The sequence below is a fragment of the Pseudoalteromonas 'SMAR' genome (genome assembly GCF_048515945.1).
GTDB lineage: Bacteria > Pseudomonadota > Gammaproteobacteria > Enterobacterales > Alteromonadaceae > Pseudoalteromonas.
Window position 1 is genome coordinate 57,672 of record NZ_JBLWMW010000010.1, and the last position, 43,816, is coordinate 101,487.

General features: G+C 45.2%; 40 protein-coding genes (1 of these 40 running past the window's edge). 26 read left to right on the plus strand and 14 right to left on the minus strand.

Annotated features, from left to right (window positions below):
• The 3 genes in view from ACNKW2_RS06475 to ACNKW2_RS06485 are tightly spaced (at most 26 nt apart) and all read left to right on the plus strand, a layout consistent with a single transcriptional unit that may run on beyond the window.
• Nucleotides 1-361, plus strand: the 3' portion of a protein-coding gene (locus tag ACNKW2_RS06475; protein ID WP_419147819.1) for a cytochrome c-type biogenesis protein. It extends 107 nt beyond the left edge of the window; the window shows 361 of its 468 coding nt (coding positions 108-468); its start codon lies off the left edge, out of view; the stop codon is at nucleotides 359-361.
• A gap of 26 nt (nucleotides 362-387) precedes the next feature.
• The gene (gene ccmI, locus ACNKW2_RS06480; RefSeq protein WP_472978001.1) at nucleotides 388-1,632 is read left to right on the plus strand and encodes a c-type cytochrome biogenesis protein CcmI; all 1,245 of its coding nucleotides are present in this window, start codon (nucleotides 388-390) and stop codon (nucleotides 1,630-1,632) included.
• Complete coding sequence (locus ACNKW2_RS06485; RefSeq protein ID WP_419147821.1) at nucleotides 1,633-2,364, plus strand: MlaA family lipoprotein; 732 nt, start codon at nucleotides 1,633-1,635, stop codon at nucleotides 2,362-2,364. It begins immediately after the preceding gene.
• 38 nt (nucleotides 2,365-2,402) lie between these two features.
• Here the strand turns inward: ACNKW2_RS06485 and ACNKW2_RS06490 are convergent, their stop codons facing one another.
• Nucleotides 2,403-4,424, minus strand: coding sequence for a TonB-dependent copper receptor (locus ACNKW2_RS06490; RefSeq protein ID WP_419147822.1), 2,022 nt, complete (start codon nucleotides 4,422-4,424; stop codon nucleotides 2,403-2,405).
• Between the two features lie 83 nt (nucleotides 4,425-4,507).
• Nucleotides 4,508-5,731: an EAL and HDOD domain-containing protein gene (locus ACNKW2_RS06495; RefSeq protein ID WP_419147823.1), complete on the minus strand. Its 1,224-nt coding sequence runs from the start codon at nucleotides 5,729-5,731 to the stop codon at nucleotides 4,508-4,510.
• A gap of 311 nt (nucleotides 5,732-6,042) precedes the next feature.
• On the opposite strand from ACNKW2_RS06495, the gene putP reads away from it, so the two are divergent.
• Nucleotides 6,043-7,524 carry a sodium/proline symporter PutP gene (gene putP / locus ACNKW2_RS06500; RefSeq protein ID WP_419147824.1) on the plus strand — a complete coding sequence of 494 codons (1,482 nt, stop codon included), beginning with the start codon at nucleotides 6,043-6,045 and terminating at the stop codon, nucleotides 7,522-7,524.
• A gap of 77 nt (nucleotides 7,525-7,601) precedes the next feature.
• Here putP and bcp read toward each other — a convergent pair whose 3' ends face one another.
• Together bcp and ACNKW2_RS06510 are read right to left on the minus strand one after the other, a co-directional pair.
• Nucleotides 7,602-8,075, minus strand: a complete 474-nt coding sequence (gene bcp, locus ACNKW2_RS06505) for a thioredoxin-dependent thiol peroxidase (RefSeq protein WP_419147825.1) — start codon at nucleotides 8,073-8,075, stop codon at nucleotides 7,602-7,604.
• 9 nt (nucleotides 8,076-8,084) lie between these two features.
• Complete coding sequence (locus ACNKW2_RS06510; protein ID WP_336565804.1) at nucleotides 8,085-8,618, minus strand: glycine cleavage system transcriptional repressor; 534 nt, start codon at nucleotides 8,616-8,618, stop codon at nucleotides 8,085-8,087.
• A 327-nt stretch (nucleotides 8,619-8,945) separates the two neighbouring features.
• On the opposite strand from ACNKW2_RS06510, the gene bamC reads away from it, so the two are divergent.
• Nucleotides 8,946-10,007, plus strand: a complete 1,062-nt coding sequence (gene bamC / locus ACNKW2_RS06515; protein WP_419147826.1) for an outer membrane protein assembly factor BamC — start codon at nucleotides 8,946-8,948, stop codon at nucleotides 10,005-10,007.
• Between the two features lie 66 nt (nucleotides 10,008-10,073).
• Nucleotides 10,074-11,444, plus strand: coding sequence for a YjiH family protein (locus ACNKW2_RS06520; protein ID WP_419147827.1), 1,371 nt, complete (start codon nucleotides 10,074-10,076; stop codon nucleotides 11,442-11,444).
• A gap of 246 nt (nucleotides 11,445-11,690) precedes the next feature.
• On the opposite strand, the gene ACNKW2_RS06525 is transcribed toward ACNKW2_RS06520, so the two are convergent.
• The 4 genes from ACNKW2_RS06525 to pabB form a co-directional block, all read right to left on the minus strand.
• Nucleotides 11,691-11,921: a hypothetical protein gene (locus tag ACNKW2_RS06525; RefSeq protein WP_419147828.1), complete on the minus strand. Its 231-nt coding sequence runs from the start codon at nucleotides 11,919-11,921 to the stop codon at nucleotides 11,691-11,693.
• A gap of 116 nt (nucleotides 11,922-12,037) precedes the next feature.
• A complete protein-coding gene (locus tag ACNKW2_RS06530; RefSeq protein ID WP_419147829.1) occupies nucleotides 12,038-13,414 on the minus strand; it encodes an L-serine ammonia-lyase in 1,377 nt (458 codons plus the stop codon).
• 156 nt (nucleotides 13,415-13,570) lie between these two features.
• A complete protein-coding gene (locus tag ACNKW2_RS06535; protein WP_419147830.1) occupies nucleotides 13,571-14,152 on the minus strand; it encodes a CoA pyrophosphatase in 582 nt (193 codons plus the stop codon).
• Nucleotides 14,139-15,491, minus strand: a complete 1,353-nt coding sequence (pabB, locus tag ACNKW2_RS06540; protein WP_419147831.1) for an aminodeoxychorismate synthase component I — start codon at nucleotides 15,489-15,491, stop codon at nucleotides 14,139-14,141. Before pabB ends, ACNKW2_RS06535 begins: the two co-directional genes overlap by 14 nt.
• 157 nt (nucleotides 15,492-15,648) lie before the next feature.
• Here pabB and ACNKW2_RS06545 point away from each other — a divergent pair, with 157 nt between their 5' ends.
• From ACNKW2_RS06545 to ACNKW2_RS06590, 10 genes are all read left to right on the plus strand, one after another.
• Nucleotides 15,649-17,175 (plus strand): fumarate hydratase, encoded by a 1,527-nt coding sequence (locus ACNKW2_RS06545; RefSeq protein WP_336565814.1) that lies wholly within the window; start codon nucleotides 15,649-15,651, stop codon nucleotides 17,173-17,175.
• 358 nt (nucleotides 17,176-17,533) lie between these two features.
• Complete coding sequence (locus ACNKW2_RS06550) at nucleotides 17,534-18,574, plus strand: Leu/Phe/Val dehydrogenase (RefSeq protein ID WP_419147854.1); 1,041 nt, start codon at nucleotides 17,534-17,536, stop codon at nucleotides 18,572-18,574.
• A gap of 84 nt (nucleotides 18,575-18,658) precedes the next feature.
• Entirely contained in the window at nucleotides 18,659-19,303 is a 645-nt protein-coding gene (locus ACNKW2_RS06555; protein WP_419147832.1) for a CatA-like O-acetyltransferase, read from the plus strand.
• Between the two features lie 404 nt (nucleotides 19,304-19,707).
• Nucleotides 19,708-20,478: a DUF3450 domain-containing protein gene (locus tag ACNKW2_RS06560; protein ID WP_419147833.1), complete on the plus strand. Its 771-nt coding sequence runs from the start codon at nucleotides 19,708-19,710 to the stop codon at nucleotides 20,476-20,478.
• Nucleotides 20,479-20,484: 6 nt separating this feature from the next.
• Nucleotides 20,485-21,846, plus strand: coding sequence for a MotA/TolQ/ExbB proton channel family protein (locus ACNKW2_RS06565; protein ID WP_419147855.1), 1,362 nt, complete (start codon nucleotides 20,485-20,487; stop codon nucleotides 21,844-21,846).
• The gene (locus ACNKW2_RS06570) at nucleotides 21,846-22,370 is read left to right on the plus strand and encodes a MotA/TolQ/ExbB proton channel family protein (RefSeq protein ID WP_419147834.1); all 525 of its coding nucleotides are present in this window, start codon (nucleotides 21,846-21,848) and stop codon (nucleotides 22,368-22,370) included. The genes ACNKW2_RS06565 and ACNKW2_RS06570 overlap by 1 nt, the downstream gene beginning before the upstream one ends.
• A 14-nt stretch (nucleotides 22,371-22,384) precedes the next feature.
• Nucleotides 22,385-22,789 carry an ExbD/TolR family protein gene (locus ACNKW2_RS06575; RefSeq protein ID WP_336565819.1) on the plus strand — a complete coding sequence of 135 codons (405 nt, stop codon included), beginning with the start codon at nucleotides 22,385-22,387 and terminating at the stop codon, nucleotides 22,787-22,789.
• Entirely contained in the window at nucleotides 22,789-23,403 is a 615-nt protein-coding gene (locus ACNKW2_RS06580) for an energy transducer TonB (protein ID WP_419147835.1), read from the plus strand. The genes ACNKW2_RS06575 and ACNKW2_RS06580 overlap by 1 nt, the downstream gene beginning before the upstream one ends.
• Before the next feature lie 13 nt (nucleotides 23,404-23,416).
• Entirely contained in the window at nucleotides 23,417-24,676 is a 1,260-nt protein-coding gene (locus tag ACNKW2_RS06585) for a tetratricopeptide repeat protein (RefSeq protein ID WP_419147836.1), read from the plus strand.
• 48 nt (nucleotides 24,677-24,724) lie between these two features.
• A complete protein-coding gene (locus tag ACNKW2_RS06590) occupies nucleotides 24,725-25,768 on the plus strand; it encodes a hypothetical protein (protein WP_419147837.1) in 1,044 nt (347 codons plus the stop codon).
• Here ACNKW2_RS06590 and ACNKW2_RS06595 read toward each other — a convergent pair.
• On the minus strand, nucleotides 25,765-26,124 hold the full coding sequence (locus ACNKW2_RS06595; RefSeq protein WP_419147838.1) for a conjugal transfer protein TraR: 360 nt from the start codon (nucleotides 26,122-26,124) through the stop codon (nucleotides 25,765-25,767). The two genes, ACNKW2_RS06590 and ACNKW2_RS06595, sit on opposite strands and share 4 nt — an antisense overlap.
• A 37-nt stretch (nucleotides 26,125-26,161) precedes the next feature.
• On the minus strand, nucleotides 26,162-27,145 hold the full coding sequence (locus ACNKW2_RS06600; RefSeq protein ID WP_419147839.1) for a tRNA-dihydrouridine synthase: 984 nt from the start codon (nucleotides 27,143-27,145) through the stop codon (nucleotides 26,162-26,164).
• Nucleotides 27,146-27,400: 255 nt separating this feature from the next.
• Here ACNKW2_RS06600 and ACNKW2_RS06605 point away from each other — a divergent pair, with 255 nt between their 5' ends.
• The 6 genes from ACNKW2_RS06605 to ACNKW2_RS06630 all read left to right on the plus strand — a co-directional run bounded on the left by ACNKW2_RS06605 (nucleotide 27,401) and on the right by ACNKW2_RS06630 (nucleotide 33,176).
• Nucleotides 27,401-27,889, plus strand: coding sequence for an HvfA family oxazolone/thioamide-modified RiPP metallophore (locus tag ACNKW2_RS06605; protein ID WP_419147840.1), 489 nt, complete (start codon nucleotides 27,401-27,403; stop codon nucleotides 27,887-27,889).
• 94 nt (nucleotides 27,890-27,983) lie between these two features.
• Entirely contained in the window at nucleotides 27,984-28,823 is an 840-nt protein-coding gene (locus ACNKW2_RS06610) for an HvfB family MNIO-type RiPP peptide maturase (RefSeq protein ID WP_419147841.1), read from the plus strand.
• A complete protein-coding gene (locus ACNKW2_RS06615; protein ID WP_419147856.1) occupies nucleotides 28,823-29,572 on the plus strand; it encodes an HvfC family RiPP maturation protein in 750 nt (249 codons plus the stop codon). Before ACNKW2_RS06610 ends, ACNKW2_RS06615 begins: the two co-directional genes overlap by 1 nt.
• Before the next feature lie 390 nt (nucleotides 29,573-29,962).
• The gene (gene apt / locus ACNKW2_RS06620) at nucleotides 29,963-30,508 is read left to right on the plus strand and encodes an adenine phosphoribosyltransferase (protein WP_419147842.1); all 546 of its coding nucleotides are present in this window, start codon (nucleotides 29,963-29,965) and stop codon (nucleotides 30,506-30,508) included.
• Nucleotides 30,509-30,510: 2 nt separating this feature from the next.
• Nucleotides 30,511-32,787, plus strand: coding sequence for a DNA polymerase III subunit gamma/tau (gene dnaX / locus ACNKW2_RS06625; protein WP_419147843.1), 2,277 nt, complete (start codon nucleotides 30,511-30,513; stop codon nucleotides 32,785-32,787).
• 62 nt (nucleotides 32,788-32,849) lie between these two features.
• Nucleotides 32,850-33,176 carry a YbaB/EbfC family nucleoid-associated protein gene (locus ACNKW2_RS06630; protein ID WP_336565831.1) on the plus strand — a complete coding sequence of 109 codons (327 nt, stop codon included), beginning with the start codon at nucleotides 32,850-32,852 and terminating at the stop codon, nucleotides 33,174-33,176.
• Between the two features lie 56 nt (nucleotides 33,177-33,232).
• Here ACNKW2_RS06630 and ACNKW2_RS06635 read toward each other — a convergent pair whose 3' ends face one another.
• Both ACNKW2_RS06635 and ACNKW2_RS06640 read right to left on the minus strand, forming a co-directional pair.
• Nucleotides 33,233-35,326, minus strand: a complete 2,094-nt coding sequence (locus tag ACNKW2_RS06635; protein ID WP_419147844.1) for a TonB-dependent receptor — start codon at nucleotides 35,324-35,326, stop codon at nucleotides 33,233-33,235.
• Nucleotides 35,327-35,692: 366 nt separating this feature from the next.
• Nucleotides 35,693-37,771 carry a M13 family metallopeptidase gene (locus ACNKW2_RS06640; protein ID WP_419147845.1) on the minus strand — a complete coding sequence of 693 codons (2,079 nt, stop codon included), beginning with the start codon at nucleotides 37,769-37,771 and terminating at the stop codon, nucleotides 35,693-35,695.
• Nucleotides 37,772-38,024: 253 nt separating this feature from the next.
• Here ACNKW2_RS06640 and recR point away from each other — a divergent pair, with 253 nt between their 5' ends.
• Both recR and htpG read left to right on the plus strand, forming a co-directional pair.
• Entirely contained in the window at nucleotides 38,025-38,627 is a 603-nt protein-coding gene (recR, locus tag ACNKW2_RS06645; RefSeq protein WP_419147846.1) for a recombination mediator RecR, read from the plus strand.
• 163 nt (nucleotides 38,628-38,790) lie between these two features.
• Nucleotides 38,791-40,704 carry a molecular chaperone HtpG gene (gene htpG / locus ACNKW2_RS06650; RefSeq protein ID WP_419147847.1) on the plus strand — a complete coding sequence of 638 codons (1,914 nt, stop codon included), beginning with the start codon at nucleotides 38,791-38,793 and terminating at the stop codon, nucleotides 40,702-40,704.
• Nucleotides 40,705-40,770: 66 nt separating this feature from the next.
• Here the strand turns inward: htpG and tpx are convergent, their stop codons facing one another.
• A complete protein-coding gene (gene tpx, locus ACNKW2_RS06655) occupies nucleotides 40,771-41,352 on the minus strand; it encodes a thiol peroxidase (RefSeq protein WP_419147848.1) in 582 nt (193 codons plus the stop codon).
• Nucleotides 41,353-41,554: 202 nt separating this feature from the next.
• Here tpx and ACNKW2_RS06660 point away from each other — a divergent pair, with 202 nt between their 5' ends.
• On the plus strand, nucleotides 41,555-42,559 hold the full coding sequence (locus tag ACNKW2_RS06660; protein WP_419147849.1) for a response regulator: 1,005 nt from the start codon (nucleotides 41,555-41,557) through the stop codon (nucleotides 42,557-42,559).
• 2 nt (nucleotides 42,560-42,561) lie between these two features.
• Complete coding sequence (locus ACNKW2_RS06665) at nucleotides 42,562-43,536, plus strand: sensor domain-containing diguanylate cyclase (RefSeq protein WP_419147850.1); 975 nt, start codon at nucleotides 42,562-42,564, stop codon at nucleotides 43,534-43,536.
• A gap of 37 nt (nucleotides 43,537-43,573) precedes the next feature.
• Here ACNKW2_RS06665 and ACNKW2_RS06670 read toward each other — a convergent pair.
• Nucleotides 43,574-43,816, minus strand: a 243-nt coding sequence (locus ACNKW2_RS06670) for a hypothetical protein (protein ID WP_419147851.1), incomplete at its 5' end; no start/stop codon positions are given.

The following is a 43,816-nucleotide window of genomic DNA, read 5'->3' on the forward strand; positions in this document are numbered from 1 at the left end:
AGAGTTAACCCAAGAGCTGCGTTGCCCTAAATGCCAGAACCAAAATATTGCTGATTCAGATGCCGTAGTGGCTAAAGATTTGCGCGACAAAGTGATTGCTCTGGTTAAAGAGGGCAAGAGCAAAGAAGAAGTGATTGACTTTATGATCGATCGCTACGGTTACTTTGTTCATTACCAGCCTCCGGTTACGCCAGCCACCATTGTATTATGGGTACTGCCGGTGGTGATTATTGTATTAGGTTTTGGTTTTATTGTGTTGCGTCAGCGCCGCGCGGCGAAAAAACAAGATTGGAGTGCCGCTGATGAACAAAAGTTGGCCGATCTTATTAAGCGCAACCAGCGACAGGAGCGTGAACAGTGAGTGAGTTTTCTACCGATCTAACGCAAATGTGGCTGGCGTTTTTGTTGTTGGCGCTGTTTGCCGCGGTGTTTATCGTGGTGCCATTTATGCGCAAAGAAAAGCGTTTAGTGGTTGATCACGATGCTAATGCCGAGCGTATCGATATTTACCAGCAAAGGCTGCAAGAGCTAGATGAAGAGCTTGCTAACCAGCGCATCGAAAAACAAAGCTACAATGAGTCGGTGATTGAGTTAAAACGCCGCTTGTTGAATGAATTATCCGATGAGCAGTCACTCACTAGCCGGGGTGATAACCGAGTATTGGCAGTCACTGGCTTGGTGTTTATGGTGCTGGTCACTGGTGTTTTTTATTACTACACTGGCAGCCACCGACAAATCGCTAACTGGAACGACGCCGTTGTGAAGTTACCCGAATACGGTGAACGTGCTGTGCTGCAAAATGGTGAACCACTTAGTGCCAATGAACTGCAAGCATTTGCTTTGGGGCTGCGCACTAAGCTGGCAACCAGTGGCGATGATGCGGTGGCCTGGATGTTGCTGGGCCGTGTTGCGATGTCGTTGAATGATTTTGAGATGGCAATGCAAGCCTTTGATAAGGCACTATTGATGCAACCTGACAATAATAATGTACTGGTTAATTACAGCCAAGCATTGTTAATTGAAGGTTCTGACGCCAGTATGAATCGAGCAGCAAAAATGTTATCTCAGGTGCTTAATCGCGAGCCGAGTAATATTGATGCTATTAGCCTATTGGCACTGATTGCCTATGAACGTCAAGACTGGAAAGAGTCAAAAGCGGCATTTGAGGTGTTACTAGCACAACTGACGCAAGACGATCCTAGGTACGAAATGATCGCCGGCAGGATAGCTGAAATTGATGCTAAGTTGGCTGCGGCAGAGGTTACTTCTGCTCAGCAAATTCGTGTTACGGTGGAGCTAGACTCAGAGCTGCAGCAATCTTTGCCGCAAGGTGGCACCTTGTTTGTTTTTGCTAAAGCCGAACAGGGCCCTGCAATGCCACTGGCGGTGGCAAAAATGTCAGAGTATAGCTTGCCGATGACGGTCACCTTAGATGACAGTATGGCGATGATGCCAGAGCTAGTATTATCGCGCTTTCAACGGGTTACGGTAACCGCCCGGATTTCTACTGACGGTTCGGTTATGCCTTCAGATGGAGAGCTGGAAGGGGTGTCTGAGGTGCTAGAACTAGGTAGCGAATCCAGCACCGTAACGGTGACCATAGATCGCGTTTTAACCAATACAGGGAAATAAATGATAAAAGCCGTGCTTACCGGGTTACTTGCGCTCAGCGTTGTTGGTTGTGCGCAAGTACCAGAAGAAAAACAGGATCCACGGGATCCATTGCAATCATTTAACCGTCCTATTTATGACTTCAACATGGAAGTGTTAGATGAATACGTATTACGGCCAGTGACGGAAGGTTATATTGCTGTTACCCCGGCGCCTGTGCGCAGTGGTGTGGTTAACTTTACCACCAACATTGCCGCACCTACCGATGCGGTAAACGCCGCACTGCAAGGTAAAGCCGATGATACCGCAATTAATGTGGCGCGTTTTTTGGTCAACTCCACTGTCGGTATATTGGGTATTTTCGATGTGGCTAAAACCTTAGGCCTTGAGCACCAAGACGAAGATTTTGGTCAAACGTTAGGTGTTTGGGGCGCAGGGGACGGCGCCTACTTGATGGTGCCGGGTATGGGACCATCCACGGTGCGTAATGTCACCGGCGATGTGGTTGACAATGTGGTGTTGCCAGAAATTGCACTGACCACGCCGCAAACCATCTTAGTGTTTGCGCTGCGCGCGGTGGAAGCGAGGGCAGCCTTGATGTCGCAAGAAAAACTCTTAAACGAATCTTTGGATCCCTATACCTTCTTAAAAGACGTTTATTATCAACGTCAGCTGTATGAGCTGTATGATGGCAACCCGCCAATGAAAGAAGAGCCAGATGACTTTGATGAAGACTTCTTAGAAAACTTGTAACATTCTATGGGCCGGCTAAATAAGCCGGCCCAGTTTGTTTAAAAGCGCCAGTTGAGGTTCGCCCACAGGGTGCGCCCTGGCTCATTGACCCGTGATGTTTGTTGGTAGCCACTGACCGCCGCGCCCGAACGACTTAGGTGCTGGGCATACACTTTATCCAGTAAGTTATCGAGCCCAAAGCTGAGCTCAATGTCATCGTTATGTTGATAATTGGCATTTAAAGCCAGCGTAGCAAATCCTGGGGTTGCCGCGATGTCTTGTCCGGCAATGTTACCTTGGCCAAGCGCCACGCGATGTTGACGCTTTACAGCTGTCAGAAGCGCACCGAACTGCCAGTGGTTGTTAAACTCATAATTCGCTGCCAACCGCACTTCCAGTGGTGGCTGTTGTGCCAGTGGTTGGTGATCGCTGAGGTTATTGCCCTTGACGTAGCTCATGCTGGAGGATAACTGCAGTTGTTTATTAAGCTGCCAGCGCACTTCCGCTTCCATGCCAAAACTTTCCGCGTCAATGTTGCGTGTCACGTTGCGAGGCATAGCCATTGTCATGAAGTTATTATCAATTAATACATAGTCATCGGTTTGGTTATAAAAAGCAGAAACACTGATATGGGTTTGCTTATGCTGATGCAGTAGCCCAACATCGAGTTGCTTAGATTGCTCAATATCAACATTGAACGCCGATAGGCTGCTTTCACTGCCTCGTGCAGCTCCGATTAACTCCCAGTAATCAGGCATTCTCTCGGTGATCCCCACACCCACAAAGTAGCTGCTATGTTTACTTTGTGCTTGATAGCGGGTAAAACCACTGAAGAGGGTTTCAGTGCGCTTGCTAAAGGCCGTTGGGTTCGGTTTGGTTTGCATCATAACGCTGATAGCGCTGCGCTTATCTTGGCTTTGCCAGTCATCGAGCCTAAGTCCCGATACCCACTGACTGTTATCACTGAGTTGGTATTCTAGCTCCATAAACGCACCCAGCTGTTGGAATGTTGCATCTGCTTTTCTGGGTAGTTGTGACACTGGACGCGTGAGCGCTTGCATGCTTTTCCGCAGGCGGTGTTCATTGTGTTGATGGTCTACCCCATAAACCAGCGTGCTTGTGGGACTTACTGTGCTTGCCAGGGTAAGCTTGGCCCCCAGTGTGGTTCTGTCTGGGTTGGATGCAGTGGGCGTTGGCATCATTTTATTGGCAACGAAAGGTCGTAAACTGAAATTGTCCATAATATGGTCAATCTCGTTGTGATAGGCACTAAAGGCGAGACTATCGATGGTAGTTGAAAGGTTATCCAGCTGCACGTCGATGGCGATGTTTTGACGGTCGAATAGACTGCCATCCATCATGCGGTCGGCGTAAGCGACCTCGGCATCACTGTTACCTAGGCTAATACTGTAAAAAGCGTTATCGCTAGGTGTATATGCTAGCTCAATATCAAGATTCCAACGTTCATAAGCCGAATGCACAGGGTTGCCATTGCCGTCGTCATAGTCATTACTGTCACTGTAATTTGCAGCAATGCGAGCAAAGCCTTGTGTGTTTCCAAACTTTAGGTCTGAATTGATGGTATGGCGCCCTTGGTCTGACATCACTAAGTTACTAAAACCCTCTACCTCTGCTTTTGCTAGGCGCGCTTTGTCGCGCTCGAAAATAATCGTCGCAGCGCTGCTGCCGGCACCATGTAGCACCGTTTGTGGGCCTTTTATCACTGTTAAGCTGTCGTAAGATTGCGGGGTAATGTAAGCGGTGGGGGGATCCATTCGACTACCACAGCCACCCAGAGTTTGACCGTTATTGGCAATAATCGCCAAGCGCGAACCAGCCATACCGCGAAATACCGGATCAGCGCTGGCTCCCCCTTTTTTAACCAGCGCAAAGCCGGGAATTGACGCCAGTAAGTCGGCACCATCTTGGGCTGGGAGAGGTTGGCGTACGGCTTTAGGATTGGTTTGCAGTGACAGCGGGGTTTGCATTGGAGCGATAACCACAATCCGCTCTATGTCGTTTGCCACAACTGGCTGCGCGATTGTGGCGGATAAACCAAGTGAGAGGAGTGTCCGTTTCATGATTTAACTCTATTATGGTATTGAGATAATAGAATTTTATCTGTAACGGCAGCGCTTTGGGATGCGACAAATTGTCGCAGTGCTTAGCTGGCTATCGCGGCAATTTGCGTATCACTCCAATGTTGCGACTGTTGATAAATACTGGCCACTTGCTCACTTGTCAGATCCAGTTTAGCACTGAGGCTTTCAACTTGATTCCAGTCCCCTTGTTCCATGGCCTGAGCTAATAATAAGTAATTACTGTAGCCAGTAGGCTGTTGTAATAAAGTGGCTTTTATTTCTTGTGCCAAGGGTAAATTAGCCAATAGGTTTACCATATCATCGTCTAATATGGCATCCATCAACGACATCATGCCAATTAAAAAGGCACTGCCGGTGTCGCTAAGCTTTGCGGCTTGCTTTGCCACAGCCTCCATAAAGTGCGCGCGTAACAAAGAAAGTGATAATAATGCCAGCGGTTTGTCGGTACTTAACTGAGCGGTAAACAGTAACGAAATTAACCGCCTAAGCTCTTCATTGCCAAGCACAACCAAGGCTTGCTTAATGGTTGCAATTTCCGTTCTGCGCTTAAATACGGCGCTGTTAGCGTAGCGTAAAAGTTTATAGCTTAGATTGACATCACGTTGAAATACATCAGTAATTTTAGCGAGATCTGGCTCTACCTTGGAGGTTTCGTAGAGTAACTCCGCCATGGCCATTTCAGAGGGGGCCAGAGCCTTGGTTTTTACCACTTCCGGTTTGGCGAAGAAAAAGCCTTGGAAGTATTTAAAACCCCATTGTTTAGCTTGCTCAAACTGCTCGTAAGTTTCCACTTTCTCGGCGATGAGTTGGATTTGCTGAAAAGGTTTTATAGCCGCTTTTATGGTTGCTATTTGTTCTTCTGAGCAGTGGTTAATGTCTATTTTTAGCTGCTTAATGTAGGGATAAAAGTGACGCCAAACCCCTTGGTGCTGGTAGTCATCTAGCGCTATCACGTAGCCCAGTTCATAGAGCTCTTTAATGCAAGCAAGCAGCCGCTTTCCAGGTTGCACGGTTTCCAGCACTTCAATGACCACCTGATCGGGGGCCAACATTTGCACGTAGCCTTTTAACAAAGTCTCGAGCGTAAAATTAATGTGGGCAGGGTAATTGTTACTAAGCTCTTCTAAGCCAAAGGTAAATTGACTTCCTTCGACTAAACGGCTGGTGGCTTCGTTGCCGTCGATATCGGGAAAAACATTATCGATGCCATCGCGAAAGAGTAATTCGTAACTGACCAGTTCTTTATGAGCGTCGAAAATGGGTTGTCGAGCTGCGTAAAAATACATAGATACTGCCGCATTAAATAACTAACTTGGGATCAATATTATGATAAAAGCGGCGCTTGGTCACGTTAATGAGTTGTATTTAAGGCAGTGAATGATTTAATGTAACCACGATGGAGTGTCAAATAAAGACAATGGAAGGCGGGTAAAATAACAAAAAGGTCAGTTATCGCAGGCGGTTGGGTGTGTTTACCTAGCATGTTATAGTGATGACTTTGTGTTTTGGCTTTTCTTCAATGTCAGTTAGTAACCGGATAAGTAAAACAGTAATAGCTAACATTTGGAAAAAAGCCCAACTAGTTTAGGAGGCAAATTTGGAGACAGGTACGATAATCTCTCTGGCACTATATTTTATAGTGATGTTGGGAATTGGGTTATACGCATTTAAGAAGTCAACCAGTGATGTATCTGGCTATATGCTAGGCGGACGGAGTTTACCACCAAGTGTTGCTGCATTGTCGGCAGGCGCATCAGACATGAGTGGCTGGATCTTAATGGGCTTACCTGGAGCGATGTTCCTTACTGGGTTTAGCAGTACTTGGATAGCCATAGGCTTAGTCATTGGTGCGTGGTTAAACTATTTACTGGTTGCCCCACGTCTTCGGGTCTATACCGAGTACGCCAATGATGCCATCACCATTCCAGATTACTTTGCCAATCGTTTTGAAGACAAAGGCAATGCACTGAGAATTGTGTCGGCGCTGGTCATCATTGTTTTCTTTACGCTTTATACTTCTTCAGGCGTGGTTGCTGGTGGTAAGCTGTTTGAAAGCTCGTTTGGCTTAAGCTATGAAAGTGGCCTTTATATTACCACCGGCGTGGTGGTGCTTTACACTCTGTTTGGTGGCTTTTTAGCCGTGAGTCTGACGGACTTTGTGCAAGGCTGCATTATGTTTGTGGCATTGATACTGGTGCCCTTAGTTACTTTCTCGTTATTGGACAATCCACTTTCTCAAACCTTGAATGAAGTGAACCCAGAAATGCTAACCTGGATTGGCTCTGCCGGTGCCATCAGCATTATTTCGGCCATGTCGTGGGGTCTGGGTTATTTCGGTCAGCCACACATTATTGTCCGCTTTATGTCAGTACGTAGTGTGAAAGACATGCCTACGGCGCGTCGTATTGGTATGACGTGGATGATTGTAGCGGCATTGGGTGCGGTTGGTACCGGTTTATTTGGTGCGGCATATGCTCATGAAAAAGGCATTGAAGTCGCGGATGCGGAAACCATCTTCTTAATCTTATCTCAGCTGTTGTTCCACCCACTGATTGCGGGCTTCTTACTGGCGGCAATCTTAGCGGCTATTATGAGTACCATTTCGTCGCAGTTATTGGTGAGTTCAAGCTCACTCACTGAAGACTTTTATAAAATCTTCGTGCACCGTGAGGCGTCGGATAAAGAGCTGGTGTTAGTAGGGCGCTTAAGTGTGCTTGCTGTCGCACTTGCTGCTATTTACTTAGCCTACGACCGCGATAGCTCTATTTTAGACTTAGTGAGTAATGCTTGGGCTGGTTTTGGCTCGGCATTTGGTCCACTTATTCTGATTAGCTTGTTCTGGAAGCGAATGAACTTTGCGGGTGCCTTAGCAGGTATGATCTCCGGTGCCGTGACGGTGCTGGTTTGGATTTACGGACCATTCACTATCGATGGTCAGCCGTTAAGCGCAACGCTGTATGAAATTGTACCTGGGTTTATTGTTGCCACTATCGCGATTGTAGTCGTGAGCTTGGCGACCAAAGAGCCTAGCAATGAAGTGCAAACCTTGTTTGATAAAGTTGAAAAGTCGTTAGACTAATAGCTATTGGTAGAACTATCACAACACAAAAAAGGCCGGCATCCTAAAGATGCCGGCCTTTTTATTATAAAGTGAAATTAGCTGTTTTCAGCCAAATAATCTAACACCACCTGGTGATGCTCTTTGGTCTTAAACTTATTAAACACATGTTTAATGTTGCCGTCTTGAGATACTAAAAATGAAATGCGGTGAATACCGTCATATTCTTTACCCATGAACTTCTTCAGACCCCAGACGCCAAATTCATCAGCAATGGCATGATCTTCGTCGGACAACAAATCAAAATTAAGCTCTTTTTTAGTTTCAAAGTTCTTTAGGCGCTTGATGGGATCTGGGCTTATTCCCACTGCAACGGTATTGAACTTAGCAAGTTCAGCCTTTTGATCACGAAGGTTTTCAGCCTGCACAGTACAGCCTGGCGTTGAAGCTTTTGGGTAGAAATAAACCAGTACGTTATGCTCTTTAAGCAGGGCTTCAAGAGAGATGGTTTCACCATCTTGGTTCTGCAAAGAAAATAGAGGGGCTTTATCACCCGCTTGCAAAGTATTCATGTTTTATCCTTAGCGAATGCGTCTAAAAATATAATCTACGTTTAAAGAGTGAGATAGATCTTCGAATTGCACTTTAAATTCATCAATATCCACGTCAACAGGAATATTGAACTCGAGCTCACAGCGCATGTGCAAATTATCTTGTTGCTCGAACGTATCGGATCTAAGTGAGCAAATATTCACGCCTTGTGCAGCAAAGAAGCGAGTGACTTTGCTAAGGGTGCCAGGGCTGTCTACCCCTTCATACTCTAGAGTATAGCCTGCGCTGTACTCGCCTCGTACGTGGCTAGACGTGCGTTTCATCATGGTTAACAGCCCCAGCTCCATGCCTTTTGCTGGTAAGGTGTGCTCAACCCGGCTGATGGATGCCATATCACCTGAAAGTAACATAATAAACGTAAACTCATTCCCTAGAATGGCAATCCTGCTGTCAATAATATTGCAGTTACAGTCACTAACAAGTTGCGTTAATTCACCAACGATCCCTGATCTGTCCTCACCTATTGCGGTCAGCACAAGTTGATGGTTTGCATGCATGGTCATTTTTAACCCTCTGATTTAACGTCATACGCTCACGGCTAACGCGAAATACTACCACATCAGATTAAGAGCGCTAGCACCGATGATAAAAATAGCGCAGCTGCAAACGTGTCGCTCGCTTGTTTTTCTTATGTATGACAAGTAACATAAGGCAAATTTTTTGGCTATTGCTAAGTAACTGTTGATTTCAATAGATAGCAGCAGGGTACCGCGGTTTTAGCACTAATAATTCAAAGCTTGTAATTTTTAACAACTTTGTGTGAACCAATTCGGCAATCCTAAATCATAATTTTGATTCGAATAATAAAGGGTTTGCTAAGGAGTAAATGAGTGCAGTATTGGATCCCCAAATCACTGGTTCTTGGAATTGCCGTGAGTTTAAGCGGTTGTAGTATTTTCACAAACGATGCACATCATGAGAGAAATTATCGTGCCAACGCCCCAGTCAAAACACCACAAGGCTTAGAGCAGCCTTATCGTGATCCTGAGTTTGCTATGCCTGTGGCACAGTACAAAAGCTCGCCAGAGCCAGTTAGCTACCGGGCACCGCAACAGGTGTTAACTGCCGCTAAAGGCAGCTGGGTTGAACAAGGCGATGAAGCCGCTCGGGTTTACTTCGACAAAAATGATGGCATAGAAGATCTATCCGCTTTCATTTGGCGTGCGGTTGATGGTGTTTTAGCCACGCATGGTACCGACTACCAATCACAAGATAAAGCTGCTGGAGAGGCAGTGACAGGTTGGTACTCTCTCATAGAACCGGAAGATGGCTGGTTTTGGCAAGAAACATCAGTGCCTTCAAAACACAGATTCAAATTCGTTGTAGAGCAAAAAGAGCACCAACGTACTGCTGCAATCAGAGCCGAGTTAGTGGATTACCAAAGCGATGAGGTACCATTGACTGACTTGTTACAACAGCATTTAGAAGTGCGTGCAATCAATGAAGTGATTGCTGAGTTCGATTATCAGTATCGTCTTTTACAGGTTGAAATGCGCAAGAGCCAAGGAGTGCTTGCCTTAGAGCTGGGTTTTGATGGTGATGGTAATGCCGCACTGCTAACCGAGCAAGGTCAACAAGCGGTGTTAGATCGCTTCTCAAACTTCTTAGAGCGCAGTGCCTTTACGGTGATCCGCGTAGACAGAGAGTCACAGCAAGTGGTGGTGCGTTACGAAGCGCCTGAAGACAGCGTTTGGGATTCAATTTGGGGAGATGAAGTAATAGCCTTGCCAATTGCCGATGGTGACTACACCATTAAAGTGTCGGCAACAGATGACGCCCGAACCGCCATTACTTGGATGGACGCTGAGGGGGAAGTGCTGGACGTTAATACTATGAATAACCTCCATCAAGCACTGATTAAGTTGTTGCGACAAAAAGGCTTAACCATCTAAAAATTAAAAACTATTGAAAACGAAAAGAGCTTCGGCTCTTTTCTTTGTTTTTGTGGAAGTAAAAAAATGATAAACAATAATAATGCGACGCGCTCAGTGTTACAGACTTGGTTTGCCTTTATTGTTCCTTCATTAATAGGTGTGTTCTTATTTATGACGCCTGTTGCTGTTGGTGAGGCAATGACGATTCCGATTGCGGTGATGGCTAAGTCGTTACAAGCTTGGGTGGCCCCCTTTATTCAGCAGCTTATTTTAGCCATTGTCTGTATTACAGCCATACTCAGCTTAATCATGAAGCTATTTAAGCCCCAAGCGTTATTAAAAGTGGATATTTTACGGCATCTTTTTGATGTCAGCTGGATATGGCTAGTTACTCGACTGGTCGGCATGCTCTTTATTGTCATGACGTTTTTTGCAATCGGCCCGGAAGCAGTGCACTCAAGTAATACCGGCGCTTTGGTGTTGCATGACTTATTGCCAGTGCTGTTTTCGGTGTTTATTTTAGCGGGCTTGCTATTGCCGTTACTGCTCAACTTTGGCCTGCTTGAGATGGTGGGGACGTTACTGACTAAAGTAATGCGGCCATTGTTTGGCGTGCCAGGACGCAGTGCTGTTAACTGTGTTGCATCGTGGCTCGGTGACGGCAGTGTCGGTATTTTAATGACTGCGAGGCAGTATGAAGATAAGCATTATACTGAGCGCGAAGCCGCCATTATAGGCACCACTTTCTCAGCAGTATCCATTACTTTCTGCTTGGTGGTGATCGGGCAAGTGAAGCTGGAGCATTTATTCGCCCCCTTTTACTTAACGGTTTGTGCCGCTGGTTTTGTTGCTGCCATCATAGTGCCTCGTTTGCCGCCGTTGCGATTTAAAAAAGATGTCTACGTTGATGGCTCGGATCACAATCAAGACTCTGAAGCCGTACCTCAGGGCAAAGGCTTATTTTCTCATTCACTGGATGTGGCGTTGAGTAAAGCTCAGACCGCGCCTGGGCTGCGAGGTACTGTTCGCGAAGGGGTTCACAATGCCCTTGATATGGTATTTGCTGTACTTCCGGTGGTAATGGCCGTGGGTACCTTGGCACTTATCGTGGCAGAATACACGCCGGTATTTCAGATTTTAGGTACGCCGTTTGTGCCGTACTTAGAGTTACTTAATGTGGCAGAAGCCGAGCAGGCGGCGCAAACCATTGTCGTGGGCTTTGCCGACATGTTTATTCCTTCTATTTTGGCGGCCGGCAGTATCGAAAGCGATACTACTCGGTTTATTGTAGCGGCAATGAGTGTTACCCAGCTTATTTATATGTCAGAAGTAGGGGCTTTATTGCTTGGCAGTAAAATCCCAGTCAACTTATGGGAGCTCTTTGTTATTTTCATTCTACGCACACTGGTCACCCTGCCTGTGATTGTCTTTATGGCTAAGTGGTTGCTGGGTTAAGCTATATTGCAACAGACCCCTGTGACTTAATCAGGGGTCAACCTCTTAGCTTAGAGTATGGAATTACCTCTTCATCATTTGGCCTTTTTGCAACACAAACGCTTCCTTTTTAGAAGCTCTAGAGATCTATGCTATAGAAGTAAATTGGCTCTGAAACTTTTCAAAAGGCGGCTTGTTAAGCCGTGTCAGTAAAGTTGCATTCGCAGTTACCGGCAATAAGAAACGATTTCAAACATTAACGATTGGTTATAGGTTTTCAATGTCCTTTTTCACCTGATAGCCTTCAGTAGTCACAATTTGCTCCAACACGGCTACTCGAGATTTAAGTGCTTTGATTTCATGTTGCAACGCTTGCTGATCTGCTTGCGCCAGTGATTGCGCCTTTTTAAAATCCAATCTGCGTTTATAGATTTCGCTGAGTATTCCGCCGCCAACGGTGATTAACACGATTAGAAACACCATGGTTGTGCCAGGCATAACTGTGTACTCCCTAAGATTGTTTATAGCAATAATAGTATGGCCATAAAAAATGGCACCATAATTTCCATTATGATGCCATTAATTTTTCGGCTATGGGAACTGACAATTGTCAGTTAACACTCGATAATGTTGACCGCAAGACCGCCACGTGCGGTTTCTTTGTATTTGGTCTTCATGTCGTTGCCAGTGTCGAGCATGGTTTTTATGACTTTATCAAGACTGACTTTCTGGTCGCCCGTGCCGCGCATCGCCAAACGTGAGGCGTTGATGGCTTTAATTGCCCCCATGGCATTACGTTCTATACAAGGCACTTGCACTAAGCCACCCACAGGGTCACAGGTTAATCCCAAGTTGTGCTCCATACCAATTTCAGCGGCATTTTCCACATGAACAACGTTACCGCCCATGATTTCGGTTAACGCTGCTGCAGCCATCGAGCAGGCAACTCCTACCTCACCTTGGCAACCTACTTCCGCACCAGAAATCGAGGCATTCTTTTTATACAAAATACCAATGGCGGCGGCGGTAAGCAGGTAGCGTGTGGCAATTTCAACATCCACTTCTTTAATAAAAGTGTGATAATACATTAATACCGCTGGCAGTATGCCGGCTGCGCCATTGGTCGGGGCGGTGACCACTCGACCGCCTGCGGCGTTCTCTTCGTTCACTGCCAATGCGAACAAATCAACCCAGTCCATGGCACGCAGCGGGTCTTGGTGATTTTCAACATTAAGTTTGAGGTAAAGACTTGGCGCTCTGCGGCGCACCTTTAAGCCCCCAGGTAAGATACCTTCGGTGCGCATACCGCGTTCAATGCAGGCTTTCATTACTTGCCATATATTAAACAGGGTATCTTTGATTTCGCTCTCACTGCGTAACGTTTTCTCATTGGTCATCATCAAGGATGACACGCTTAAGCCTGACTCTTTACACATGTTTAGCAGTTCTTCTGCGTTATTAAATGGGTAAGGAGCTGGGTTTTCGGCGCGAATGTCTAATGCCGCTTGCTTTTCGGCATCAAAGTCTTGATCGGTAACAATAAAGCCACCACCAATCGAATAATAGACTTGACTGTGAAGCAGTTCATCACCCTTAAATGCTTTGATTTCCATGGCATTGGAATGCTTTGGCAGGGTTTTACGACGATGAAAAACAATGGCACCTTGTTTAGGAAAGTCGACCTTAAACTGCTTATCTAGGTAGATAACCTGCTCGGTTTCAATGGTCGCTAAAATATCGGGCACCTGATCGGCATCTATGGTTTCTGGATCATAGCCTGCTAAGCCTAAGATAACCGCTTTGCCAGAGCCATGGCCAATTCCTGTTTGCCCTAATGAACCGTATAATTCCACTTTTACAGCGGTAATATCATCAACGATGCCTTGTGATTGTAGATCTTTTACAAATAATCTGGACGCACGCATTGGGCCCACGGTGTGTGACGAGGAAGGGCCAATACCGATACTGAACATATCGAATGCACTGATCATAAACTTTACTCACATTGCCTTAAAAAACGGACGCCATCATAACGTGTAAACCTAGGGTTGTAACCCTTATTCGGTAAAACAACGTCGTAGTAACACCACTAAATATGAAAGAAAAGCATTGCCTAGGCAAGTTCGAGTGATATAGAGGCTAAGGTCTTACCAGTGGCGGTCTTGCGGCTGTATGGTTTTCAGCAATTGCTGAATGATTTTTGCCGTTGCTCCCCATAACAACCCATGCGGCGTCATAAACCCTTCGAGGTTTATGTCTTTACCACGATAACGAAGGGTCAACTGCTGCCAGTTGCTGGTATTGGCTAACGCAGCCAATGGCACAACAAAGGTATGTGCGACCTCATCGCTTTGTGTTGACCAGCTTGCAGTGCTGTTGATATTGGCCACCACAGGAGTGATTTGATAGCCAGACAGGGTATGCATTGCAGGTAAGGTGCCTAACACCTGGGCTTCATTGGTGGCTAAGTGTATTTCTTCTGCCGTCTCCCGTAATGCCGTGTTAACCAGGGTGACATCTTGTTGCTCCACTTTTCCGCCGGGAAAGCAGATTTGACTTGGGTGGCTTGCCAGTTCAGGGCTGCGTTTACACAGGATCAGTTGTGCTTGCTCCTCGATAGCAATAATTGGTATCAGCACAGCGCTTTGTTTCAAAGTGCGAATATCCGCATGCTGGTGGCGGATATTCGGTGATAATAAAAACTGAGCAACAACCTTATCTATGTTCATCAAGCAACGGTAATATTTTATTGACCTTGTGGTGCGTTTCTTCAAACTCTAGTTGGGGATCGGAATCTTTAACGATACCACCTCCGGCCCAACAATGGATTTTGTTATCGTGGCACACCAAGGTACGGATGGTGATGGAAGTATCCATATTACCACAGCCGCTTAAGTAGCCAATAGAACCGCAATAAACACTGCGGCGATGCGGTTCCAACTCTTCGATTATCTCCATGGCTCTGATTTTAGGGGCGCCGGTAATTGAGCCACCAGGAAAGGCAGCAGCAAGCTGATCAACCGCGCTTTTACCATCAGCAAGAGTGGCGGTGACGGTGCTGACGAGGTGATGCACCGCGGGAAAGCTTTCAATATCGAATAACTTAGGTACCTTAACGCTGCCGGGCTTGGCTACCTTACCCAAGTCATTACGCAGTAGGTCGACAATCATGACATTTTCAGCGCGATCTTTTTCACTGGCTTGCAGGCGTTTAGCTTGTTCAGCGTCGGCTTGTTGCTCCAACAGTCGCGGTAATGTCCCTTTTATTGGCTTACTTTCGATTTGATCCCCTTTAATCTGGATAAACCGCTCCGGAGAAACCGAAATAATGGCACCATCAACCAGTTTTATGAAGGCTGAAAAGGGCGCATTGTTGGCTTTTTGCAAGCGTTTGTAGGCCAGCCAAGGAGAACCTTGATACGCGGCGCTAAAGCGCTGTGCTAAATTAATTTGGTAGCAGTCGCCGCTGAGTAGATAAGACTGAATTTGGCTAAACTTCTGCTGGTATTGCAACGGGGTCATGTTGGACTGCCAGCTTGAGGTGAGCGTAAACGGTTCAGAAGTTGCTGGCGTTTCTAACCTCGCCAGGTAATTTTGCAAGCGGTTACACTCTGGCTGGGCAACATAGAACCAAGTAGCCGCTTTTTTGTCGTAAATGAGAGCATCGGGGTATAGCCCCACAACCGCATCAGGTAAGTCAATATCGCGCTCAGCCAGGCTTGGCATGGATTCAATATAGCGCCCAAGGTCATAGCCAAAATAGCCCAGCCAGCCGCCATTAAAGGGCAAGTCATGTGGTGCAGCCTGATCGCAAAAGTCAGCTAAACGTGACTTCATCTCACTAAACAAGGAGTGCTTTGATTCAACCCCATTGACCAAACACTTGCCCTGCTCCGCGTGTAACAGGCAAACGGGGTCAAAGGCAATAATGTGGTAGCCACTGTTGATGTGTTGTGACTCACATGAGTCGAGCAAAATGGCATGAGGAAGGTCAGCAAAGTGGTCAAAAAGTGACACAGCCGTTAGCCTAATATCTAATTTCGTACAGTTTATTCGCTCATTTATCATTTACTTGACCTGCAAAGCTAGCCCCAAACGGGCGGGGAGGTTATCATAGTTACCAGCTATTCCATAGTTTATGGTGCTGAAACAGCCTATACGCAAGCGGCGCTAGGTTGGTGCCAGCCCTAGCAAAAAAATTCCGTCATAACATTGAGGAACCGTCATGAGTACAATCCGTCAGCAAGACTTTATTGATAGCATCGAAGATGCGCTGCAATATATTTCATTTTACCACCCTTTAGATTTCGTCCAAGCATTAGAGAAAGCCTACGAAAAAGAACAAAGTAAGGCGGCTAAAGATGCAATAGCGCAAATCTTGATTAACTCTCGCATGTCAGCTGAGGGCAAGCGTCCACTGTGTCAAGACACCGGGATTGTTACCTGCTTTGTGAAAGTCGGTATGGATGTGAAGTGGGACAATACGGAACTGACGGTGCAACAAATGGTCGATGAGGGCACTCGCCGTGCTTACACTAACCCAGACAACCCATTACGAGCGTCGATTGTCGCCGACCCAGCTGGAAGCCGTAAAAACACCAAAGACAACACCCCGTCAGTAGTGCACATTGACATGGTGCCGGGTGATAAGGTGGAAGTGATGATTGCTGCAAAGGGCGGCGGTTCAGAAAATAAAACCAAAATGGTGATGCTAAACCCTTCTGACGATGTCGCAGAATGGGTAGAGAAAACCTTGCCGACTATGGGAGCTGGCTGGTGTCCACCTGGCATGTTAGGTATAGGTATTGGTGGTACTGCTGAAAAGGCTGCGGTATTGGCAAAAGAGTCACTGATGGACCCGGTTGATATTCATGAATTACAAGAGCGTGGCGCTGAGACGGCGGAAGAAAAATTACGCCTAGAAATTTTTGAGCGTGCCAACAAGCTGGGTATTGGTGCTCAAGGCTTAGGTGGTTTAACCACGGTGGTGGATGTTAAAATCAAAACCGCGCCAACCCATGCGGCTTCAAAGCCTGTTGTCATGATCCCAAACTGTGCGGCCACACGTCATGTTCATTTCACACTTGATGGTTCAGGTCCTGCCGACCTTAAAGCGCCAAAACTTGAAGACTGGCCTGAGGTGACATGGGAAGTAGGCGAGGATACTCGTCGCGTTAACTTGGATACCCTGACTAAAGAAGATATCCAAGAGTGGAAAATGGGCGAAACCGTGTTGCTTTCGGGCAAAATTTTAACCGGTCGTGATGCTGCGCACAAACGTCTGCAAGGCATGATCAATTCAGGTGAAGGCCTTCCTGAGGGGGTTGATTTTACCAATAAATTTATCTACTACGTGGGTCCTGTGGATGCCGTAGGAGACGAAGTTGTTGGCCCTGCTGGCCCTACGACCTCCACTCGTATGGATAAGTTCACCGATCTAATGCTAGAAAAAACAGGTTTGATTGGCATGATTGGTAAAGCCGAGCGAGGTCCTGCAACGGTTGAGTCAATTAAACAAAATAAATCAGTGTATCTTATGGCCGTCGGTGGTGCGGCTTACCTTGTGGCAAAAGCCATTAAGAAATCCCGGGTAGTGGCATTTGAAGATTTAGGTATGGAAGCTATTTATGAATTCGAAGTGGAAGACATGCCTGTTACCGTGGCCGTGGATAGTGAAGGGGCTAATGCCCACACTCAAGGCCCTGCGATTTGGAAAGCAAAAATCGAAGAGCTTGATAGCAAACTAAGCTAGGTAATAAAGAAGTACCCCATAAGGAGGCCAATGGCCTCCTTTTTTGTATCCTTTTCTTTACGCGTCGTCTATGCTTTCCGTTTACGTAAACAGTCAGTTCAAAAAACAGATTTAATTTAGATATTATCGGTCTTTATTTTTCTTAATTCGAATATTATTTGCACTTTATTAAATATAATCGGAATTATTATTTGTATTTATGTAAAAACAGGTTTATATCATCTCATTTTCTGGAATGGTGCTACAGTTAGTGATAGAGTCTTGCCAATTTCAGCGCTAGTGGCTCTTTAGCATCAAACCATGATGGCAAGCACAAAGAGCTTACCCGTTTGGGAACAGACAATTGGAGAAGAAGAAAGTGGCTGTATTTAACCAAGTTGAATTTGATAACCATGAGCAGGTGGTATTTTGTGCCGATGAAGCATCGGGACTAAAAGCGATCATTGCGGTACATAATACTAACCTAGGCCCAGCCGTTGGTGGCTGTCGCCTGTGGGATTACGCCTCAGACGAAGATGCGGTTTACGATGTACTGCGTCTATCAAAAGGCATGACCTACAAAAATGCCGTTGCGCGCCTACCATTTGGTGGTGGTAAATCAGTAATTATTGGCGATGCTAAAGCCATTAAGTCAGAAGCACTTTTCAGAGCGTTTGGTAAGCACCTCGAGCGCTTAGGCGGTAGTTATTATTCTGCAGAAGACGTTAACATCACCACCGGTGATGTAATGATGATGCACAAAGAAACCAATTATGTCATGGGTCTTGAAGGCAAAAGTGGTAACCCATCGCCGTTAACGGCACTAGGTACTTACTTAGGCATTAAAGCCGCCTATAAGCACCAACACGGCCATGAAGATCTTGCTGGTGTAAAAGTCGCTGTTCAGGGCTTAGGCGCAGTAGCATACACTATGTGTAAATACCTCCATGAAGCAGGTGCAGAACTGTTTGTTACCGACATTAATCAAGAATCCGTTGACCGTGTTGTTAACGACTTTGGCGCCACTGCGGTTGGCATTGATGAAATCTACGACTTAGACGTAGATGTGTATGCGCCTTGTGCACTGGGTGCAACAATCAACGACGAGACCATTCCGCGCATTAAGGCGAAGATCATTGCAGGGTGTGCAAATAACCAGCTGGCAGAATCACGTCATGGTGAAATCATTCGCGAGAAAGGCATTTTATATGCACCTGATTATGTCATCAATGCTGGTGGTATTATCAATGTGTATTATGAAACCAAAGCTGAAGGCTATGACAAAGCCGCGGCAACAAAACACGTTGAAGGGATTTACGATACCTTAACGGAGATTTTCAAACGTTCAGAAGCAGAACAAAAGTCGACACATATTATCGCTGATGAATTAGCGCAAGAGATCATTAAAAACGGTCTATAATAAGGTGGCCGTCTGGCATATCACTTAATAAAAGGGGGCGTTAGCCTCCTTTTTTGTATCAAAAATTGCTCTTGGAATGATGAGATGAAGAACAAGCTTGCACTGGATACCTGGCCGCGAAAGCAACACTTTGGCTTTTATAATCAATTCGAACAGCCTTACTTTACGGTGACCGTAAACCTACAAATGCAGCGCATTTATGAAATGAGTAAGCGCGAGGGGGTGCCATTTTCTCTTAGCTGTTTATATGTGTTGCAACTGGCCTTAGCGGCTTATGCGCCCATGCGCTATCGTATAGAGGAAGGGGTGCCGTATGAATATGAGCAGGTTGATATCAGCAGTGTGTTTTTGCGCCAAGACGATACTTTTCGCTTTGTCCGCTTAACACCAGAGCAGGATTTCTCCAGGTTTATTAGTGTCAATGTCCACAATAAAGAGGAGCAGTTAGAAGGTAAGCTGATTTCGCAGCAATTTTTAAGTGAAAGTCAGATGCCAAATTGTGTACATGTGTCTATACTTCCATGGTTGTCGTTTACCAGTTTTGCTCATGCGCGCCTAAGTAAGGATGATTTTGGCATTCCTAAACTGGTGTTTGGCAAATATAACAAAGCAGACGGTACTATGCCGCTTTGCATCGAAGTTCATCATGCACTAATGGATGGTCTTCACGTCGCTGAGTTTCTTCAAATTCTTCAAGAAAAAATAGATCAAGCAATTTGGGATAAATAGAGATTTTTTGCGATAAATTGTATTTGGTAAAATTATTACACGGGTGTTTTGGCCGCTTTTTGTTCTAATTTTATGTTTTATATGACTATTCATAAATTCTATTTAGAACATCTATTCCACTTATTGGACTAAAGTAGATGTAAAACATTGTAAACCACGTATTCAAAAGGTTGGTTTTACGAGGGTTGTGTATCTTTTGCTGTGTTTTTGATGTTAATTTTATGTTTTATATATAATTATTACTTAGTTTATTGACAAAAAATGTTTTCACAGTGAAGTTGACACATCGTGTTGCATTTAGCATTATTGGACAGTTGATATCTGACAAAAGATATCAGGGTTGCTCTTCTATTGTTGAGAGCGCGAAAATTATAAAAGTAACATTACTTAATTGGTTGGGAACTATGTCTGTTAAAATCAGAAAGAGTCTTGTAGCATCAGCGTTGGTTGGCGCTTTTGCATTTGCAAGCAGCAATGTGATTGCAGATCCTTTGAAAGATGTGCAAGATGCAGGTCAACAAATTCAAAAGGCTGCTGTTAAGTCTCAAACTAAAATTGACAATGTATATGGTCAAACTCAAGAGCTAATCGCTGAGTACCGTAGCGTTGTTGACGAAACTGAGCTAATGAAGGTTTATAACGATCACGTAGCACGTTTGGTCGCTGACCAAAACGCTTCAATCGAATCGTTTGACCGTCAAATCGCAACTATCGATAACACGAAACAAAACGTTGTGCCTTTGATGTATCGCATGATCGATACGCTTGAGCAATTCATCAAAGCGGACGTTCCGTTTAATATGGACACCCGTCTAGAGCGCGTTGAAAAACTACGCAGCATCATGACTAACTCGTCAGTAACGACTTCTGAAAAGTTCCGTCAGGTACTTGAAGCGTACACAATTGAAACTGACTACAGCTCCACTACGGTAGCTAGCCAAGGTTCACTTGAACAAAATGGCAAAAACATCAACGTTGACTTCGCACGTCTTGGCCGTATTGCATACGTTGCTCAGTCGTTCGACCAAAAGCACGCTTGGGTTTGGAACAACAACACTAGGCAGTGGGATGAACTAGGCGAAGAATACCTTAAGCCTGTTAAGAGCATGATCCGTATTGCCCGTAAGCAAGCGGCTCCTGAACTTGTAAACCTACCAATCTTTGGCGCGGAGTAATTAATGATGAAGAAACTATTTAAAGGTTTTGCAGTTGCTGCAGCGTTAACAGTTTCTGCTGGTGCCGCGCTTAATGCACACGCAAACACTGAAGCATTGGATAAAATCCTAGAGCAGGTTAAACAAAACCGTATCTCTGAAGGTAAAATCAATCAGCAACGCGAACAAGAGTTCTTAAGCGACCGTGCTGACAAACAAGCGCTACTGAACAAGGCGAAGCGTGAACTAGCGGCTGAAAAAGCACGTGGTGAGCGCCTAAACGAGCAGTTCAAGCAAAACGAAATCACTCTTGCAGAGAAAGAAGTTGAGCTTGAAAATGCCAAGGGTACCCTTGGTGAGATGTTCGGTGTGGTTCGTCGTTCAGCAGCTGATGCCATCGGTTCTATCGAAGCATCAATTGTAAGTGCTGAAAAACCAGGACGCGCTGAAGTACTTCGTTCACTAGCAGAAGCAAAAGAGCTTCCTACTACACGTGAACTTGAAGACCTTTGGATTGCATTCCAAACAGAAATGACTGAGTCAGCGAAAGTTTCTAAATTTGAAGCGGAAGTAGCTGAGTTAAGCGGTGACGTGAACGTTAAAGAAGTAACTCGTGTTGGTAACTTCAACCTAGTAACGAAAGACGGCTACGTTATTTATGACGCTGAGAACAAGCAAATCGTTCCTCTAGGTAAGCAGCCAAGCTCTGAGCTAGCTGGTGTTGAGCGTCTAATTAACGCATCTGCTGGTGAATACGTTATGGTTGCAGTTGACCCAACTCGTGGTTCACTACTACAACTTAATACCCAACGTGCAACTATGGAAGAGCGCTGGCACCAAGGTGACACTGTTGGTTATATCATCACCGCACTACTTATCCTAGGTGCATTGATTGCAGTTGTTCGTATGCTTGACCTAGTTATTGTAAGCGGCAAGATCAAAGCTCAGATCAAAAACGCTAATAACCCGAACAGCAACAACCCACTTGGTCGTATCTTGAAAGTTTACCACGACAACAAAGACCAAGACGTTGAGAACCTAGAACTGAAACTTGATGAAGCTATCCTACGTGAAACACCACGTATCGAGATGGGTGTTAACATCATCAAGATCCTAGCGGCTATCGCGCCACTACTAGGTCTACTAGGTACAGTTGTTGGTATGATCCTAACCTTCGAATCAATCACACTTTACGGTACTGGTGATCCGAAGATCATGGCAGGTAACATCTCTCTAGCGCTAGTAACTACAGCACTAGGTCTGATTGCAGCTCTACCACTAATTCTACTACACGCTATCGTAGCTGGTCGTAGTAAAGCGGTTCTACATATCCTAGATGAGCAAAGCGCAGGTATTGTTGCTGCTCACGCGGAGAAGGAGAAAGCCTAATGTTAGTCCTGATGGAGATATGGGAATCTATCAGGGATTTTGTTGCTACAGGCGGCGATGTATTATACGTGGTCGCAATAGCACTCTTTCTAATGTGGGTTTTAATGATTGAGCGCTATTGGTTCCTATTAGGTGAATTTCCAAGATTACATAAGGAAATTGTCGCCAGATGGGACGCCCGCCAAGATACTACGTCTTGGTACGCACACAGAATCCGCGATGCATGGATTTCTGAAGCGTCTGAAAAATTAGATGAGCGCATGTTGATTATCAAAACATTGGTTGCGATGTGTCCTTTAATCGGTCTTTTAGGTACAGTGACAGGTATGATCACAGTATTTGAGACAATGGCTACTCAAGGTACGGGTAACGCACGATTAATGGCTTCTGGCATTTCAATGGCTACGATACCAACAATGGCTGGAATGGTTGCGGCACTATCAGGTGTTTTCTTTAGCACGCGTTTAGAAGCACGCGCAAAAATGGCTAAAGAGAAGCTTATTGATAGCTTGCCTCATCACTAGAGAGAGATTGAATTATGGCACGTAAACAACGTTTTCGTGAGGAAGAAGAAGCGGCAGTTGATATGACGCCGATGCTAGACATCGTATTTATCATGCTGATCTTCTTCATCGTAACCACTTCTTTTGTTAAAGAAGCTGGTATTGAGGTTAATAAGCCAAAAGCGGCACAAGCACAGAAAACCAAGAATGCGAACATCTTTATTGCTATCCGTGAAAACGGTGAGATTTGGATGGACAAGCGTCAGGTTGATGTTGAACGTGTAAGTGCAAACCTTGAAAGTCTAATGGCTGAGCAACCTACAGACGTGGTAATCATTCAAGCTGATAAAGGCGCGAAGCACGGTGTAGTTGTTAAGGTTATGGACCAAATCAAAGCGACTGGCGATAACCTGAAGATTTCAATAGCTGGAGATCAGTAATGATTCGACTTCTGTTTTCACTTCTAGCAGGTGGGGCAGTAACTCTCGGCTTGTTCTTTTTTATGTCTTATCTTATCTCCGGAGGAGCGGATAGGGCGGATGTTCAAAAAGAGCAAATCGTCGTCGAGATTATGTCGAATCCACCTGAATCTAAGGTGCAGCAGCGGAAGCGTGTCCCGCCTCCGCCGCCGCCACCGCCCAAGCAGCCGCCTAAACCGCAGCCGCCTCAGCCTGACACGGCTGATCCAGCTGCAGGTGCAATCGGCTTTAATATGCCTAGCATCGATCTAGGTGGTACAGCAGGTGGTTTATCTGGACCTGGCGAATTCGGTCGTGATGGTGATGCTACACCGATCGTTCGAATTGAGCCGAAATATCCGCCGCAGGCAGCGCGTGACGGTAAAGAAGGTTGGGTTCGTTTGTCTTTCACAATCAACGAAGTTGGTGGCGTTGAGGACATTGAGATCATTGAATCAGAACCTAGACGTATCTTTGACCGTGAAGCTAAGCGTGCGCTTCGTAAGTGGAAATACCGTCCAAAAGTTGTTGACGGCAAACCACAGAAGCAGCCTGGCATTACTGTTCAGCTTGATTTCACGCTGAACCAAGGTTAATAGGAGGCAAGACATGAAAAGTTTACCTAAGTTAACGGCTCTTGCTCTTCTGGTTTCCTTAACCGGCGGAATGTACTCAACAGCAGTTTTTGCAGCGCCTAACTATGAAGAGATAGAAGAGCGCAAAAACGCAAAAACCAAAGTAATGGGTGAGCGCGTAGGTAAAAAGGTTGCTAAAGCGTTTGAACTTTACAACGAAGATAAAGTTGACGAAGCCATTGCTGAGCTTCGTGAATTAGACCCTTCAGACGAGTTCGACAAAGCGACAGTTAACCGTTACCTAGGCCAGCTTTACGCTCAAAAAGAGAACTACGCAGAAGCGATTAAATATACTCGCCAAGCAGTTGCTCCAGACGTACTTAACTTCAAAGAACAAGGCGACTTGATGAAGTTATTAGGCGACTTACTTTTAGGTACTGAAAAGTACGCTGAAGGAATTAAAGCCTACTACGCTTGGATGGACTTCACTGGTGAGAACGATCCTAAAGTGTATGGTCGTATCGCTCAGGGCTACTATGAGCTTAAGCAGTATAGCAATGTTATTGAGCCTGCAGACAAAGCGATTGCTGCGTCTGAAGAGCCTAACAAGCAATACTACCTAATGAAAATTGGTGCTTACTTCGACCTTAAACAGTTCCAAAAAGCTGTTGAGGTAGGTGAGGAAATGATTAAGATCTTCCCGGAGGATCCTAAGTCATGGACTCGTCTAGGTAGCTTCTATCTACAAACTGAAGATTACAGCAAAGGTTTGACTGTAATGGAAGTGGCGTATGATAAGGGTTACTTTGAAAAAGAAAACCACTACAAGATTTTAGGTAGTTTGTATTCACTGGTTGAAATTCCTTGGAAAGCGGCTGTTTCTTACGAAAAAGCTATTAAAGATGGTCATATCGAGCGTACTAAGCAGAATGTTACTGCAGTAGCTAGCTATTTCCACCAAGCGAAGCACATTAGTGAAGCTGCTAAATACTATGCAGAAGCTGCGAAGTTTGATGACGACGCAGAGCTTTATAGAAAGTCTGGTAGTTTGCTGTTACAAGATCAGCAATTTAATGCGGCTGTTGAAAAGCTTAACAAGGCGCTTGAGTTAGGAACCGATAAAGAGGGGACTACTTATTCTGACTTGGCAGAAGCTTATTACTATCAAGATAAGTTTAAACAAGCTTACTCAGCAATTAAGAAGGCGCAGGAAGATCCGAGCACTCGTAAATTTGCTAGAAGCTGGGCAAACTTCATCAAGGAAAAAGCACAGCGTAGAGGCGTAAGCCTTTAAGTAAAAAGCCCCGCAAGGGGCTTTTTTGATTCTGGAATGACAAGCAAAATGATGTCGAAACCACACATACCTTTTTTACTTCTACTTTTTTTAAGCTTTTTAGTTGGCTGCACGGATAGTAAAACCACTATACTTACACAACAACAGTTACAACAGCAGTTGCAACAGCTTAATGTGGCGCTCCAGTCAACTGCTTCTACTAACACAGCGTCTGCTAACACAGCGTCTGCTAACACAGCGTCAACTAGCCTAGCTAGGTTACCTTTTAGCGAAGCGTATTTAGCACGCCGTCATGAGCTACTAAATAGCCAATTGTCTAACCCCGATGCCACGGCGCAAAAAGAGCTTAATTATTTAAAAATTCAAGAGCGCTACCCCGAGCGTTTTTTACTTTGGCCTGCGCACCTCCCAGTATTAAAAAACTTAACTAACCATACTACACCGGCTCAAGTAGAAGAGTGGTTAACGCTGGTAAAAGCAAGGCTAGAAGCGGGGCTTGAGAGTAAAATTAAGCTGAGTCGCATAGACCTTAGACTGATCACAGAGCAGTTGGCGCAAAGTGATAACAATAGTGCGGCATTTACAGCACTAAATAACTACCTTAGCAGTTACAAACCGCGAGCAATGCCAGGCCTGCAACAATTGCCTAATGGCAAAGAGTGGTATCAATCGAAACTTAATTTTTACGGGAATATTCAGGCGTCGCCAAACCAGGTGTTAGCGCAATTAGCAAGCGGCTCTGAGCTTGAGCCAATAAGACAATTAGGCGAGCTCACGTTGAGCTTGAATGAACCGGCAATATTGACATTATTAGGGCCGGATTGTGCTCAGGTAGGCGGGCTTAACTGGCGCGATGGCTTTATTAATATTCCCGCCACAGTAGGGTCATGTCAGCAACAACTGCAGCAGTATGAATCGCTGTTACGGGTTTTGATGGAAATTGACATTGGTATACATGTTCAAGGTTGGTCGACCAAGCAAGCTGTTGTTGCGCTTAACTCAAGACTAGCGCTGAATGAACAACAAGCGCAACAACTGGTCAATAATATTATTTACTTCCCGGCCACCATATTTGCTGCTTATACTGGCTAGTTTTTAGCGAGTTTAGCATGGCAACCACCACACCGCTGAGCTGCTGGGTCTTGCTCAAGTAGCTCAGGCTCAATGGCCTGCTCACAATCACAGCAGTAACCAAACTGGCCAATGTCCATTTGACACAAAGCCGCTTCAACTTTCATTAAACGATCGTACTGTGGAAATTGCTCAGGGTTGATTTTTTCCATGACAATATCAAGCCACTTGTTAGGTGGGTTTATTTCAAGGATATTGGCAAGATTATGAGTAAACTCATTAGGTGAAGCTTTTAACTCCCCCAAAAAGTCGTTGCGCAGTTGGTTTAACTCGGTGAGTAAACTCTGCTGATAACGTGTTGGTGTATTTTCATTCATGGCGCTCTCCTCTAGAGCCCCATTATGTTTTCACTCGCTATTGGCTGTTATGATTTGAATCAAGAACAGGAGACTTTGCGTATTTGTTCAGCACCGTAATGACGTCTTGCTTGCCCTTTAGGCGCTTAATCTCGTCAAATAACGTGTGTGCTTCTGGGTACTGTAATTTTAGGTAACCTAACCATTGCTTGGTTCTGGAAGAAAAGTACTTTTCACTCATGTTGTCGTCGTCATGCATGGATGAATTAACAATGTGATGGACAACGTGCCCCCAAGTTAATGGTTGATAATCACGACCCTGTATATAGGCTTTTATTTTTGCCGCTAAGTCAGGCATGGCGAGGGCCCCTCGACCTAGCATTAGGTCTTGGCACTGACTCACTTGCTGGCAGCGCATGGCATCTTCAACCTGCCAGATCTCGCCATTGGCAACCACAGGGATGGTTAATCGGCTTAAAAGAGCTGGGATCTTTTCCCAATAGGCTGGCGGCCGGTAACCGTCGCGCTTGGTTCTAGCGTGAATGGCTAGGCTGGATGCGCCTCCTTGTTGCACGGCGTCGACAATCTCAGTGCTATTGGCATCATCATCAAAGCCTAAGCGGATCTTCGCACTCACAGGGTGCTCTGCAGGTACGGCTTCTCGTACCGCTTTAATAATGTGGTAAATTTGCTCTGGTTCTTTTAATAATACCGCACCACCGCGACTTTTATTAACGGTTTTTGCCGGACAACCAAAATTTAAATCAATGCCATGTGAACCCAGTTTGACGGCTTTTCTGGCATTGGCGGCCAAGGCGTGAGGCACTTGACCTAGCAGTTGGATACGCACAGGAGTACCCGCGCGAGTATAGCCGCCATTAAATAACTCTGGGCAATAACGGGTAAATACTCGGCGCGGAAACGTCAGGTCGACGACGCGGATAAACTCAGTTACGCATAAATCAAAGCCACCAATGTCGGTTAATAGCTCACGCATTTTATAGTCAACCACACCTTCCATTGGGGCGAGAACGAGTTTCATGTTATTTCCTGTGCCTGGTAAAATATCGAGTGCTGCACTGACCATGACAAATGGCAGATACTAGGCTAAACTGTGTTAAGAAAAGCGCGCTATTTTAGCGAAACTAGGTAGTGAAGTCACTGTTTTGTCTTTTTGCTCTGGTTGCAAAAAGTGAATGACTGGCAGACGTTGTCATTTTTTGCGACGATAGTGAAATAATTTATGGCACCTCAAGGTCTTCTAATAGAACCGATAACCATTTTGAGAGAAAGAAACATGAATACCGTCAAGAATAATTCAATTGCTTTAACATTAAGTGCGGTTGTTGCTGGTACTGCCGGCTTAACTGCAACAGACGCAAACGCCAACCCTTTTTCATTTGAGACCATGACAGCAGGTTATCAGCTTGATGCTGGTGAAGGTAAATGTGGCGAAGGCAAATGCGGTGGCGACGGCAAAGGCAAAAAAGAAGGTAAATGTGGCGAAGGCAAATGCGGCGGCGATGCCAAAGGTAAAAAAGAAGGGAAGTGTGGCGAAGGTAAGTGCGGTGGCGACGCCAAAGGCAAAAAAGAAGGTAAATGTGGCGAAGGCAAATGCGGTGGCCATGCCAAAGGCAAAAAAGAAGGTAAATGCGGCGAAGGCAAATGCGGTGGCGACGCCAAAGGCAAAAAAGAAGGTAAATGCGGCGAAGGCAAGTGCGGTGGCCATGCCAAAGGCAAAAAAGAAGGTAAATGTGGCGAAGGCAAGTGCGGTGGCAACCACTAAGCTTTACCGGCTCGGTAGTGATGCTATTGAGCTTTATCATAAATGCGTGTAAGTGCACGCATTTATTGCTATTCCAGCCGTAACTGAGAGAGTAATGAGCAACGAAATAGGTAACCTTGGCTTGGGTCTGCGCCGTGAAATGCTAGATGACATTTTGAGCAGCCCGCCAAAGCAAGTCGATTTTTATGAAGTCGCCCCCGAAAATTGGATAAAGTTTGGTGGTAAGCTAGCGCGGCAATTAGCGCAAATCAGTGACAACCACACCTTGATTTGTCATGGCTTATCGCTATCTCTAGGGGCGCCAGCGCCGCTAGATGTTGACTTTATTAAGCAATTAAAAGCCTTTTTTAATCAACATCAAGTGGCCATTTACAGTGAGCATTTAAGCTACTGCTCGGGCAGCGGTCACATGTACGATTTAATGCCCATCCCCTTTACAGAAGAGGCGGTACAGCATACGGCAAAGCGTATTCGTGAAGTACAAGACCGACTAGAGCGGCGCATTGCAGTAGAAAATGTGTCTTATTATGCCGCTCCTGGACAACAAATGTCAGAGCTCGATTTTACCTTAGCGGTGCTTGAAGAAGCGGATTGCGATCTGCTGCTAGACGTCAATAACATCTACGTAAATGCCACTAACCATGGTTACAGCGCGGAGCAATTTTTGGCAGCCATGCCCACAGAACGTATTGCTTACGGCCATATTGCCGGACATTACGTTGAGGCGGAAGACTTACTTGTTGACACCCATGGAGCAGACGTGTGCGCCCCTGTATGGCAATTATTGCAACGAGCTTATGAGCTCCATGGTCTATTTCCTACCTTACTTGAGCGCGACTTTAATATTCCGCCGCTCGCTGAGTTAATGCATGAAGCGCAGCAGATAGTCGATTTGCAAAAACAAGTTAAGCCATCCACAGTGCGGTCACAATGATGTCGTTTATCGAAACCCAACAAGCGTTTATGGCCCATATTCGTGACCCAGAAAACCAGCCAGCCCCCACTGGTATTGAACCGCGTCGTTTAAAGATCTATCAAGAGCTGTTTTTTAATAACATTGAAGGCTTTGTCAGTAGCGCATTTCCAGTACTTAAAAGCGTATACAGTGACGCTGCATGGCTGCAGTTGGTCCGGCAGTTTTTTGTGGTTCACGACTGTCAAAGCCCCCATTTTTTAGATATTAGCAAAGAATTTTTGCTGTATTTACAAACTGAATATCAACCCCAGCCAGAGGATCCCAGTTTTTTGCTGGAGCTTGCCCATTATGAATGGCTTGAGCTCGATGTGGCGACCACCAAAGAAAGCCCTGATGAGCAGGTATTAGAGGCCGAAAACCTAAGTTCTGCCGCTTTACAACTGGCCAGTACGGTGCGTTTAGGGCACTACCAATATCCAGTTCACCAAATTACTGCTGACCATCAACCACAATCTTGCAGCGGTGAAACCTATAGTTTTGCCTTGTATCGTGACGCCGAGGATGAAGTGCAGTTTATTGCCTTAAACCCAATGACGGCCTTGTTATTATCCTTAATTGACAGCAACCCTGGCATTACCTTAGCGGAGCTGGTTGCTGACATCCAAGAGCAAGCTCCGCAGTTTAGCGTGGAGCAATTACAGCAAGGGGCAGAGCAGACCTTAACTGAGTTTGCTAGCCGCGGCATTTTGGTGGCAAAAGTACTTTAAGCCAAGTGCAACATCGATTATTATACCGCCTGATTTTTGTCGTGCTAACTCATCACTGGGGCGCCAGGGTGAGTCTTAATTAAAGGTAGTATTATGTCTCAAGGTGATTTTAAAGATCCGTTTAATGCCAAGTACTTTTTGGCTTTTGTTGCTGTTTTTGCAGGGATTGGCTGTTTAAATGCCATTCTTGGTTGGGCAACGGCGATCGTGTAAACCCGATCACCCCAGTTAATTCAACTGGTATCCAATAGAGGCTGCATTATGCAGCCTTTTGTGTTTTTATTGCGCTGTTTTTCGACATCAGGGTAGGCAATCTTACTCTGTCGGTTTCAACTACCGAGAAAATTGTTATAATCTCACTCTTTTGTAAATAAATTAAAGCTTATCATTATGACGACAGCGAACATGTCATTAATCAAAGACAGTATTGCCACTGTTCCAGACTACCCAAAGCCAGGTATTATGTTCCGCGATGTAACATCATTGCTAGCCAACCCAGAGGCTTTTAAAGCAACCATTGATGCCTTTGTAGCGGCCTACAAAGACGCAGGCTTTACTAAAATTATTGGTACTGAGTCTCGCGGTTTTATCTTTGGCGCGCCATTGGCATACGAGCTAGGCATTCCTTTTATTCCAGTGCGTAAACCGGGCAAATTACCACGAGAGGTGATCAGCCAGTCATACGAACTCGAGTATGGGCAAGACACTTTAGAGCTGCACGCAGACGCTATTGCGGCCGGTGATAAAGTGCTGTTAGTGGATGACTTGTTGGCCACAGGTGGTACCATTGAAGCAACCGCGGCACTGGTTAAGCGCCTAGGTGGTGAAGCCACAGACGCGGCGTTTGTTATTTCATTGCCAGGTCTTGGTGGCGAGCAAAAAGTAAAAGACTTAGGCATTGAAATTCTGTCACTAGTTGAGTTCGAAGGCGAATAAGCATGAGCTATCAGGTTCTGGCAAGAAAATGGCGACCACAAAACTTTCACCAGTTAATGGGGCAAGAGCACGTTAAACAGGCGCTGGTTAATGCGCTTAATGAACAACGTTTGCATCACGCTTACTTATTTACTGGGACGCGTGGCGTGGGCAAAACCACCATTGCCAGGATCTTTTCGAAAAGCCTCAACTGTGAGCAGGGGGTGACATCCACCCCTTGTGGTCAGTGCAGTGCCTGCAGTGAAATTGAAGCAGGCAAATTTATTGACCTAATTGAAATTGATGCGGCGTCTCGCACCAAAGTGGAAGACACCCGAGAAATTTTGGATAACGTGCAATACGCCCCAACTCGTGGGCGCTACAAAGTCTACTTGATAGACGAAGTACACATGTTATCAAAGCATAGCTTTAATGCCTTGCTGAAAACCTTAGAAGAGCCGCCACAACACGTTAAGTTTCTACTGGCCACCACCGATCCGCAAAAGCTGCCAGTGACTATTTTATCCCGCTGTTTGCAATTTAACCTTAATGCCATGACGCAAGACCAAATTGTCGAGCAGCTGCAGAAGGTATTACCACAAGAGCAAGTCAGTTTTGATCCCGTGGCCTTGCAAACCTTGGCCAAAGCCGCCGATGGTAGTATGCGAGATGCCCTGAGCTTAACCGATCAAGCGATTGCTCAAACCAATAGTAATCTTACTCTTGCGGCGGTGCAGTCAATGCTAGGGTTAATGGATAGCGCCCATGCGGTTATCTTGCTCTCGGCCATCTTGTGTCATGATGGTGAAGCCTTGATGCAAGCTGTTGACAAAATTGCTCTACAAAATGGTAACTTTGTCAGTGTGTTAGACGATATGATTGCGCTATTACATGCAGTTCAACTGACCCAGCTGGTAACGAGTGCGGCCAAGATATCGAACTTTGATAGTAACGATATTGAGTTGTTTGCTCAGCAAATGTCACCACAGCAGGGGCAATTGCTGTATCAATTGCTATTAAATGGCAAAAAAGATTTAAAGTGGGCACCTGAGCCGAAATTAGGCTTTGAAATGATCATGTTGCGACTATTAGCATTCGAGCGCGATGATCACTCTGCGGCTGTGCCTGTGTCCAGTGCCCCCTCACCGCAAAAGGATGACAAGGTTGGCGGTTTACGTGAGCTATTAAAAAAGCCCACCGCAGCAACCGCAGAGCCTCAAGAGCCAGCGGCTGTGAGCAAAGGTGAGATTGCGAATACCACGCCACCTTCTGCGCCAGCAGAGCAAAGCACTACCACTGAGACACCGCAGCAAGCGCCGAAACAAGAGCTGCAAAGTAGCCCGCCACCAGTAACTGAGGCAATGGAAACAGACATTGCCCAGCAATATGACCAAGTGATGTCACAGGCTGCTGAGCAAGGCTTTACGCCTGATGCCGCTAATCACTTTGTAGCCAGTGAATCGCAACCTCAACCGCAATCAGATACAGTGTCAGCAGCTGCGGATGATTCAGCACCACAACAGCAAGCCGGCAACGTTTCTGAGCAGCACTCTCAGGCACAGTCTGCGATAGCACGAATATTAAAGAATCGTAATATCTCTGGGGCTGGCAAATTGGTGGGGGCAAATGGCGAGGTAAAAAAGTCTGAGGCGCCTGAGGCGCCAACCGAAACGGCTAGCACCACTGCGTTTGAGCAGCCCAACGAGCAACCTGCCGTAGCGCCAGAGCCGGTGCCGCCGCGTCCTCGCCCGGAGAAAAAAGCCGCGTTTCAAGAACGCCACAAACCGATCACGGAAAATTTAGCTCCTGAGCTATTAGAGCAATTATCACCAGAGCCGACCACCTCGGATACAGAGGGTAACGAGGTAGAAATACCAGCTCCGGAAAATTTCGTCAGTCCCATCAGCGAGATTAAATTTGCCCATCAACAAGATGATTGGGCGAGTATGATTGAACAAATGCAATTGGGCGGGCGAATTCGTCAGTATGCGCTGCACAGTATTTTTAGCCAAAACGGTTCCAAGGTTTCGTTGCAAGTAGATAGCAACCAACAACATCTGGACTCGCAGGCGCTGCGACAAAAACTCACCGAGAGTTTATCCCAGTTATTGGGGCAAGCCATTGAATTAGTTATTAGCTATAGCGATGGCTTGCAACATACGCCTTTTATTGTGCAGCAGCAATTAGATCAACATCGCCTAGCACAGGCGAAAAGCGCCATGCAAAGAGACCCCTTGGTCAGTGCATTTGTGCAAGAATTTGACGCAACGTTAGATGAAAATAGCGTTCAAGCATTGTAATTACGGGCTTTAGCCCTTATCTTTTATCTTATAAACCCTATTGAAGTACAAGAGAGCAAAGTATGTTTAAAGGCGGAATGGGCAACATCATGAAGCAAGCGCAGCAAATGCAAGAGCGCATGGAAAAAGCCCAAGAAGAAATTAAAACACTAGAAGTGACTGGCGAAGCGGGTGCAGGCTTAGTGAAAGTAACTATGCTAGGCAGTCACAATGTTAAGCGCGTTGATATCGACGAAAGCTTAATGGAAGACGACAAAGACATGATCGAAGACCTACTCGCAGCTGCGGTTAACGATGCCGTGCGTCGCGTTGGTGAAGAAACGCAAAAGCGTATGTCTGAAGTAACCGGTGGAATGCAAATGCCACCAGGTATGAAGATGCCGTTTTAATAAAAGCATTATAAAAATAGCGCCTTTAAGGCGCTATTTTTTTGCCTATTAACTCCCTAAAAACGACCAATCAAGGATAGCTTGGCATGGAGCGGCTCACCTACGCTTGCTTGGTGCGTAGAGTGGGCGCTGGGGAAGTAGAGCTTATCGGTTAGGTTTTGAATATTTAACTGCACTCGTAAGTCGTTTGAGACGTCGTAATAAGCCCCAGCATCGAAACGCGTGTAGCTCGGCAATATAGCCTTGTTGCCATTATCAATATAGCTTTGGCCTTGGTAGGTAGCACCTAGACCAACACCAAACACGGCATTTATCTGGTAATTGGTCCACACCGAGAAGGTGTTTTCAGGTAACTCTCGGGGCGTTCTTCCGGTAGGCCCATTGCGGTCAACAATTTCACCCTCTAAATAGCTGTAGTTAACAGAAAGGTGCCAGTCATCGCTAATGGTGCCGGCTAATTGCATCTCAACACCTGAAATCTCTGAGTCGATCACATCCAGGGTTTCGGGGTCGTTATCGGCAACCTGCGGTGAACTTTGCTCATTTTCAAATAGGGCGGCGGTAAAGTTCAGGCCAGAGTCAAAGTCCCACTTCAACCCTATTTCTTGGTTGGAGTAAGTGTCTGGGTCTAGCTGATTATTATTGCCATTGATATTGGCATATTGCTCACCGCTTCGTGGCAAGAAGGACTCACTGTAGCTGGCATAAACGGAGACGTTTTCCATCGGTTGGAAGATAAGCCCAGCACGGGGAGAGATTTCTTCATCTTTGCGGCTGCGGGTTTCAAGCACCGTGGGCATGGCATTGAATACCTCGATATCAAAGCTATCGAAGCGCGCGCCTAAGACAATATCAAATTGTTCGGTGATGGCAATTTCATCTTGCAGATAAAAAGAGAAGACATCGAGGTTGACGCGGGTGTCATCATTTAAATCGCTAAAGCCTGTGGTAAATGCCACCCCATCTGCATTGGTTCCTGCAAAAGCGTTAAAGTCGAGTGGTCGCGCAACATTGAAGCGCTCTTTATCGGAGTTTGTGGTACTGAACACCGGGTTAAAGCGGTTTTGGTTTGAGTTAGTTTGGATCCATTCACTGCCGACAATAATAGTATGTTCTATATCGCCTGTTTGTAATTCTGCAATGAGGTTACCTGAGAGGATGAAGTTGTCACGTACGGTTTCATCAATATAACCATCTAACTCGACAATGTTGCTTACTGGGTCGTAATCGCTGGCATAAAAGTTAGCATACACTTTATCGTAGTCACCATAAAAGGCATTGAGATTACCCTTGATGTTATCGCTGAACTGATGGCTAAGGTTGGCGCGCAAAGTGTGGGCATCTAATTCATGATAATTGTTCTGCGGATCGGCAAAAACAATATTATTTAATGCCACCACGGGGCGACCATTTTCAGCCGTAGGGATACCGCGGTCGATGAAGCGTTCATGGTTGATGTATTCATAACTCAGGTCGAGCAAGGTGGTGTCGTTGAGTTCGAAGTGCATGGTAGGGTTCACACCCAAGCGCTCACCGTCGTAAAAGTCTCTGTCTCCCTCTATTTGCTGATACATGGCATTCACTCGTAATGCCGAGTTTTGTGAGGTCATGGTGTTGATGTCGACTTGACCGTTAACGCCAGCAAAGCTATCAACAGAAGTATTAAAGCCGACGAATTGAGTATCTAACTGGGCTTTTTTTGATACACGATTAATTATCCCGCCAGTACCACCGCGACCAAATAATAGCGCATTCGGGCCCCGTAATACCTCTACTTGCTCAACATTGTACAAAGCACGGTAATACTGCACATCGTCACGATTACCATCGATGTAGAAATCGGCGGTAGAGCGGACACCACGAAATACCACAGCATCACGATGGCCTTCACCCTGAGAGTTATTTATGCCTGGGATATAGTCAACAATGGCGCCAATGCTGGTAATGCCGCGCTGGGTAATTTCTTCTGCGGTCATAATAGATAAGCTTTGTGGCACATCAATAATAGGGGTAGGGGTTTTAACTGAATTGGACTTGTTGATAGATAAATATTGGCCTTCAACGGTAATCTTCTCTATGTCTTCTGAGTTGGCTAAAGCAGGTTGGCTGACTGTTAGTGCAGCAGCTATACAGGTTAATGTAAACTTCAAAACGTAATCCTCAGTGGTTACTTCAAACATTATTAAGTAAAAAAACCGTATAGTAATACTGTTACTTGTTTAATTAAGATCATTCTAATGAGAGTGATTTTTATTTTTGTTCGTTAAAAAGCTAGGATCTGAAGCTGAATAGTGTGACAGTGGCTGTGTATTTATTTTGGCAGCTGCGCCTAACTATGGTGTTAGGCGCAGTTATAAGCGCATTGATTTTGCTGCGCCTAATAATAGTTGACGTGCTATTAGGTTAGCGTTGCTCTAGCTTGAATAATGATAGTGCAAACAATTAATTAGCACTAACAGTGGTTAGTTCGCGCTAATCTCACCATGGCAATAAAATCATGGGGCAATTAGCAACGGTTACCAAATACGAACGCGGTCTTCAGGTGCTAAGTACAACTTATCTCCAGGCTTAACATCGAACGCTTTGTACCAAGCATCGTGGTTACGTGGTGCTAAAGCTCTATATCGACCAGGAGCGTGGGTACCAGCACGAAGCTGATTGAGCATACTTTGTTCGGTACGTTTTTCTTTCCATACTTGCGCCCATGCTAAGAAAAAGCGTTGGTCACCGGTAAGGCCGTCAATAATTGGTGCTTCTTTGCCACCTAAGCTTAACTTGTAGGCATGATAAGCCATAGCCAAGCCACCGACATCACCAATGTTTTCACCTAAGCTGTTGCGGCCATTAACAAAGTTACCTTCGATTGGTTCATATTGACTGTATTGAGCCGCAAGTTTATCTGCTTTTTCTTCAAATGCAGCGCGGTCGGCATCACTCCACCAATTACGTTGAACACCAGAGGCGTCTGACTTCGAGCCTTGGTCATCAAACCCGTGTCCCATTTCATGGCCTATCACGGCACCAATACCACCGTAGTTGACGGCAGGATCCGCATTTGGATCGAAAAATGGAGGTTGTAAAATTGCGGCAGGGAACACGATTTCATTAAATGAGCTATTGTAATAAGCATTCACACGTTGTGGTGTCATTCCCCAGCGGTTACGATCGGTTTTTTCTAGCTCTTTGGCAACACTTTCATTGCGGAAAAACGTTCTTAAATTCTTAACATTAGACATTAAATCATCATCAGTTAATGTTAAGCCAGCAAATGACTGCCACTCATCAGGATAACCAATTTTAGGAGTGAAAGCCGCAAGTTTCTCTTGCGCATTGACCTTAGTTTCTTCTCCCATCCAATCTAGGTTGTCAATTCTTTCGCCTAAAGCTTTACGTAAATTCTCTACCAGCTCAGACATCTGTTGCTTTGAAGACTCAGGGAAGTAGCGATCTACATACACTTTACCGATAGCGAAACCTAGAGACTGAGTACCTGACATAGCACTTATTGCGCGTTTCCAACGATCGCGAGGTTGTTGCTGTCCACTTAAGTGCTTACCATAAAAAGCAAAGTTAGTGTTAAAAACGTCTTCTGATAACAATGAAGCGTTACCACTTAGGGCATGGTATGCCAAGTAATCTTTCCAAACGTTTATGTCTTCAGAGTTAATGAGCTTAATCATTGCTCTGATCGGCTCAGGTTGCGCCATATTTAGTTGTGGGACTTTGTAACCCGTTTGTTGGAAGTATAAATCCCAATTAAAGCCGGGGTATTGAGTATCTAAGTTTTCACGTTTGATTTGATTTAAGGTTAGATCTCGGTTTCTTCGCTTTTCTCGTGGCCAATGGCCTGCAGCCATTTTAGTTTCAAGTGCCAAAATGGATTCTGCACGCTCCATAGCCTTATCTTTGCCGATAATTTTTAGCATGTCAGCAATGTGCTGAACATACTCTGCACGGGTTTTTACAAAACGCTCAGCATCTTCTAAGTAAAATGAACGGTCAGGAAGGCCTAATCCACCAGCCCCCATAGACATTTCGTATTTATTCGGGTCTAAACGGTTGAACCACATTCCACCGCCAATTGGCGACTTAACACCGGTGAGCCAAGATTCTCCGAATACTTTTGTTAGGCCATCAGTATCTGTAATGGCATCGATTTCTTGTAGCAGTGGCTCGATGGGTTTGGTGCCTAATTTATTTAATCTTTCAACGTCCATATAGGCATTATAGAAATCAGCAATAAGCTGCTGCTCTTCATTTAGGTCTTTAGCATTAGCGATTTCTTCAACGATAGTTTTAACCTGTTCCTCGCTGCGCTCAGCTAATGCTGAGAAAGCACCAAATCGTGTTTTATCCGCTGGCATTTTATAGTTTTCGTACCAAGTACCACTGGCATACATAAAAAAGTCGTCGCCAGGCTTAACACTTTCATCGCGAGCAGAAAGGTCAACTCCAAAAGTGCCCAGTTCTGCTTGTGGGCTATCTGCTTTAGCCGCAACGTTTTCAACTTCACTACTCTTGTTATTAATACTTGGTTCACTGCAACCGCTTAATATCAAGGCTGCTAATGAACTTGCTATTATTGTTTTTTTCATTACTTTTCTCTAGTTATCGATATCGTCAATCATCTACGGCAAGGTAATCTTGCTCATGGTTTCTGATTCTTGAATTAATTAGGTACTAACTCAACTTTTTACGGTGAATGAATGGTAAATGGTTCAGGCTATAGCTTGCAGCGAGTGTAGAGTTGGCAAATACACCGGGCTTTTATTCAGCGCAAAGATCCCTTATTATTTCGCCATAATCTGAAATAGGTGCTCAGTCGATGCCAGTAATAGAAGTAACTTTATGCAATTATCTCCAAGTTTAACTGCGCTAATCGAAGCGTTACGCTGCTTGCCTGGTATTGGGCCTAAATCGGCGCAACGGATCGCTTTTCATTTACTTGAACGTGATAGAGACGGCGGCAGTCAATTAGGACAATGTTTGTCACACGCGATGCAAGCCGTGGGGCATTGCAGCAGTTGCCGGACGTTTAGCGAAGTAGAAACCTGTGATACATGCCAGAGTGTAAAGCGTCAAGACACTGGGCTATTGTGTGTGGTTGAATCGCCCACCGATGTCCTTGCCATTGAACAAACCGGACAGTACAACGGCTTGTATTTTGTGCTGATGGGGCATCTTTCTCCTTTAGATGGCATTGGCCCCAATGAAATTGGCTTAGATATTTTAGAGCACAAACTCAGTGCCGGTAAGATAAAAGAAGTGATACTGGCAACTAATCCAACAGTTGAAGGCGAAGCGACTGCTCACTACATTTCTGAACTATGTGATAAATACCAAGTCGATGCTTCGCGTATTGCTCATGGCATGCCAGTGGGGGGTGAACTGGACTTAGTCGACGGCATGACATTGATGCATGCCTTTAGCGGCCGTAAAAAGTTGTCTTAAGCCCATTTCATGGCTTCGCTCTACTTAACTAAACTAAAGTAGAGCGAATTGTTAAAAAATTAGCACTGTCCCTCTTGAATCCTTTTTCTCTCTCCCCCATATAGCAAGCATATTCAGGTTTTGTTTATACAAACTGCACTAATTGCTTATATTGGAGAGAACAATGTCCGCAGCTCAAAAAGAAACATTAGGCTTTCAAACAGAAGTCAAACAACTATTAAACCTAATGATCCACTCTTTGTACTCAAACAAAGAGATCTTTTTACGCGAATTGGTATCTAACGCATCCGATGCGGCCGACAAACTACGTTATCTAGCACTGCAAAACGGTGACCTTTATGAAGGTGACGCCGATTTACGTGTACGTATCAGCGTTGATAAAGACGCTAAAACTGTGACCATCGCTGATAATGGTATCGGCATGACGCGCGATGAGGTGATAAGCTCACTGGGCACCATTGCAAAGTCGGGCACGGCTGAGTTTTTCAAAAACTTAACCGGCGATCAGGCCAAAGATTCACAGCTTATTGGCCAGTTTGGTGTGGGTTTTTATTCTGCATTTATCGTGGCAGACAAAGTCACTGTTCGTACTCGTAAAGCGGGTGAAAAACACGCCATTGAGTGGGAATCACAAGGCGAAGGCGAGTTCACCATCGCCGACATCGACAAGCCTGAGCGCGGTACTGAAATCACGCTACACCTTCGTGATGACGAAACAGAGTTTTTAGAGTCTTACCGTCTGCGCGGTATTGTGACTAAGTATTCAGATCACATCTCCATTCCGGTTGAACTATACAAAGAGCCAGTCCCTGAGTCTGAAGGGCCTGACGGTGAAAAGATTGAAGCACAACCAGGTGAGTGGGAAGCCATCAACAAAGCGACTGCACTTTGGACGCGCGACAAATCTGAGATCAGCGAAGAAGAATACAAAGAATTCTACAAGCATGTGGGCCATGATTGGGAAGAGCCACTGACTTGGGCACACAACAAAGTAGAAGGTAAGACTGAATACACCAGCTTGTTATATATCCCGAAAAAAGCGCCGTTTGATTTATACAATCGCGAGCGCCAATCAGGTCTTAAGCTTTACGTGCAACGTGTGTTCATCATGGATGACGCCGAGCAGTTTATGCCAAGCTACCTGCGCTTTGTTAAAGGCTTACTAGATTCTAATGATCTACCGTTAAACGTATCGCGTGAAATTCTGCAAGATAACAAGATCACTCAAGCGATTCGCAAAGGCTGTACTTCACGGGTATTAAAAATGCTTGATCGCATGGGCAAAAATAAACCTGAAGACTACCAAGCATTTTGGAATGAGTTTGGTAATGTGATCAAAGAAGGCCCAGCAGAAGATATGGCCAATAAAGACGCCATTGCTAAACTATTGCGTTTCAGCTCGACTCACACAGACGAAGCAACTCAAAATGTCTCGCTAGAGCAATACATTGAGCGCATGAAAGAAGGCCAAGATAAGATTTACTATGTGGTTGCAGACAGCTTTGAAGCAGCGAAAAATTCACCGCACTTAGAAATCTTCCGCAAGAAAGGCATCGAAGTATTATTGCTAAGCGACCGTGTTGATGAGTGGATGATGAGCCACCTCACTGAATTTGAAGAAAAACAAATTCAATCCATTACGCGTGGTGATTTAGACCTTGGCGACATGGACGATGAAGAAACCAAAAAAGCTCAGGAAGAAAGCGAGAAAGAAGTCGAAGGCTTAATTGAACGCGTTAAAACAGTCCTAGGTGACAAAGTCAAAGAAGTACGCTTTACTCACCGTTTAACGGATTCTCCGGCGTGTGTTGTTGCCGACGACCATGATATGAGTTCGCAAATGCAAAAACTTATGGAGCAGGTTGGTCAAGCGGTGCCAGAAGCCAAGCCGGTATTTGAGTTAAACCCAGAGCACCAGCTGGTTAAACACCTGAACACCGAGCAAGATGAGGACAAATTTGCGCAGTGGTCGGAAGTATTATTGGACCAAGCTATGTTGGCGGAGCGCGGTAGCTTAAAAGACCCAGCTGGCTTCGTTAACCGCCTTAATAAATTGATGCTTGATTTAAATAAATAAGCTTATCAAGAGAGAAAAAGCCAGTTACAAGTTTACTTGTCACTGGCTTTTTTATTGCCAGGTTGCTTAGAGTTGCTCTAGCGCCTTGACTACAGGGTCATAGTCAGGCTCTTTTGAAAGGTTTTCTACCAGCTGTTTGTAAACCACTCTGTGGTCCTTATCGAGGACAAAAATGGCTCGGCTCAACAACCCCATGTCTTTGATCAGTAGACCGTAATTTTCGCCAAATGAATGCCACACCGAATCCGATAAGGTTTTTACTTTGTCGATATTTTCTGCTTTGCAGAAGCGCTTTTGCGCGAAAGGTAAGTCGGCGCTAATGGTAAGCATGGCGACATCAGGAAACTTGTCTGCCACTTGTTCATTAAAGTGTTTGGTTTGTAAGCTACAGGTGCCGGTATCTAGGCTTGGCACCACGCTAATTAAAACCGCGCGACGTTCAAAATCCGCCAAAGTAACGGCAGTAAAATCGCCATCAGCGACTTTAAAGTCAGGTGCTGCTTGGCCTTGGCTGACGCCAGAGCCGAGTAAGACGACCGCTTTACCACCTGCTTTTACTTTACCTGCATCAAGAGTGTTCTCTGGTAGGTCAAAGGCAAGCGCCGAGGCACTAATAAGACTACTCGCTAACAATAGGGCTTTCAGCATAAAGTATTCCTTTTGAAGTTAACTTAATTTAATTGAGTGTATTATACTGACAGTGAGTAACCAAGCTTAAGCGATATTTAGATTGTCAATATTGACGTCTTTTATTAACATATGTCGCAATTTTGAGCTTTTATCTCATAATTATAACTAAAACTTCCCATCAATGTGCCGATAAGCATGGGAAATAGAAAAGAGAGCTTGTATGTCAACACTAGTCCTGATCTGCGACGATTCAAAACTTGCCCGCCGCCAATTGGCCCGGTCACTGCCTGATGATTGGGACATCAAGGTTGAATTTGCTGAAAATGGCATTGAATGCATTGAACAAATTAAAGCGCTCTCTCCTGAAATTCTGTTTCTAGATCTCAACATGCCGCAAATGGATGGTTATGGTGTACTCCAGGCCATTAATGAACAGGGCTTGTCTGTGCTGACCGTGGTTGTCTCTGGGGATATCCAACCTAACGCCCACCAGCGGGTGATTGAATTGGGCGCCATTGATTTTATTCGCAAACCTTGCGATGCCGCCAAGCTAGCTGAGATTATTGAGCATCACGGAATAAAAGATAAAGCCATCCGTGAGAGCTTAGTCCATAAGTTAGGTGAGCAACTAGACCCTGAAGTGCGTGATATCTATCAAGAGCTCACTAACGTTGCTATGGGTCAAGCGGGAGATTTGTTAGCGCGACTACTTAATGTTTTTGTCGAGTTACCTATTCCCAATGTTAATGTTTTGGAAGTTAATGAGTTGCATATGGCTTTACAGGCGATTGACGCCAATGCCACCACGTCTGGCGTTTGCCAGGGCTTCATTGGTGGCGGAGTATCCGGTGAGGCATTGTTATTATTGAATGATTCAAGCTTCAAAGAAATTGCCTCGTTGATGAATTACCATGGTGAGCTCAACCACAAGGTTGAGTTAGAACTTCTGATGGACATTAGCAATATTTTGATTGGTGCAATATTAACCGGTTTATCAAAACAGCTCGATATGCCTTTCAGTCAAGGCCACCCAGTAGTGCTTGGGCAACATGCTGATGTCTCAGAGTTAGTTAAAGCGAATAAATCGCGTTGGCAACGTACTCTAGCGATAGAAATTAGCTACGGAATAGAAGATCACAACATCAACTGCGATTTAATGCTACTGTTTACTGAGGACTCGCTGAAAACCTTGAAATATAAAGTAGCTTACTTATTGGATGATTAACGATGCCAGCAGCCGACTTTGATATGAATGAAATCCATTGGTTAATGGATATGTTTAACACCGTAGATGTAGGCTTGGTGGTGCTCGATCGCGACTACAAAGTATGTATTTGGAATGGTTTTATGGAAAACCACTCTGGTTTACTGCCAAGCGCGGTAAAAGACAAAGAAGTGTTCGACTTATTTCCTGGCATAGATGAGCAGTGGTTTCGCTCTAAAGCCGAACCAGTTTTTGTACTTAAAAATCGCTCATTTACTATTTGGGAGCAGCAACCGTATATTTTTCGCTTTAAAAACTACCGTCCCATCACTGGTAAAGCGGATTATATGTACCAAAATGCTACTTTTATTCCCCTCACCACAGTCACAGGCGACGTAGGCCATATTTGTGTGATCATTTATGATGTCACCGATGAGGCGGTAAATAAGCTGGAGCTCGAGTCCTTAAACAAGCAGTTGGAAAAAATCAGTCGAACCGACAGTCTTACTCAACTGCATAACCGTGGTTTTTGGGAAGAAAGCCTAAAACAAGAGTTTAAACGTTTAAAACGTAATCAGGGCCAAAGTGCGCTGCTGATGTTCGACATTGATCACTTTAAACGTATTAATGATGAATATGGTCACAGTGGTGGCGACGAAGCGATCAGACACATTTCTGACCTATTACGTAAAACCTTGCGAGAAACCGATACGGCAGGACGCTATGGCGGGGAAGAGTTTGCCGTTACCTTACTTGATACCGATGAGCCAGGAGCACTTACCTTTGCTGAGCGACTACGTTGCTTAATCGAAAACTCCTCTATCTACTATGATGAGCAACAGATCAAAATAACGGTTAGCCTGGGTGTTGCCGTGTATACTGATGCCTTTGAAAAGCATGAGCAGTGGATCGAAGCCGCCGACCAAGCGCTGTACGCATCGAAAGAAAATGGCCGCAACCAGGTCACGGTGTACTCCCAAAAGCTTGATAATAAATAATTCTTTCAGACGGCTGGCACATAAGGGTTCCAGCTGTTTAACTCTCCATGCCTAGTATTTTATAAATCTGCGCTACACTGTGCTGATGCTGAGTCAAGCCTATAGGCCTGAATATTCCGATTAAATAAGAAGCTTTTTGACCAATGAATACCAATAAGAAAAGTGAACACTCACATTGGTGACAGGCTAATAATACCCTCATACTTTGATGCTCAGTATAAGCAGTAATACCATTTCGCTTAAATATCTGATCTAATATAGGGCATATAAAATCACTGAT

Excerpts from the sequence above, each read along its gene's own strand:
- ccmI (WP_472978001.1), top strand. The coding sequence starts at position 388 with ATGTGGCTGGCGTTTTTGTTGTTGGCGCTGTTTGCCGCGGTGTTTATC.
- ACNKW2_RS06485 (WP_419147821.1), top strand. The coding sequence starts at position 1,633 with ATGATAAAAGCCGTGCTTACCGGGTTACTTGCGCTCAGCGTTGTTGGT.
- ACNKW2_RS06490 (WP_419147822.1), bottom strand. The coding sequence starts at position 4,424 with ATGAAACGGACACTCCTCTCACTTGGTTTATCCGCCACAATCGCGCAG.
- ACNKW2_RS06495 (WP_419147823.1), bottom strand. The coding sequence starts at position 5,731 with ATGTATTTTTACGCAGCTCGACAACCCATTTTCGACGCTCATAAAGAA.
- bcp (WP_419147825.1), bottom strand. The coding sequence starts at position 8,075 with ATGAATACTTTGCAAGCGGGTGATAAAGCCCCTCTATTTTCTTTGCAG.
- ACNKW2_RS06510 (WP_336565804.1), bottom strand. The coding sequence starts at position 8,618 with ATGACCATGCATGCAAACCATCAACTTGTGCTGACCGCAATAGGTGAG.
- ACNKW2_RS06520 (WP_419147827.1), top strand. The coding sequence starts at position 10,074 with ATGATAAACAATAATAATGCGACGCGCTCAGTGTTACAGACTTGGTTT.
- ACNKW2_RS06525 (WP_419147828.1), bottom strand. The coding sequence starts at position 11,921 with ATGCCTGGCACAACCATGGTGTTTCTAATCGTGTTAATCACCGTTGGC.
- ACNKW2_RS06530 (WP_419147829.1), bottom strand. The coding sequence starts at position 13,414 with ATGATCAGTGCATTCGATATGTTCAGTATCGGTATTGGCCCTTCCTCG.
- ACNKW2_RS06535 (WP_419147830.1), bottom strand. The coding sequence starts at position 14,152 with ATGAACATAGATAAGGTTGTTGCTCAGTTTTTATTATCACCGAATATC.
- pabB (WP_419147831.1), bottom strand. The coding sequence starts at position 15,491 with ATGATAAATGAGCGAATAAACTGTACGAAATTAGATATTAGGCTAACG.
- ACNKW2_RS06545 (WP_336565814.1), top strand. The coding sequence starts at position 15,649 with ATGAGTACAATCCGTCAGCAAGACTTTATTGATAGCATCGAAGATGCG.
- ACNKW2_RS06555 (WP_419147832.1), top strand. The coding sequence starts at position 18,659 with ATGAAGAACAAGCTTGCACTGGATACCTGGCCGCGAAAGCAACACTTT.
- ACNKW2_RS06560 (WP_419147833.1), top strand. The coding sequence starts at position 19,708 with ATGTCTGTTAAAATCAGAAAGAGTCTTGTAGCATCAGCGTTGGTTGGC.
- ACNKW2_RS06565 (WP_419147855.1), top strand. The coding sequence starts at position 20,485 with ATGAAGAAACTATTTAAAGGTTTTGCAGTTGCTGCAGCGTTAACAGTT.
- ACNKW2_RS06570 (WP_419147834.1), top strand. The coding sequence starts at position 21,846 with ATGTTAGTCCTGATGGAGATATGGGAATCTATCAGGGATTTTGTTGCT.
- ACNKW2_RS06575 (WP_336565819.1), top strand. The coding sequence starts at position 22,385 with ATGGCACGTAAACAACGTTTTCGTGAGGAAGAAGAAGCGGCAGTTGAT.
- ACNKW2_RS06580 (WP_419147835.1), top strand. The coding sequence starts at position 22,789 with ATGATTCGACTTCTGTTTTCACTTCTAGCAGGTGGGGCAGTAACTCTC.
- ACNKW2_RS06585 (WP_419147836.1), top strand. The coding sequence starts at position 23,417 with ATGAAAAGTTTACCTAAGTTAACGGCTCTTGCTCTTCTGGTTTCCTTA.
- ACNKW2_RS06590 (WP_419147837.1), top strand. The coding sequence starts at position 24,725 with ATGATGTCGAAACCACACATACCTTTTTTACTTCTACTTTTTTTAAGC.
- ACNKW2_RS06595 (WP_419147838.1), bottom strand. The coding sequence starts at position 26,124 with ATGAATGAAAATACACCAACACGTTATCAGCAGAGTTTACTCACCGAG.
- ACNKW2_RS06600 (WP_419147839.1), bottom strand. The coding sequence starts at position 27,145 with ATGAAACTCGTTCTCGCCCCAATGGAAGGTGTGGTTGACTATAAAATG.
- ACNKW2_RS06605 (WP_419147840.1), top strand. The coding sequence starts at position 27,401 with ATGAATACCGTCAAGAATAATTCAATTGCTTTAACATTAAGTGCGGTT.
- ACNKW2_RS06610 (WP_419147841.1), top strand. The coding sequence starts at position 27,984 with ATGAGCAACGAAATAGGTAACCTTGGCTTGGGTCTGCGCCGTGAAATG.
- ACNKW2_RS06615 (WP_419147856.1), top strand. The coding sequence starts at position 28,823 with ATGTCGTTTATCGAAACCCAACAAGCGTTTATGGCCCATATTCGTGAC.
- apt (WP_419147842.1), top strand. The coding sequence starts at position 29,963 with ATGACGACAGCGAACATGTCATTAATCAAAGACAGTATTGCCACTGTT.
- dnaX (WP_419147843.1), top strand. The coding sequence starts at position 30,511 with ATGAGCTATCAGGTTCTGGCAAGAAAATGGCGACCACAAAACTTTCAC.
- ACNKW2_RS06630 (WP_336565831.1), top strand. The coding sequence starts at position 32,850 with ATGTTTAAAGGCGGAATGGGCAACATCATGAAGCAAGCGCAGCAAATG.
- ACNKW2_RS06640 (WP_419147845.1), bottom strand. The coding sequence starts at position 37,771 with ATGAAAAAAACAATAATAGCAAGTTCATTAGCAGCCTTGATATTAAGC.
- recR (WP_419147846.1), top strand. The coding sequence starts at position 38,025 with ATGCAATTATCTCCAAGTTTAACTGCGCTAATCGAAGCGTTACGCTGC.
- htpG (WP_419147847.1), top strand. The coding sequence starts at position 38,791 with ATGTCCGCAGCTCAAAAAGAAACATTAGGCTTTCAAACAGAAGTCAAA.
- tpx (WP_419147848.1), bottom strand. The coding sequence starts at position 41,352 with ATGCTGAAAGCCCTATTGTTAGCGAGTAGTCTTATTAGTGCCTCGGCG.
- ACNKW2_RS06660 (WP_419147849.1), top strand. The coding sequence starts at position 41,555 with ATGTCAACACTAGTCCTGATCTGCGACGATTCAAAACTTGCCCGCCGC.
- ACNKW2_RS06665 (WP_419147850.1), top strand. The coding sequence starts at position 42,562 with ATGCCAGCAGCCGACTTTGATATGAATGAAATCCATTGGTTAATGGAT.